The sequence below is a fragment of the Bradyrhizobium sp. AUGA SZCCT0222 genome, assembly GCF_018130205.1.
GTDB lineage: Bacteria > Pseudomonadota > Alphaproteobacteria > Rhizobiales > Xanthobacteraceae > Bradyrhizobium.
On the sequence record NZ_JAFCLX010000010.1, the window covers coordinates 115343 to 171759 of the forward strand.

The window sequence follows — 56417 nt, forward strand, 5'->3', positions numbered from 1 at the left end:
CCGATGGCAAGGTCATGCAAATCTGCGTCTCGCGGTCGAAAAGCCCGCGGCTCGTGCTCGATCTTTGATTCCTGAGGAGGTGTTGATGGCCAGATATCGCGGAAATCTCGAAGCAATCAAAGGCCTCGTTCGCGAGACCGAGGTGCACCGCGACGTCTATATCGACGAAGAGGTGTTCCAACTCGAAATGGAGCACGTCTTCGCCAACACCTGGGCCTATGTCGGCCATGACAGCCAGGTCGCGAAACCGGGCGACTATTACGGCACCACCATCGGCACCCAGCCGATCCTGATGGTGCGCCACACCGACAACACCGTGAAGGTGCTGCACAATCGCTGCCCGCACAAAGGCACCCGCATCACCACCGAATCCTGCGGCAACACCGGAAAATTCTTCCGCTGTCCCTATCACGCCTGGAGTTTCAAGACCGACGGTTCGCTGCTCGCGATCCCCCTGAAGAAGGGCTATGAAAACACCGGCGTCGAGCAGAGCCACGCCGGCCGCGGCATGAGCCCCGTCAAGCACGTGCACAATTATCGCGGATTCGTATTTGCAAAACTCAACGATGTCGGCCCCGGCTTCGAGGAATTTTTCGGCGACAGCCTGTCGAGCTTCGACAACATGGTCGACCGCTCCCCGGCCGGCCGGCTCGAAGTTGCCGGCGGCGTGCTGCGCTACATGCACAATTGCAATTGGAAAATGCTGGTCGAGAACCAGACCGACACCTGCCATCCCATGGTCGCGCATGAATCGTCGGCCGGCACCGCGATCGAGGTGTGGAAGAACGCGCCTCCCGGCGCCAAGAAGCCGATGGCGGTGGAGATCTACGCACCCTTCATGGCGCCTTACGAGTTCTTCGAGAACATGGGCATCCGCGTCTGGCCCAACGGCCACGGTCATACCGGCGTGCATCACTCGATCCATTCCGACTATTCAGCGGTGCCCGGCTATTTCGAGAAGATGACGGCCGCCCATGGTGAGGAACGCGCCAAGGCGATCCTGGGCGAGAACCGCCACAACACGGTGTATTTTCCCAACATCATGATCAAGGGACCGATCCAGCTGGTTCGCGTGTTCAAGCCGATCGCAGCCAACAAGACGCTGGTGGAAAGCTGGACCTTCCGCCTCGTCGATGCACCCGACATGCTGCTGGAACGTACCTTGATGTACAACCGGCTGATCAACGCGCCGACTTCCGTCGTCGGCCATGATGATCTCGAAATGTACGAGCGTGCGCAGGAAGGCCTGCATGTCGACGCCAACCAATGGGTCAACCTGCAGCGGCTCTACGACCCTTCCGAAATACCGGATACGACAGCCGTCACCAACGGCACCACCGAATGGCAGATGCGGAACCAGTTCCGTGCCTGGTCGAAATTCATGACGATGTCGATGTGAGTGCTGCCATGACCGCGCCCACCGACCAGCAATTGATCGATTTCGTCATTCGCGAAACCCGCTTGATCGACCAGCACCGTTTCGAGGAATGGCTCGACCTGTTCGCCGAGGACGGTTTTTACTGGATGCCGCTTGAATGGGGCCAGACCGATCCGCGGCTGACGACGTCGCTGATGTACGAGGACAAGCTGCTGCTCAAGATCCGCGTCGAGCGGCTCAAGGGAAATCGCACCTTCTCGCAGAAGCCCAAGAGCCGCTGTCATCACGTGCTGCAGACGCCGCAGGTCGACAGCCGCAACGAAGCATCGAACGAGTACGTCACCTGGACGCCGATGCATTATGTCGAGACCCGCCTCGATCAGCAGGACCTCTACGCCGCCTGGGCCACGCACACCTTGGCCGTGGTGGACGGCGCGCTCAAGATCAAGCTGAAGCGGGTCGACATCGTCAATTGCGATGCCGCCTTCGGCAACATCCAACTGTTCATGTGAGACGGTGATGCAGCTCCCGATCGAGTCTCCGGCAACCGTCTTCGAGGTCTTTACGCGCGCCGCTACGCGCCACGGCGACAAGCCGTTTCTCGCCGTTCTGCCCGAGACGGCGCAGGCCTATGGCATTGCCGCCGGCGAGATCAGCTATGGTGACGGGCTGGCGCGGATCAGCGTGCTGACCAACGCCTATCGTGCCAAGGGCTACGGCCGTGGCCATCGGGTCGGCATCCTCATGGAGAATCGTCCGGGCTTCTTCCTGCATTGGTTTGCGCTCAATGCGCTCGGCGTGTCGCTGGTACCCATCAATCCGGACATGCGCGCCGCGGAACTGGAGTATCTGATCGGCCATTCCGAGATCGTCGCGGCGGTCGTGATTCCTTCGCGTCAGGACGATGTCGCGGCCGCGGCCAAGGCGATCGGGCGCGACATTCCTGTCGTCGGGCCGGATGACGAACCGGCGGCGATCCGCGCTTCGGCCCCGCGGCCGGGCACGCCCGATCGCGACAGCGAGTGCGCCCTGCTCTACACGTCTGGCACCACCGGCCGGCCCAAAGGCTGCGTGCTGCCGAACGAATATTTTCTCTATGCCGGTCATTGGTACGCCACGGTCGGCGGCTTGATCGCGCTGAACCATGGCTCCGAGCGGATGCTGACGCCGCTGCCGGTATTCCACATGAATGCGATGGCCTATTCCGCGATGGCGATGGTGACCACCGGTGGCTGCCTGATCGTGCTCGACCGTTTCCACCCCAAGAGCTGGTGGGCCAGCGTCAAGGAAAGCCGTGCCACCATCGTGCATTATCTCGGCGTGATGCCGCCGATGCTGATGGGCGCCCCCGAAAGCGCCGACGACAAGCGCCATGACGTCCGCTTCGGGTTTGGCGCCGGTGTCGACAAGGCGCTGCACGATCCGTTTGAGGCGCGGTTCGGCTTTCCGCTGGTCGAAGCCTGGGCGATGACCGAAACCGGCGCCGGCGCCGTGGTCGTCGCCTCCCAGGAGCCCCGCCACACCGGCACAAGCTGCTTCGGCCGCCTCGGATCCGAACTCGAGGCTCGCACCGTTACCGATGCTGGCGCAGACGCCGGTGTCGATGAGCCCGGTGAACTTCTCGTGCGTCACGCCGGCGCAGCGCCGCGCTACGGTTTCTTCCGCGAATATCTCAAGGACGCGGAAGCCACTGCGGAGGCCTGGGATGGCGGCTGGTTTCACACCGGCGACGTGGTGCGGCGCGGTCCGGATGGGGCGTTTCATTTCGTCGACCGCAAGAAGAACGTGATCCGCCGCTCCGGCGAAAATATCTCGGCGGTCGAGGTTGAGAGCGTGCTGATGCAGCACCCGGCCGTGAGGCAGGTTGCGGTGGCGCCTGCCCCGGACCCGGTGCGCGGCGACGAGGTCTTCGCCTGCGTGGTGAGCGAGGGAGCCTCCCCGGACGCCGCGGCACGCAAGCAGATCGCGGCCGATCTCGTCGCATGGAGCCTGAGCCGCCTCGCCTATTACAAGGCGCCCGGCTATGTCGCGTTCGTATCGGCGATGCCGCTGACCTCGACGCAGAAGATCCAGCGCGGTGCGCTCAAGGAGCTGGTTGCTGCGACGATCGGTTCTGATCAGTGCGTCGATACAAGGTCGCTGAAGAAGCGGCCGGTGCAGAAGGCCGGATGAGGGAATCATGAGCGAGCGCAACGTTGCCATCGTCACGGGCGCCAGCGGCGGCATCGGCCGGGCCATCGCCGAGGCGATGCTTGCGGCCGGTCACCAAATCATCTCGCTCGACCGGCGCCTGCCGGACTGGACGCACGCCAACCTCGAGCCGGTTCTGGTGGATCTGTTCGATCCGAAGGCGACAGCGGATGCGGCCCGGGATGTAGCTGCACGGCATGAAGTTTCACACATCATCCACAATGCCGGGATCATCCGGCCCAACCTGATCGAACAGGTAACGGTCGATGACATCGCAGCGCTCAGCCAGCTTCATCTCGGCGCCGCATTGACGCTGGTGCAGGCCGCGCTGCCCGGCATGAAGCAGCGGCATTTCGGACGCATCGTCCTGATCGCCTCGCGCGCCGCACTTGGCGCCGCCACCCGCACCGCCTATTCGGCCACGAAATCCGGCATGCTCGGCATGGCGCGGACCTGGGCGCTGGAGACGGCGGCCCACGGCATCACGGTCAATGTGGTGGCGCCTGGACCGGTCGAGACCGACATGTTCCACGAGGTCATTCCGCAGGGCAGCCCGAAGGTCGATCAACTCGCCCGCTCGATCCCGGTCGGTCGCATCGGCCGGCCGACCGATGTGGCGCGCGCCGTGATGTTCTTCTCGAGCCGCGATGCCGATTTCATCACCGGCCAGGCGCTCTATGTTTGCGGCGGCGCGAGTATCGGATCGATCGCGCTCTAGATTTTTTCACGCGCGGGGAATGGTCAAGGGCCGCGACTCCCGCGTCTGCGCCGCGAGGCGCACCGCGGCATTGGCGGCGCCAAATCCTTGATAATCCCGCCGCTGGACGATCTCGAAGAAGAATCGGTCATCGAAGGTGTGGGTGTAGACCTGGAAGAATTCGCCGTCGCCTTCGCGATCGTACAGAATCTGATTGTCGCGCAGGGCCGTCATCGTCGCGGCATCAAGATCGTATTTGGCTTCGATATCGTCGTAATAATTGTCCGGAATCTTCAGGAAATCCGCACCGCGCGAGCGCATGTCCGCGACAGCTGTGAAAATATCGCTGCATGAAAATGCAATGTGCTGAACCCCGGAGCCGAAGAATTCGTTGATGAATCGGGCCGACAGCGTCCGCGTCGCCGACGAGCCGTTCAGGATCACGCGCAAGCCCTGATTGCCGTTGATCAGCGCCTGGCTCTGCACCAGCCCGACCGGATCGGCGATCTCCATCTGCGGCAGGCGCTGCAGATCGAGTATGCCGGTGTAGAACAACAGCCAGGACAGCATCTCGTCATAAGGCATCGACTGCGAGATATGGTCGACCACCTCGAGACGGTCGGTCGCGGCATCGCTGCGCAACGCTTCGAAATCGGTGTCCCAGTTCTTGCCCGCCGCCTCCAGAAAATACAGCAGGCTGCCGCCGACGCCCCGGATCGCGGGAATCTCGAGCTCACCGGGCCCAACCGGCTGATAGAAGGTGTGGGCCTTCAGCGCTTCCGCGCGGGCCATGGTTTTCCCGGCGTCGTCGATGTCGATCGCGATGGCGCAGACGCCCGGGCCGTGCGTGACGTAGTGCGAATGAGCAAAGCCGTCCGGTTCGCAATTGATGACCAGCTCGATATGGCCCTGCGACCAGCGTTCGACATCCTTGCTGCGGTGGGAACCGGTCTTGCGAAAGCCGAGTTGGCCGAGCAGCGCCGACAGGTTCCTCGCTTTGGTTTCATCGACGGCGAATTCGACGAAGCCGACGCCGCGGCTCTGCGCTTTGGGCTGCAGCCTGTTCGTCGATGCCCTGGACGAACTCTTGGCGAGTTCATCCTCCAGCAAGATCAGCGAACGCAGCCCGTCGGTCGCGGTGCGGACCGGCGAGCCGGAGCGAAACTGGTCGTTGAATATTTCCAGCGACAGCGGGCCGCTGTATCCGGTCGCGGCCACAGCGTCCATGAAGGCCCCCACCGGCAGGTCGCCCTGCCCCGGGAAGCAACGGAAGTGCCGGCTCCAGGACAACACGTCGAGACCAAGCTTCGGTGCGTCGGCAAGCTGAACCAGGAAGATCCTGTCCGCGGGAATCGACTGGATCGCGCTGACCGGAAATCCCGGCGCCAGCGCGTGAAAACTGTCTAGAATGACCCCGATCGATTTGTGATCGGCGCGGCGCACGATTTCCCAGGCGTCGCGATAGTCATTGACGTGACGCCCCCAGGCCAGCGCCTCGAAACCGACGCGCAGGCCGTGCGAAGCCGCGAGTTCGCCAAGCGCACGGAAATCCGCGGCGGCGCGGTCGATTCCCCCAAGGGAAGCCGGTGAAACATTGCTGCAGATCAGCAGCAAGTCGGTCCCCAATTCCTGCATCAGATCAAACTTGTGCGCCGCGCGCGCGAAGTTGCGGGCGCGCTGCGGTTCGGGCATGCCCTCGAAATCGCGAAACGGCTGGAACGCGCAAATTGAAAGGCCGAGGTCGCGGCAGAGCTGCCCGACGTCACGGGGGCTGCCGTTGAACGTCAGCAGGTCATTCTCGAAGATCTCGACCGCATCGAATCCGGCCCCGGCGATGGCACGCAGCTTTTCGTCGAGCGAGCCGCTCAGCGAAACCGTGGCGATCGAGCGTTTGGTCATGCAATTAGCTCCGGAAGGTCCCAGGCGCGTCCCGAGGGCCGCACGATAGAGCTAAAGCATCTTCTTTTTCAACCATTTGGACCAATTGTTATCTCTGGTCTCTGATAACTTTCACTGATTCTGAGCGGACCTATGGCGAAAGCGCCGCATACCGCTCCCGCAAGTCGATGCGCCGCCCGGCGGTGGCCGCCTCGGCGATCGCAAGCGTTGCGAGCAGGGACCGCGCGCCGTCCTCGACCGGCTGCAACGAGGAAGCGGTGCCGCGGATGATATCGCGGAAATGATCGAGCTGGGCGACATAGGGATCGATCGTTGGCGCGTGGAGGCGCTGGGCCTGGATCGGCTTGTTCCAGTCCTGCGCGTCGCCCGCCTGCGTCCATTGGACGAGTTCGGGAAACTCGATCGCACCGCGACGGCCCATGAAGCGGTAGCTGCTTTCGCCGCTGAACGGGAATTCCGGCGCCTCACCCAGACCCTGCTCCGTCGTCCAGGGCGAGACGGCGCTGTCGCTGATGAAAAAGGTGCCGAGCGCGCCATTGTCGAATTCGATCAGCGCGGCAGCGCTATCCTCGACCGCAAAGCCGCGCTGGCGATTCGACGCGATGGCTTCGACGGCTACGATTTCGCCGACGGTGTAGCGCAGGAAATCGATCTCGTGGATCAGGTTGATCAGGATCGGGCCGCCGCCAGCCTCACTCCGCCACGGCGCGATCTTGAAGTAATCGGCCGGCTTATGCGTCGCCCAGATCGCCGATACACCGACGATATCCCCGATCCGGCCATCCCGCAGCAGCGCTTGCAGCGTCTTGACCGGCAAATGATGGCGGCGGTGATGTCCGACCAGCGATTTGACACCGCCCTTTCGCACTTCCGTGATCAAGGTGGCCGCCGTCTCGAGCGTATCGGTGACCGGCTTCTCGATCAGGATATGAATGCCCCGCCGGGCGCATTCGATGCCGTTCTCCGCATGAAGCTGGTTGGGGGAAGCGATGATCACGGCTTCCGGCCGTGCTTCGTCCAGCAGCTGACGGTAATCGGCGAAAACGCGCGTCCTGGGGTGCTCGGCGGAGACCGCATCGGCATTCACGTCCGCGATGCCGACGAGCTCGTAGTCGTGCCGCTCGGCGATTTTGCGCAGATGTTTGCGCCCGATCAGCCCGGCGCCGATCACGCCGATCGTGATGTTCTTCATGTCCTAAAGTCCCAGCCGATCGCGGATCCGGCCCGTCATCACCACGCTCTTGACCGCCACCGGCCACAATGCGTGAAAACGAATGGGTTTCAAGCCGGTAATCGGCATGTCGATCTCGGCCTTCTCGCCCCCGATCAGCCGTTTCGCGAGTTGTTGCCCCATGGCGGTTGCGAGCGCGACGCCGCGGCCATTGCAGCCGAGATAGGCCAGCGCGCCGGCGCCGGGTTCGTGCACATGCGGGTAGTGATCCGGCGTCATGGCGAGGCGGCTGTTCCAGCCGTGCGTCCAGCGCGCGCCGCGGATTCCAAGCCAAAGCCGTTCCGCGTAACGCATGAGGTATGAGACCGGCGCTGGATCCTTGATCCATTGCATCGGACCGCGGCCCCCCATCAGCAGGCGGTTCGACGCATCGATGCGATAATAGACGGTGATATGGCCGCTTTCGTACAGCACAGACCGCGTCGGCATGATTTTTCGCGCGACCTCGTCGGGCAAAGGCTCAGTCGCGGCAATCGAGCTGAACACCGGCACGATGGTGCGGCGCAGGTCGGGCCAGAGATCATCGGTAAAGCCGTTGGTGGCGATCAGGACTTTTTCGGCCCGGACCACCGCGCGCGGGGTTTCAATGCGCCATCGTCCGCCTTCGCGCCGCAGCGAGGTCGCCGGGGTCTCGCCGTGAACGGCAGCACCGGCAGCCATCGCCGCCCGCGCAAGACCGCGCGCGTAGCTCAGCGGCTGCACGTCGCCGCCGCGCGCATCCTTCATTGCCAGCAAATAACGGTCCGTCCCGGTCGCTTCGCGGACGGCGTCGCGGCCGAGCACCGTGACCGGCATGCCGCGCCGGATGCATTGCTCGGCTGTAATCTCGACCCCTGCCGTGCTGGACGGATGATAGGCCGCGCGCAGCGTGCCGTTCTGCCGCGCCTCGCAGGGGATCGCGAGACGGCGGATCAGGTCGAGCGTGAATACCGGCGTGTTGTAGCTGAACGCGATCATGCGCCGGCCGAGATCCGCACCGAACGTCGCCGCGATCGTATCGGGATCGAGCTTCAATCCGGGATTAAGCTGGCCGCCATTATTGCCCGATGCGCCCCAGCCGGGCTGCTGGGCTTCGAGCACGATCGCGTCGGCTCCCGCTTCAGCGAGATGCAGCGCGGTCGATAGCCCGGCAAAGCCGCCACCGATGATCGCCACCGATACGGTCTTGTCGATATCGAGCGGCGGCGTCGCGACCGGCGCAACGGCGGTGTCCGCATAGAGGCTCGGCGGCAGGGCAAGGGGATGGTGGGTCACGGTCATCAGGTCCGGCAGCTTCAATTCAGAGGGGATGCAGCACGCGGTGCAGGAAATCCTGGGTCCGCGCGTGCTGCGGCGCGTTAAGCACGGACTTCGCTGCCCCCTGCTCGACGATGACGCCGCCGTCGATGAACAGCACGCGATCGGCGACGTCCCGGGCAAAGCCCATCTCGTGGGTGACCACGACCATGGTCATGCCGTCATCGGCGAGCTTGCGCATGACGCCGAGCACCTCGCCGACCAATTCAGGGTCGAGCGCGGAGGTCGGCTCGTCGAACAGGATCGCCTTGGGCTGCATCGCCAGCGCGCGGGCAATGGCGACGCGCTGCTGCTGGCCGCCGGAAAGCTGACCCGGATGGGCGTCGGCCTTCTCGGCAAGGCCGACCTGCGCCAGCAGCGCGCGGCCGCGCTCGATCGCCTCGGCCGGCGGTTCCTTTTTCACATAGATCGGTCCTTCGACGACGTTCTCCAGCGCGGTGCGATGCGGAAACAGGTTGAAGCGCTGGAACACCATCGACACCTGGGTTCGGATCGCCACGATCGATGGAGCCTTGTTGTCGACCTTTGCCCCCTCCACCAGGATCTCGCCGGAATCGTAGCTTTCCAGGCCGTTGATGCAGCGCAGGATGGTCGACTTGCCTGAGCCTGACGGACCGATGATGCAGACCACCTCGCTCTTCTCAACCGAAGCTGTAATGCCCTTGAGTACCTCGTTGGAACCAAAGCTCTTATGGACGTTGCTGAGCTCGATCATTTGCGCTTCGCCTTGTTCTCGAAATGGCGAACCAGCAGGATCAGCGGGATGCTCATGGTGAGGTACATCAGCGCGACCAGCGTGAACACGCTGGTGTTCTTGAAGGTCGAGGAAGCGATCAATTTGCCCTGCAACGCCAGTTCGGCGACCGTGATGGTGGAGGCCTGCGAGGAGTCCTTCAGCATCATGATCATGACGTTGCCATAGGGTGGCAGCACGATCCTGACCGCCTGCGGCAGCACCACGCGGCGCATGGTCAGCCACCAGCCCATCCCGATGGTCTGCGCCGCCTCGATCTGCCCCTTGTCGATCGCCTCGATGCCGGCGCGGAAATTCTCGGCCTGGTAGGCTGAATAGGCGATGCCGAGCCCGATGATCGAGGCCTGCAGCGCCGTCAGCGCGACGCCGAAATCGGGCATCACGAAATAGAGGTAGAACAGCAGTACGATGATCGGGATGCCGCGGATCACGTTGATCAGGCCGGCGCTCAAGCCGGTCAGGACGCGGATGCCGGAGACCCGCATCAGGGCCCATAGCAGGCCCAGAACGGTCGACAGCAGCAGCGAGCCGATGGTGACGACGACCGTCAGCCAGACGCCCTGCAGCAGGATCGGCATGAACTCGACGGCATCGCGCAGGAAATTTTGCATCAGTTCATCACGCGTTGCCGGGGCTCAATCAGGAAGCTTTGGGCTTCAGACCCCATTTGTCGAGAATCTTGTCGAGGGCGCCATTGGCCTTGAGCTTGGCGAGCGAAGCGTTGATCTTGCCGAGCAGTTCCTGGTCGGTCTTGCGGACTCCGATCGAGACCGTGCCGACGGTGACCGGCTTGTAGGAATCCACCAGCCGGACTTCGCCAAACGCGCCCTGCTTCAGATTGTAGGCGAGGATCGGGAAGTCGGCGAAGCCGGCCTTGAGGCGGCCCGCATTAACGTCACGCAGAATATCAGGAATGGTGTCGTAGACCTTGACCTCGCTGAACAATCCCGTCTTCTTCAACGCATCGACGAAGGCCGTTCCGACCTGGGCGCCGACCACCTCGCCCTTCAGATCTTCCTGCGAGGCATAGTTCTTGGCGTCGGCCTTCGGCACCACGAGACCCTCGCCATAGGTGTAGACGGCCTCCGAGAAATCGATCACTTCCTTGCGCGCGGCGGTGGCGAACATCGCCGCCGAGATGATGTCGATCTTGTTCGACGTCAGCGACGGCACCAGCGCGGAGAATTGCATCGGTTCGATCTGGACCTGGAAGCCGGCGTCCTTGCCGATCTCCGTGATCAGATCGACCATCACGCCCTGAATGCTGTTGGTCTTGGTTTCGAGGAAGGTGAAAGGCACGCCGGTCGGGGTCGAGCCGACCTTGAGCACCTGCTGCGCCGATGAAGGCGTGGCGGCGGCAAGGACGAGCGCCGCGGTGGCGGCCTGAACGAGACGTTTGTAAAGCATCGTACCCCTCAACTGTTTGGGCACCGGGCGGCGAATGTGCCTCGTCGTCAACAAGCCAGTTGCAGGTTTCGCCGTCCAAGCCTATTTTCACAACCATGAAATTATGGACACATCGCCCGGAATTGCGCAAGCGGGATTTTCATACACATGAAGGACGCGGTCTGACGTGAGCGGCGGCAAGCGCATGAGCAAGAAGGCCGTCAAGGCCGAACCGGCGGTGGACGTCGCGGTCGGGCAGCGCCTCCGCGACCTGCGGCGAAGCCGCAAGCTGTCGCTTGAAACGATTGCCGCCCGCACCGATCTGTCGATCGGCTTTCTCAGCCAGATCGAACGCGGCCTGTCCTCGCCTTCGCTGCGGGTGTTGGCGACCATCGCCGACGTGCTGGGCGTCGGCATCGCCGGCCTGTTCGGCGCCAAGGAAGCTGCCGGAAGCGGCCCGGAAGCCATCGTCACCCGCGAACCGCAGCGCGCCGAGTTGAATTTGTGGCGCACCGGCATCTCCAAGCAGTTGCTCAGCCCGTCGGGTTCTGAAGGCCGTCTCAATCTGTTTCTGGTCCACATGGAGCCCGCCGGCAGCACCGGTGACGAATTGTATACGCATGACGGCGAGGAAGCCGGTCTCGTGCTCGAAGGCGAAATGAAACTCACGGTCGATGCCGAAAGCTGGACGCTCAAGACCGGCGACAGTTTCCGTTTCGCCAGCCGCCGCCCGCACCGCTTCAGCAATCCGTCTGACAAGGCCAAGGCGGTGGTGCTGTGGGTGAATTGCGTTTCGGCGCAGTGAGGCCCATCCGTCGTCCCGGCGAACGCCGGGACCCATACCGCGTGATCTCTCTATGGAACTCGGTAGCAGAGACCATTCGCAAAACTTCTTCCTGTGGTTATGGGTCCCGGCTCAAGGCCGGGACGACGGCGGTGCTTGTCGTTACACCATCATCCAAACGCAAGTTCGCATTCTCGCGACGCGTTGCGCCCGAGCTTTGCTGGAAACTTCCCGCCCTCTTCAAACAGAGGGCGCAGGGAAGACCGGGTGCGCGCTGCACCCGCGGTCCCGTGTGCGGTTTGCACTAAAAAAGCTGCACACGAGCATACAGGGCAGCGGAGAACACCCGGCCTTCCCTGCGCAATGGCTTTACGGCTTATGCCGTGATCTCCCCGGAGACGAGTTCTTGGTTGACTCCGTCGCCGCCGTTTCCGCTTGCGCTTCTCCGACAGCTTGACACCTGCAACGGGTGCCAGGACCACACGGTTTTGCCGTACGCTTAGTCCACGCCATCGTCTCAGCGCAAACCAGCGTCCACCGCAACCCGCCCAACGTCCGTGACGACGGCCGACGCCCTTCTGAGTAGGACGGGATGGACAGATATATGCACCTGATTTGCCTTCTGGTAAACAGAAATATTTTTGATTCTGGGGCTTGACATGATTTCCGAAAACCGGAACTGATTTGCCCGTCGGGTTGATTTGTCGCACGCCGGTCGCCTGATTGCGCTTGCGCGCGAGACGACGCAGCCCGTAGCCCGGATGAGCCCACGGGTCGCGCGAATGCGCGCCCGATGACAGGCTCCGCGATATCCGGGTCTTCTCTTGCACTGCCCCGCATGTCGCTTGCGCTCATGCGGGCTACGCGCTGGTGTCGCACCGACCCCGCATATTGCGTAGCCTGTCGTTGGGTGGGCTGGCACGGGTTCTGCAGAGCAGAGAATTCAGATACGCACTCAACCCCGGTAACGGACCAGAGGAAAGACAGTGGCAAGATTTGTGAACGTCGCAGCGGGACAGTTGGGCCCTGTCGCCCGAAGCGAAACGAGGACCGAGGTTGTCGCGCGGCTGATGGCGTTGATGCGCCAGGCGCACGCCAACGGATGCGACCTGATCGTCTATCCCGAGTTGGCGCTGACGACGTTTTTTCCGCGCTGGTACATGGAGGATGAGGCGGAAATCGATTCCTTCTTCGAGCATGAGATGCCCGGCCCGGAGACGCGCGCTTTGTTCGACCTGGCCCGGGAACTGGGCATCGGATTTTGCCTGGGTTACGCCGAACTGGCGCTCGAGAACGGCGAAACCCATCGGTACAACACGTCCGTTCTCGTGGACAAGCGCGGCAACGCCATTTCCAAATACCGCAAAGTGCATCTACCCGGGCACGCCGAACACGAGCCCTGGCGTCGATTTCAGCATCTGGAAAAGCGCTACTTCGAGCCCGGCTCCGGCTTTGGCGTGGCCGACGCATTCAATGGCGCGATCGGCATGGCGATCTGCAATGATCGCCGCTGGCCCGAAACCTATCGCGTCATGGGACTGCAGGGCGTCGAAATGGTGCTGATCGGCTACAACACGCCGGTGCATAATCCGCCAGCACCGGAGCATGACGACCTCTCGCTGTTCCACAATCGTCTTGTGATGCAGTCGGGCGCCTACCAGAACGGGACCTGGGTCGTGGGCGTCGCCAAGGCTGGGATCGAAGAAGGCGTCGACCAGATTGGCGGTAGCTGCATCGTGGCGCCATCAGGTGAAATCGTCGCCGCCTGCACGACCAAAGGTGACGAAATCGCATTGGCGCGCTGTGATCTGGATTTGTGCAACTCCTACAAGCGCACCACCTTCAACTTCGACGTCCACCGGCAGCCCCATGCCTACGGGCTGATTGTCAAACGAAGGGGACAGCACATGATGGCGGATGGAACGCCCGTGCCTTCGGGCAAAAGCGGTCGCGGCCCGTAGCCTGGATGAGCCAACGGGTCGCGCGAATGCACGCCCGATGACAGGCTCCCCGCTATCCGGGTATTTTCCCGCACGGCCCCGCATGTCGCGCGCTCATGCGGGCTACGCGCTCAACGTCGTCATGCCCGGGCTGACGCGCGAAGCGCGTCTTCGCGCAAGATTTCCCGATTACCGAAAAATTCCGACGCGAGAGTCAGAAAGCGAACGGAAGCCCCGGCGTTAGTCAGCCATATCTTGTTCAGGCAGGCGCGAGGCGGATGTCCCAGGCAGCAGCTTCAGGAAGCTCGCTCGGAAGGTCCAAGCGCAAATCCGTTGACGACTTGAAAGGATGAAAACCCGTGGGAAAGGCCGATATTAAAGCCAAAGCGAAGACCGATACGCCGAATGCGAAGGTCGAAACGAACGAAAAGCGGAACTTTGACGGTTCGCTTTTCACGATGCCGGGAATTTTCCGCGGGATCGCCGAGCAGGGTATGGTGCGGACAAAGGTCAACTACGAGAAGTTACAGGCTGCCTCGGGGGAGATAGCCGGCATTCTCAGCGAAACCTATTCGACCAACGCAAAGACCTCCGCGGATTACGGGATCAAGGTCATCGAGATCGCGGGCGCCAACACCAACTCCGCCTTCGATTTTCTCGCCAAACTCATGGACACGAAGTCGCTCTCGGAAATCATGCAGCTGTCAGCCGCGCAGACCCGCAAGAACTTCGAAGCCACGTCCGCGCAGAACAAGGAACTTTGGCAGCTCGCCCAGAAAGTCGCGACCGAGACGGCCGAGCCGATCAAGAAGGGCCTCACCAAGGTCCTGCAGAAAGCCTCCTGAAATCGAACTTGCCACGCCGCCGGGGTCGGCTGGAACAAGCGCCTCCGTGAGAAGGGGCGCGTCCAGCCGATGGCGAACGGACACGTTGCTGCGACACAACAGCCGAGGGAGAAACAAGATGGGTATCATCATGATCAAGTGCCCTCAAACGGGACGCGAGATCCCGACGGGTATCAAAGCGGATCGGGAAAAATTTCGATGCAGCGTGGTGTTCTTCGCGCGCACCTTCTGCTCACTCTGCCAAGCCAATCACGAATGGTTCGCCAAGGATGCCTGGGTCAAGGAAGCCTGGGTTTACGAGCCAAGCGAGGTGGCTGACATCAATGGCCTCTTGGCCGCGGGCTAGTCCCATGCGTTCGCGGGTGCCGCTGCGCGACATCCACCTTGGCCAAAAGCGGATCTGGCGCGCGGAGGATTTTATGTACCGGAGGCATGTGAGGCTTCATTCCTTCAGGCGAAACGATATGATCGATTCGACGGCGCATGACGTCGTAGCACTCGCATGCCGCGGCTTCGAGCCGCGGCCTGTCAATCTCGATCAGGCCCCGCCGATTAGACCGGATAGCACGCAACGTCCGCAGCTTGTGCACGACATGCGTCACGGTCGTTCGACGTACGCCAAGCAGCTCCGCAAGCGCCTCTTGCGTCAGCGGCAGGAAATCACTGTCGACGCGATCGTGGATGTGGAGCAACCACCGGGCCAAGCGGGCCTCGACCGAGTGCAGCGCATTGCAGGCGGCGACATGCTGGAATTGCGCCAATAGCACCCTGGTGTAGATCTGGACCGCCTCTCTGATGGCGGCACTGCGGCTGAGGGCCGCCTCAAATCTTGCCGGAGAAATTTGCAACGAGGTTCCGGCCACGCGGACGACCGCCGTCATCGGAGAGCGGGAAGGTCCCAGCGCGGACAAGATGCCCACGGCGCCCTCATTGCCGACGACCGCGGTTGCCACCGTTTGTCCGTTTGGCATGTCCATGATGAACGCGATCGTCCCGCTGAGGGGAAAATAGATCTGTTCAACCAGGTCTCCCGATCGAACCAGCACTGCATCGCCTTCAAGCGACACTTTGCGCAGGTGAGGCGCAAGCAAATCAAAATCTGCCGCCGGCAACGCAGCTAACAGTCGATTACCTACCCTGGTAGTGGGCTCCATCACGGGACACTCCTCCCTCGACGGCGGCTCTCCGCAGAGTACTCCTGGTACCACGCTGCGCAAGTAACAGATTGGGCATAGGCACCCAAAACCTGCTGCGCCAGAGATAGCTCCAGCCTGTAGCCCGGATGAGCGGCGCTATCCGGGTATTGTACCGCAGCTCCGCATGTCGCTGCGCTCATGCGGGCTACTCGCTGCGCTCGATACCGCCCGTCCCCGTCATTGCGAGCGAAGCGAAGCAATCCATCGCGCCGCAAGCGGAGAAATGGATTGCTTCCGCCTTCGCTCGTTGAGCTTCGGCGGACAAGTCGTCGCTGCGCTCCCTTGCGCAAACGCTTCGCGTTTGTCGCAGGCAATGACGGCGGAGGACGACGGTCCTCCCCTCACCCAAACCGGTGATCGTATCGGCTAAGCGCCAGTTCCTTCACATCGATATCCGGCTTGCGGCCCGAGAGCATATCCGCGAGCACCCTCCCCGAACCGCAGGCCATGGTCCAGCCGAGCGTGCCGTGTCCGGTGTTGAGATGGAGATTGCTGTAGCGTGTCGGGCCGATCACCGGCGGACCGTCGGGGGTCATCGGCCGCAGGCCGCTCCAGAATGTCGCCTTGCCGATGTCGCCGCCGCGCGGAAACAGTTCGGTCAGCGAATAATCGAGCGTCGCGCGCCGCGCCGGATAGAGCCTGTCGGAGTACCCCGAAATTTCCGCGGTGCCGCCGACACGGATTCGATCACCGAGCCGCGTGATCGCGACCTTGTAGCTTTCGTCCATCACGGTCGATACCGGTGCGGCGTCGGGATCCGATATCGGCACCGTGATCGAATAGCCTTTTACGGGATAGACCGGCAGCGAAATGCCCACCGGCCGCAGCAGCCGCGGCGACCAGCTGCCGAGTGCGACGACATAGGCATCGGCCTGCAACACCCCGTTGGAGGTGGCAACGCCTGATATACGCGACGCATCCGCGATCAATCCCTCGATGCCGACATTGAAGGCAAAGCCCACGCCGAGCTTTTCGGCCTCGAGCGCCAGCGCCTGCGTGAACATGTGGCAATCGCCGGTCTCGTCCTGCGGCAGGCGAAGCCCTCCGGCGATCTTGTCCTTTACAGCAGCCAGTGCAGGCTCCGCGGCAATGCAGCCGGCGCGATCGAGCACTTCATAAGGCACGCCGTTTTGTTTCAGGACGGCGATATCGTCGGCGGTGCCGTCGAGCTGTGCCGCGTAGCGGAATAGCTGCAGCGTGCCGCGCTCGCGCTCGTCATAGCGAATGCCGATCTCGCTGCGCAACGCGCGCAAGGCATCGCGGCTGTATTCGGCGATCGGAATCATCCGCCGCTTGTTGACCGCGTAGCGTTCCGACGTGCAGTTGCGCAGCATCTTCAGCAGCCAGATCCACATCACGGGATCGACCTTCGGCCGGATCACCAGCGGACCGTGCTTCATCAGAAGCCATTTGATCGCCTTGACCGGCACGCCCGGCCCCGCCCATGGCGAGGAATAGCCGGGCGACACTTCGCCGGCGTTGGCAAAACTGGTCTCCAGCGCAGGTTTCGGCTGACGGTCGACGACCGTCACCTCATGGCCGGCTTTGGCGAGATAATAGGCTGACGTGACGCCGATGACGCCACTGCCGAGAATCAAAACTTTCACGATCCCTCATGCTTCTGCCGCGGCATCGTTCGATCACCGCACGATAGTCGATGCCGCAGTTAGAGCAAGGATCAGGCCACGCGCTTGATCGCGTCACCGAGGATCGAGACCATCTCGTCGATGTGGCTCTTCTCGACGATCAAGGGCGGCGATACCGCAAGCGAGTCGCCGCTTTGCCGCAGATAAAGGCCGTTGTTGAAGCAATCGACCATCAGATCATAACCGCGCGCGCCCGGCGCGTCCTTGCGCGGCGCGACCTCGATGGCGCCCATCAGGCCGACATTGCGGATGTCGATCATGTTCGGCAGGCCCTTGAGCGAATGCAGGCCGTCTTGCCAGTAATCGGCCATCGAGGCGCCGCGCGTCAGCAGCCCCTCGTCCTTGTAGATATCGAGCGTCGCGATACCGGCGGCGCAGGCCACCGGATGCGCCGAATAGGTGTAGCCGTGGAACAGCTCGATCTGGGCCTGCGGGCCCGTCATCAGCGTGTCGTGAATCTTGCGGCTGGCGAACACCGCGCCGCAGGGAACGGTGCCGTTGGTGATGCCCTTGGCGGTCGTCATCATGTCGGGCGTAACGCCGAAATAATTGGCGGCGAACGGCGCGCCGAGGCGGCCGAAACCGGTGATGACTTCGTCGAAGATCAGGAGGATGCCGTGCTTGTCGCACAGGGTGCGCAGCCGGTTCAGGTAATTCTTCGGCGGCGGCAGCACCGCGGTCGAGCCAGGCACCGGTTCGACGATGACGGCGGCAATGGTCTCGGCGCCATGCAGCGCGACCAAGCGCTCGACATCGTCGGCGAGTTCGGCGCCGTGCTCGGGCTGACCCTTGGCGAACGCGTTGCGCGCGAGATCATGGGTGTGGCTGATATGGTCGACACCCGGCAGATGGGTCGCGAAGGCGCGGCGGTTGTTCACCATGCCGCCGACCGACATGCCGCCGAAGCCGACGCCGTGATAGCCGCGCTCGCGGCCGATCAGGCGGGTGCGGGTGGGCTGACCTGCGGCGCGCTGATAGGCCAGCGCGATCTTCAGCGCGGTATCGACCGATTCAGAGCCGGAATTGGTGAAGAAGATGCGATCGAGCCCGGTCGGCGCGATCGCGGCGAGGCGCTCGGCGAAGTCGAACGCGAGCGGATGGCCCATATTGAACGAGGGCGCAAAATCGAGGTTCATCAGCTGGCGCTCGACCGCGGCGGCGATTTCCTTGCGGCCGTGGCCGGCATTGACGCACCAGAGGCCCGCGGAGCCGTCGATCACCTTGCGGCCGTCGATGGTGGTGTAATGCATGCCCGAGGCGGAGGCGAACAGCCGCGGCTCGGCCTTGAACTGCCGGTTGGCCGTGAACGGCATCCAGAACGATTCGAGCTTCACGGTGTTGGGAATCTGGTGAATCGTCATGGGGCGCTCCTGTGCGGTTTCCCTACCCGACATCATGTTGATGATGTGCAGCAAGTCCTTTTCTGTTACCATCCAAGCCATTGAATTTGCTGGGGGCGTTGGGTAGCATTCGTTCGATCCGCAACACACTCAACACCCCAAGCCAACCCCTCGAGGCTTTGATGAGCATAGATGTCGGCGAACGGTTACGCTTCGTCCGCGCCCGCAACAAGATATCGCAGCGTGAACTTGCCAAGCGTTCGGGGGTGACCAACTCGACGATCTCGCTGATCGAATCCAACCAGATGAACCCGTCGGTCGGCGCGCTGAAGCGTATCCTCGACGGCATTCCGATGGGGATGGCGGAGTTTTTCGCCCTCGAACCCGACCAGCCGCGCACGGCGTTTTACCGCGCCGACGAATTGAGCGAGATCGGCAAGGGCAAGATCTCCTTTCGCCAGGTCGGCGACAATCTGTTCGGCCGCAGCTTGCAGATATTGAAAGAGCGCTACGAGCCCGGCGGCGACACCGGACGCATTCCGCTGGTGCATGATGGGGAGGAAGGCGGCATCGTTCTCTCGGGCCGGCTCGAAGTGACTGTCGATTCTGAGCGCCGCATCCTCGGGCCCGGCGACGCCTATTATTTCGAGAGCCGCCGGCCGCATCGGTTTCGCTGCATCGGCGCCAAGCCATGCGAGGTGATCAGCGCCTGCACGCCGCCGACGTTCTGACGGCGGGCCAAATCAATAGCTCGCCGCCATCAGCTTCAGGCGCGGGTAGAGCTTGTCGATCGCCACGATGTCGCTGCGCATCTGCGCGATGATCCAGTCCCTGATCTCGACGGCAACGGGGCGGATCGGCCGGTTGCGCGGCGTGACGAGTTCGCAGACCCGCCGCGTGCTGACGAGTTTTGCGGACGCCGGCACCAGCGCACCGGTCAGCAGCCAATGCGCGACGACGGTGATCCAGCCGAGCGTCACGCCCTGCCCGAGCAGCGCCGCCTGCACCACGACGGCATAATCCGAGAAGCTCAGCGCCTTGGCGGGACCTGATGCGCCGGTGAGCGCGCCCGGATATTGCAGCACCCAGTCTTCGGGCGTGTCGGCCAGCTTGATGATGGTGCGCCCTTCGGCCGGCTTGCGCGAAACATTGGTATCCCGGTAGCCGGGGCTGCAGATCGGCAGCATGACTTCCTTCATGACAAGGGCGCCGTTGGTCTCGGGGTCGTCCTGATCGCGAAACCGCATGCCGACGTCGACGTTCTCGACGGCGCCGCGCAGCGAGCCCGATATCAGCTGGAACCTTAGGTCGACATTCGGAAACGCGCGCTGCAGCTTGTCGATGCGCGGCATCAGCCAATGGTTGGTGAAGGCCGAGGAGACCGAGAGCGTGACGGTTTCGGTGCCCCGGCGCCGGCGCTCGATCTCGACCAGCCCGCTCTCGATGCTGCGAAAGCCGTCGGTGACGCGGCGATACAGCAGCTCGCCCTCTTCCGTCAGGGTCGCGCCCCCCGCGGTGCGGTCGAACAGGCGGACCCCGAGATAATCCTCGAAACGTCCCAGCATGCGGCTCACCGCCGGTTGGGTCACGTTCAGTTCGGCCGCCGCCGCCGTGAAGCTGCCGTTGCGCGCGGCGGCGTCGAAGACGAACAGCGCATTGCTCGAAGGCAGCATCCGGCGAAGCTCAGGCATAACTTCAGATTATGACGCAAGTGATAATTTGGCAATTGCCCGGTCGCCGATATTTTGATTGCCTTGCCGATCAAGGAGGCCTGCCGGGAAAGCGGAGCATTCCGAGCAAACTGCGGTCGGGGAGATCGCCCCTGTCGCGCGGGAAGCGTCCGCCTATAAATTGAGATCATGCCAGTTCAACCCCCTTGCCTTGCGGCATGGGCGCCGGGAAGCCGCATTCATGCGGGCCAGCGGCGAAGCGCAACAGGAAGGTCGTTCATTGGGCAGCGGTGGCGAAAGCGTCGAAATCAAATCCGCGAGCAAGCACTATGGTGCTGTCGTGGCGCTCGACAATGTCACGCTCAACGTCGCGCCGCGCGAATTCGTCTCGCTGCTGGGGCCATCCGGATCCGGCAAGACCACGCTCCTGGGCCTGCTCGGCGGCTTCATCCAGCCCACATCAGGTTCGATCCATTTCGGCGAGCGCGACGTCACGCTGGAGCCGCCGCACAAGCGCAACATCGGCGTCGTGTTCCAGAACTACGCGCTGTTTCCGCATATGAGCGTCGGCGAGAACGTCGCCTTCCCGCTGCGCGCGCGGCGGCTGCCGAAGGCCGATTGGCCGGCGAAAGTGCGCGGCGCGCTCGCGATGGTCGGCCTCGCCGGTTACGAGGAACGCGGCGTGGCGCAACTCTCCGGCGGCCAGCGCCAGCGCGTGGCACTGGCGCGGGCAATGATCTTCGAGCCGCGTTTGATCCTGATGGACGAGCCGCTCTCTGCACTCGACAAGCAGCTGCGGGAATCGATGCAGATCGAGCTGCGCCAGCTCCACAAGCGTATCGGCGCCACCATTATCTACGTTACCCACGACCAGCGCGAAGCGCTGACGATGAGCGACCGCGTCGCCATTCTCAAAGACGGCCGCCTGATCCAGATCGACCAGCCCGCGCGGCTGCACGATCATCCCGCGGATTCCTTCGTCGCGAGTTTCATCGGCGAGGCCAGCCTGTTGCCGGTCCGCCGCATCGATGCCGGCAGCGTTGCGCTCGGTCCCGCCACCCTGCGCAGCGCGAGGCCGATCCCGAACGGCGATGGGCTGATGCTGGCGGTGCACAGCGAAAAACTGCTGATCGACGACGGCGCGGATAATTCCGCGCTCAACCGGCTGACCGGCACCGTCACCGACGTCGTCTACCAGGGCGAAAGCCTGCGCATTTTTATCGCCCTGCCGGACGGTACCGCGCTGAGCCTGCGCCAGCCCAGCCATCACCAAGCCTATCGCCGCATCCCGCCGGTCGGCGGCTCCCTCACCGTGACCCTCCACCCCGAGGACACGATCATCGTGCCGAAAGCACCGGAATGAACGTCCACCACAAGCCCAGTCCCAACACCAGAGAAGAAACGCCCATGTCGTTCAGCAATTTCAAGGTTCTCACTTTCGATGTCGTCGGCACCCTGATCGACTTCGAAACCGGCGTGCTCGACGCCGTCCGCAAGATATCCGGAAGAAGCGCCGCTGAACTCAGCGACGACAAGATATTTGCTTCCTACAAGCGCGGCCGCGATGCGCATCCGGAGCGCTCCAGCGAAGTGATGTTCGACGTCTACCGCTATCTTGCAAAAGAGCTCGGCCTGCCGGCCGATGATGCAGCCTGCGATTCCTTCCAGCTCGCGGTGCTGCGCTGGCAGCCGTTTTCGGATTCGGTCGAGGCGCTGAAGCGGCTGCGCACCAAATTCCGGCTGGTGGCGATGACCAATGCCGACCGCGTCGCGCTGTCCTGCTACGCCCACGCGCTCGGCGATCCCTTCGACGACAGCGTCTGTGCCGACGAGACCGGCGTCGCCAAGCCGAACCCGGAATTTTTCGCCTACAATAAAGGGCGGCAATCGGCGTTCGGCTACAAGCAGTCCGACATCCTGCATGTGGCGCAGAGCCAGCACCATGATATCGGGATCGCGCGAAAACTCGGCTATAAAGTGTGCTGGATCGAGCGCCGCCAGGGTATGGCCGGATTCGGCGGCACGCCCGAAGTGCCCGTTCTGACAAAACCCGATTTTCATTTCGCCACCATGAAGGCCTTCGCCGACGCGGCGGTCGGGCACTGAGAGGCACGCGGATGGCTGAGGTCTGGACCCCAATGGCATCGGCGAACTCGCTGTGGGCGAGCACGGCGACGCCGTTGCGGACCTTTCCCGTGCTGTCGGGCGATGTTCAGGCCGAAATCGTCATCATCGGCGCCGGCTATACCGGGCTCTCCGCCGCGCATCATATCGCCAAGAGCGGCCTCGTGCCTGTCGTGCTCGAAGCCAACCGTCCGGGCTGGGGCGCCAGCGGCCGCAACGGCGGCGTCATCACCGCAAAATTCCGGCAATCGTTCCGCGGCATCGATGCGGCCCATGGCCGCGCGATGGCCAAGCGCATGTACGAGATCGCGTATGAATCGACCGAGATCGTCGAGGAACTGGTTTCGGAATTCGGCATCACCGGCGCGCGGCTGACGCGAACAGGACAGGTCAAGGCGGCGCATAACCACGCGACGCTTAAAGCTGCGATCGACGAAGCCGAATGGATGAAGCGCGAGATGGGCGATGCCGAGGTCCGGATCCTCGACGCCCATGAAGTGCGTGAGGAAACCGGCTCGCGGGCGTTCGTCGGCGGCGTGCTCAATCCAGGCTCCGGCGGCATCCATCCGCTGAATTACCTGCATGGCCTCGCCGATGGTCTCGCGGCGCGGGGTGTTGCGATCTATCAGGAAAGCCCGGCGCTGCGGTTCCGGCGCGAGAACGGGCGCGTCGTCGTTGAAACGCCCGAAGGCGTGGTGCGTGCGCGGCAGGTCATCATCGCCACCAACAGCTATTCCGACCTGACGGACGCAACGCGCCATATGCAGCACACTTTGGTGCCGTTCCGCAGCGCCATCATCGCCACCGACCGGCTGCCGCATAACCTCGCGGGCAGCCTGATGCCGACCGGGCGAACCTATACCGAGACCAAGCGCATGATGCGCTGGTTCCGCATGGTCGACGATCGCGTGATCTTCGGCGGCCGCGGCGCATTCGGTAAGCAGGATTCGGAAGCTGCCTTCGACGCGCTGCGCAAGGCGATGGTCGGCATCTTCCCGGAACTGAACGACACGCCGCTGGCATTCAAATGGTCGGGCCTCGTCGGCATGACGCTGGATTCCATGCCGCATATCGGCCGGCTCGACGACCACACCCTGTTCTCGATGGGCTACAACGGCGCCGGCGTCGCGATGTCGAGCCTGATGGGGCGCTACCTCGCGGCCTTCGTACGCGGCGAGCAGCCGGATGTCGGCCTGCTCGATGCCAGCCGCCTCAAGGTCATTCCATTTTATCCGCTGCGTGAACCGGCCGTCCGAATGGTGGCCGGCTGGTATCAGTTTTTGGACGCGATCGGGCAATAGCAAAGACTAAGCCCGGTCATAACAGGAGGGAACGGAAGATGGCAGTTGCATCCAACACAGGACTAGGACGCGCGTTGTTCGGCGCAGCGCTCGGGCTCTTCGCGTCAACCAGCATCGCAGCCAACGCCGCCGAGCAGATCACCTTCGTGTCGCAGGGCGGCGCCTATCAGAAGGCGCAGACGGTTGCGATCCTCGATCCCTCGGCCAAGAAGCTCGGCATCACCATCAACCAGGACAGCATTCCCGACGCCTGGCCGGTGATCAAATCGCAGGTCGCGAGCGGCAAGCCGATCTGGGACGTGGTTGACGTTCCGACCGGCTATTGCCTGCGCGGCGGCGAACAGGGGCTGATCGAAAAACTCGATTTCTCCAAGATCCCCAATGCCGCCGCCATGCCTGAAGCCTATCGCAATCCCTATTCGGTGGCGTACGAGTTCTATTCCAGCGTTCTGGCCTACAGCCAGAAGAAATATCCTGAAGGCGCCACGCCGAACAGCTGGGCCGACTTCTGGGACGTGAAGAAATTCCCCGGCCGCCGCGCGCTGCGCAACCACCCCATTGCGACGCTGGAAGCAGCGCTGATGGCCGACGGCGTCGCGCCGGACAAGCTCTATCCGCTCGACGTCGACCGCGCCTTCAAGAAGCTCGAGGAGATCAAGCCCAACATCACGGTGTGGTGGACCTCGGGCGCGCAATCCGCGCAGCTCCTGAACGACGGCGAGGTCGACATGGTGATGGCCTGGAACGGCCGCGTCAGCGCGCTCACCAAGGAAGGCGCCAAGGTCGCCTATACCTATAATCAGGGCATCCTGCAGAGCACGTCCCTCTGCATCCTCAAGGGCGCGCCGAATCTGGCGACGGCGGTCAAGTTCCTCAACGAGGCCGTCGATCCCGTCCATCAAGCCAATCTGCCGCTGCACATCGATTACGGCCCGGCGAACCCGAAGGCGTTCGATACCGGCGTGGTCAAGCCGGAGCGCGTCGCGCAGCTGCCGAGCGCGCCCGACAACGCCAAGAAGCAGGCGCTGATGTCCTATGCGTGGTGGGCGTCGCCGGACGGCGAAGCCGCGGAGAAGCGCTGGGTCTCGTTCGTGCAGAAATAGACGGAATCAACTGGAGCGGGGTTCGACCGGCACGCCCCGCTCCAGCCATCCGGCAATGACAGGAAAACGGCATTGACCCATTCCACACCAGACCTCTCGTTGCGTCACCATCGCCGCGAACAGGGCCTGATGCTGGCATTGGCGTCGCCGGCGCTGCTGCTGATCCTGCTCTTGATCGTGCTTCCGGTTGGCTGGCTCGCCTGGCAATCGATCTATCATGACGGCTTCACGCTGGAGAACTACCGCCGCATCTTCAGCGAAGCCATCTACTGGCGCAGTTTCTCGCTGACCTTCCAGATCAGCCTGCTGGTGACGCTGCTGGCGCTGCTGCTCGGCTATCCCATCGCCTACGCCGCCAGCGTGGTGCCGAAAGGATGGAGCGTCTTGATTCTGGCGCTGGTGATCCTGCCGTTCTGGACCAGCGTCCTGGTGCGCGCCTATGCCTGGCTGGCGCTGCTGCAGCGGACCGGGGTGGTCAACCAGTTCCTGCAATATCTCGGGATAATCGACGAGCCACTGGCGCTGGTGCACAATACCTTCGGCACCGTCGTGGCGACCGTGCATATCCTGCTGCCGTTCATGGTGCTGCCGCTCTACGCCACCATGCAGAAAATCCCGCACGATTTGATGCAGGCGGGCGCCAGCTTAGGGGGCAGTCCTTCGCATACATTCTGGCGGATCTTCCTGCCGCTGTCGCTGCCCGGCGTGCTCGCGGGCACCACGCTGGTGTTCGTGCTGTGCCTCGGCTTCTACATTACGCCCGAACTGCTCGGCGGCGGTCGTACCGTGATGGTGTCGCTGCTGGTCAGCCGCAATGTCGAGCTCTACGACCAATGGGGCGCCGCGAGCGCCGTCGGCGTGGTGCTGCTGCTCAGCGTTCTCGTCATTTTCCTCATCGTCGGCCGGTTCATTCCGCTCGACCGCATCCTGGGGCAAAAATGAAAACGCTGTCTTTTGGCCGCATCGTCTTCGTCGTGTTCTGCGCGCTGGTGCTGCTGTATCTGATCCTGCCGGTGCTGATCATCGTGCCGATGTCGTTTTCGAGCACCCGCTTCCTGACCTTCCCGCCGCCAGCGCTGTCGCTGCGCTGGTATGAGGAGTATATCGGCAATGCCGCCTGGATGCAGGCGACCCGCGTCACCTTTGCGGTGGCCGCCCTCACCGTCCTGATCGCAACGCCGCTCGGCGTCGCCGCGGCCTACGCCATCAGCAATTCGAAAATGCGCCTCATGCGGATCGTCCACATGATGCTGATGCTGCCTTTGGTGGTGCCGATCATCATCACGGCGGTCGGCATCTTCTTTGTCTATGCCAAGGTCGGGCTGGTGGCGACGATGTCGGGACTGGTGCTCGCCAACGTCATGCTCGGCCTGCCCTATGTCATCACGTCAGTGGTGGCGGGCCTGCAGAGCTTCGACCCGGCGCAGGAGATGGTGGCGCGCAGCCTCGGCATGAACCGCTTGCGCAGTTTCTTTGCCGTCACGCTGCCGCAGATCAAGGCCAGCGTGCTGACGGGCGCCATCTTCGCCTTCATCTCGGCGATGGACGAGACCGTGGTCGGCCTGTTCATATCAGGCGGCCAGTATCAGCCGCTGACAAAGCGGATGTTCACCGCGCTGCGCGACGAGATCGACCCGACGATTGCCGCGATCAGCACGCTGATGACGGCGGCCTCGTTCCTGCTGGTGCTGATCGCCAGCACCCGGCAGAAGAAGAGCGGCTGACGCCCAGAGCCTTCTCCGTTCCGATGAATCGGAACGGGGCTCTGGATTCTTGATTTGACGCGTTTTCTTTACGCGAACCGGTATCCACTTCGCTCGAAAACGCTCTGGCCGTCGCCGTCCGCGCGCTTCAGCGCTTGGGCGGGTGCGAAAAGACGAACGACATATCCTCGAACTCCTCGATCGGGAGCTTGTTCGCGGCAGTCGAGACGGAACGTTGCTGCGATGACGCCAGGCCGGTTGTCCCGGCGCGATGGCCCCAAAGCGAGTGCGACGGCAACATGGTGATGGTAACGGCAAGCAGAGCGACCGCAATGAATCCAGAGATCATCAAACGGTTCATGGGAAACCTCCGTTCGGAGAAGCCCACCCCGTGTGTGCCTTAGCGTGAAGCCCGGCGCGCGGATGTGAACTGCGTCACAGACGGCGTTCACGCTTTCTCTAGCGCTTCGTGGCGCGCACTCGGGAACTGTATCAAGGCGGCACGGTCCTGTTCGGAGCCGATGCGCTGCACTGGCCCTCGTTGCCGTCAGCGCCATGGCAGATGTCACTGCGGGACAAGATCAAGGCTCCGGCCTTGTTGCCAAACAAGGATCCAGGAGGACGTGATCGGCATCGCGTCGTTGGTATCCGCCTTTCACGATAATCCTGTCACCGGTCTCCATGCCATTGGACTGGTAGGTCACGCACATAATCCGGATATCGGGGGAAGAACACAGCACGAGATACCACAACACTCCATCTGTCTTCACCGCCGTGAGACTGCCAGCCACGGAAAGATCGATCCGGTAGTCGAGTTCCGGAATGCCATCCGACATCGGCCTCACCTCTCTGCACTCGGCGGCCATCCGCACAGGCTGGTCCGCCTCCGAGAACGCGGGCCGCTTGGCGAACATCCCGTTCGAGGCAAGCGATGGAACCGAACGCGGCATCACAAGGCATACGGCGACGACGGCTATCGATAGTGCACCGGTCGTTTTCGCTGAAAGATTTGCCGGCATTCCGCACCTAGCCCGGCCTCATCGCCGCGACGGCGCGCGCGATCGAAGCGATGGTGGCGTTTTGTTGCGCGCTGGGAATGCTGGCGCCCGTCAGATAGGCCGCGACGATGATAGGGGCGCCGTCGAGAGGCCACACCACAGCAACGTCATTGTTCGTGCCATGGTCACCGGCGCCGGTCTTGTCACCGACACGCCAGCCTTTCGCAAACCCTGCGCGTAATCGTGTGTCACCGGTCTTGTTGGCAACTAGCCATGCCGTCAATTGCTCGCGCGACGCAGCCGACAGCGCCCCAGTCCCAAGGACGAGCGCTTCGAAATTCGAAGCCATCGCATTCGGTGTCGTGGTATCGCGGGGATCGTCGGGCAGCGCCTGGTTGAGCGAAGGTTCATCCCGGTCCAGCCGCGTGACCTGATCGCCGAGCCCTCGCGCGAAGGCCGTCAACCCCGGAGGTCCGCCGATGCTGGCGAGCAGCAGGTTGCCCGCAGTGTTGTCGCTCCGTGTCATCGCCGCGTCGCAAATTTCAGCGAGCGTCATGCCATCGCCCCCGGCGTGCTTTTCAGTTACCGGCGAATTCACCACGATTGCTGATGCGTCGAAGGTTATGCGCCGCGTCAATTGCTCCTTCCCGGCATCCACCCGCGCCAGCACCGCCGCTGTCGCCAGCGCCTTGAAGGTGCTGCACATCGGGAAACGCTCGTCGCCCCGGTGGACATGACGCGCACCGGTTGCCGTTTCCAGCACACAAACACCGAGCCGGCCGCCGCTCGCGCTCTCCAGACGCTTGATCTCGGCGATCAGTCGTTGATCCGTGGCCGCTGCGCGTGCCGCTTTTGGCAGGCCGCTCAGATCAGCGGCTATCAGTGCTGCGCCGAAACCAAGGTGAAACTGTCTCCTGCTGATCATTCGAATCCCTCCGGGTTGCGGGCGGGAACGTGCCCAGAAGGCCATGTCTTGACAAACGATCAGTTTTGAATGCAGGCATTAGAAAAACTAGGGTCGAACGAATGCGCCGCAGGACGAAGCTTTCACACCTTCCGCTGAATGCATTACGGGCCTTTGAGGCGACGGCGCGCAACCTGAGTTTCACCCGTGCCGGCCTTGAACTCCGCGTTACGCAGGCCGCCGTCAGTCAGCAGGTGAAAGCACTGGAGGACAGGCTTGGCGCGCAGCTGTTTCGGCGGTTACCGCGCGGCGTCGCGCTGACCGACGAAGGACAAGCACTGCTGCCCAGCATCGTCGAGGCTTTCGGGCGGCTCAACGAAGCGGTCAATCGTTTTGAAGACGGTCGCTACCAGGACGTCATCACGATCGGCGTCGTCGGCACCTTCGCGTCGGGATGGCTGCTGCCGCGGCTCGACACTTTCAAGAAGGCGTATCCGCGGATCGACTTGCGTCTGTTCGCCAATAATAATCGCGTCGACATAGCGGGCGAAGGCCTCGATTACGCCATCAGGTTTGGCGACGGCCTCTGGCACGGTACGAACGCGACCCGCCTGATGGGGGCGTCGTTTACTCCGTTCTGCGCGCCGGCACTGGCCCGCAGGCTGAGCCGGCCGGCCGATCTCAAACGCGAGGTGCTGCTGCGTTCCTATCGACAGGATGAATGGTCGCGCTGGTTTGCCGCGGCGGGACTGCTTAGTCCCGTCATCAAGGGAATGGTGTTCGACTCATCGATCACGATCGCAAGCGTTGCAGCGCGCGGTACCGGCGTTGCGTTGTTGCCGGCGGAGATGTTTCGGGACGAGATCCGTCAACGGCGACTGGTACGTCCGTTCAAGACCGAAGTGACGCTCGGCGACTACTGGATTACGTCGCTGCATTCCCGGCAACCATCATCTGCGATGCTCTCGTTCAAGGGTTGGTTGCTTGAAACGATCGCAGCGAAAGCGGAAGCTCCGGCCCGGAATTCACGTAGCCGGTAGTCATGCGAACACCGCTTGTTGGCCCTGCAGCAGCGTTCGGCGGGCAAGAGAGTGTTCTCCAAGCATGATGATTTTGAATCGAATCGGGGCACGTCATCCTGAGGCGCGAGCGGAGCGAGCCTCGAAGGATGGGACCCGGGCGCTTCTCATCCTTCGAGGCGCGCAAGAGCGCGCACCTCAAGATGACGCGATAGGATGCGAGTGGGCTGCTTCAACCTGAACTCATCACACTCTACCGCTTCGTGGCGCGCTCCAGGAACTGCACCAGGGCGGCACGGTCCTGTTCGGAGCCGATGCGCTGCTCGGGCATCTTGGTGCCCGGCGTGTAGGCCGCGGGCCCGATCTCGAACAATTTCGAAACCGTTTCCGGCGTCCAGACGATATCGAGCCGCTTGAGCGCGTCGGAAAAATCATATCCCGGCAAGGTCGCGATGCGCCGGCCGAACAGACCGGCCAGCGTCGGCCCTGCCCGGTTGGCCTGATCGGCGCCGAGCGTATGGCAGGCGACGCAGGCACGAAAAATATCCGCGCCGCGGTCGCCGGCATACGCGGCCAGCGGGTCTGCCGTGTGTTCAAACAGCAAGGGATCGACGGGATCTCCGGTCACCGCGTTCCAGCGGCGGATGGTGCTGTCAGCACCGCCGGTGAGCAGCGTGCGACTATCGGGCAGAAACGCCACCGACCAGACCGGCAGCCCCGGACCTACCAATGTGCGCGCCAGATTGCGCGTCTTGCGATCGATCACCGCGACCGCGCCGCCAATACCGGCGGCCGCGACCCACGCACCGTCGGGCGAGATCGCCATCGAGATCACCGGCCTTGGGCCGGTTTCAACGTCACCGGCGCGCGCACCGTCGCTGCGCAGAAAATACAGTCTGCCGTCGGCGCCTCCGGCCGCGATTTCGCCATCACGGCCAATCGCGACGGCGTTGAGCGGGGTCGGCATCGCAATGACTGACGGCGGCGACGTGCCCGCCAGCGGCCAGATGCGAACGCTCTGATCATAGCTGACGCTGACCAGCGTGCGGCCGTCGGGCGAAAAAGCGACGCCATTGACGTTCTGGGTATGCCCTTCCAGCACGCGCGGCGCGCCGCCCGCGAGCGGCCACAGGCGCACGGTTTGATCCCACGACACGGAGGCCAATGTTGCGCCATCGGGCGAAACCACAAGGGCTGCGATCGGCGCGGTATGGCCTTCCAGCACCGCGTCGGGCCGGGTGTTGCCGGCGGTCCAGATCGCAATGCGGCCATCGGCGCCCGCGGTCGCGGCCCGTCCATCCCGGAGCAATGCCACCGCATTGACGGCGTCGGCGTGGAAACGAAGCACCTGCTCGGCCGCATTTGATGTCAGCGACCAGCGGATCGCGGTTGAATCGAAGCTGCCCGAAATGGCGCTCGCACCGTCAGGTGAAATCGCCAAGGCCCGCACCGGCCCGCCATGGCCGCGCAACTGCGCGTGGGCGGCGCTGGTTCCAAGCGCCGGCAGGACCAGCAAAGCGGTCCAGGTCAGCGCTATGAGGCGGCGGATGATATGAGCACGGAGCATTAGCGGCGATCGTTTCGTCCGTTCGTGTCGCCGTCAAGGCAGAGAGAGAAGGCTGTTCTTTGTTTTGACGCGTTTTCTACCGCAGATAAGTCTACGCAATCTGCGTAAACTTGATTGCGATGCGAACCGGTACCCACCCCCGGATCAAGTCCGAGGGCATGCTTCGCTCGAAAACGCTATCAGCGCATGCCTGGTTTGTCGCGATCGAGGGCCTTGGCCTGGAGCTCGTCGAGATAATCCTGAAAACGCCGCTCGGCGTTGCTGCCGAGATCGTGCAGGAACGCCCAGGAATAGATGCCGGTATTGTGCATGTCGTCGAAGCCGAGCCGCACGGCGTAATTGCCGACGGGATCGACGGAGAGAATGGTCACGTTGCGCTTGCCGCCGACCGTCTTGCGCTGCGCTTCGGAATGCCCCTGCACTTCGGCGGATGGACTGGTCACCCGGAGCAGTTCGGCCGACAGGTTGAAATCCGCACCGTCGTCAAAGGTGACGTGAAGGGCGCGGCGGTCCTTCACCAGCCGGATTTCGACCGGCCACGCAACTGCCTTAACTTCCTTGGGCGCGTTCAACATCCGAACCAAAAATCAGTTCGGGCCGATCAGATTTTTACCGGGATCGCCGACCCTCGCCCCTGTCGTGGTGTAGGCAACCGAACTCGACTGCTGAATGGTATCGAGCACGGACGACACACAGAACGCGGCGATCGCCGCAAACGCCAAAGCCGCCAGAAAGCTCTTCATCGTATTTCCCTCGAACTGCTCTGTACCCGCATCATCATTCGGCCGCCACGGCGTGCGTGCCATCTTTCGACGGCGCACGGCCCTTGGCCTGCTCCTCCGCGACCCAGAGCGCGTGATGCTCCTTGGCCCAGTTGAGGTCGACCTCGCCGGTGCCCATCGCATCGAACGCGCCCTCCATTCCGACCGAACCGATATAGATGTGGGCCAGCATGACCGCGATAAAGAGCATCGCGATCACGGCATGGATCACGGTCCAGAACTGCAACGCCGTGACATTGGCCGGAAGATACGGGAACAGCATGAACCAGCCCGACACCGACATCAGCGCGCCGCCGATGATGACGATCCAGAAAATACCTTTCTGTCCGGCATTGAACCGTTTGGCCGGCGGATGCTTGCCGTTGGCCAGGATGCCGCCACCCTGCTTAATCCATTGCCAGTCGAGCTTGCCGGGAATGTTATCCTTGATCCAGATCAGGAACATGATCGCGAGGCCGAGCATGAACGGAAACGCCAGATAATCGTGCGCGATCTTGGCCCAGCCCGACATGGTCGCAAACGCCTGGGCGCCGAACAGCGGCATGATCAGGACGCGCCCGAAGCTGATGTTGAGACCCGACAGCGCCAGCACGACGAAACAGCTCGCGGTCAGCCAATGGGTGAAACGTTCGAAGCTCGCAAAACGCAGGATCTTGGTGCCGGAAAAACCGTGATCGACGCGAATCCGGCCGCGCACCGCCAGGAAGATCGCCAGCAGCACGAGCATTCCAAGAATGGCGACGCCGCCGATGATCGGCAGCTTGCTGCGCTGGAAATCGCGCCAGTCGCGGCCCGCGGGCTGGATCAGGCTGGAGGCCATGGTATCCGGGATCGATATCCGCCCGGTGATCTTGTCACCCTCCTTCAGCGCTTTCAGGAGTTGGTCTTCCTGAACGGCTTCAGCGGTCGGCTTGAACGTCAGCTGCGCTGAGGCGGGATGCGCGAACACAAACAGCAGCGCGATGGCGGCGCATAGCGCCCGGAGGTGTGAAAGAGAGCTTGGCATAGGCCCGTGACCTTCCCGTTTCTCGTGACATGTTTGCCGCCGCGCGCCGCGCGACGGCCAAGGCATCAGCCGGTCGGTGAATCCGCGTAAGCCGTTTTCCAGCCCCACATGCCCGAACCGTAACCGCGCTTCATCACGCGCTCCTTGTAGATTTCGGCGATGATGGCGCCGTCGCCGGCGAGCAGCGACTTGGTCGAGCACATCTCGGCGCAAATCGGCAGCTTGCCTTCGGCCAGACGATTGGCGCCGTATTTGGCGTATTCGGCCGGGGTGGAGTCCGCTTCCGGCCCGCCCGCGCAATAGGTGCACTTGTCCATCTTGCCGCGCGAACCGAAATTGCCGACTTTCGGATATTGCGGCGCGCCGAACGGGCACGCGTAGAAGCAATAGCCGCAGCCGATGCACAGGTCCTTGGAGTGGAGCACCACGCCGTCGGCGGTGGTGTAGAAGCACGACACCGGACAGACCGCGGCGCATGGTGCATCGGTGCAATGCATGCAGGCCATCGACACCGAGCGTTCGCCGGGCTTGCCGTCATTGATGGTGACGACGCGGCGACGATTGATGCCCCACGGCACTTCATGTTCGTTCTTGCAGGCCGTCACGCAGGCGTTGCATTCAATGCAACGGTCGGCATCACAGAGAAATTTGACGCGAGCCATGATCTATTCTCCCCTCACGCCGATTGAATCTGGCACAGGGTCACCTTGCCCTCGTGCATGCCGGTGACCGGATCGTAGCCGTAGCTCGTGATCGAGTTCACGCTTTCGCCGAGCACGATCGGATCGCTGCCCTTTGGATATTTGCTGCGCTGGTCGACGCCCTGGAACCAGCCGGAGAAGTGGAACGGCATGAACGCGACGCCCTTGCCGACGCGGTCGGTGACGAGCGCCTTGACGCGCGCCTTCGAGCTGTTTTCCGGGCCATAGACCCAGACCCATCCGCCGTCCTTGATGCCGCGCTCGCTTGCGTCCGCGGTGTTGACCTCGACGAACATGTCCTGCTGCAATTCGGCCAGCCAGCGGTTCGAGCGGGTTTCCTCGCCGCCGCCTTCATATTCGACCAGACGACCCGAGGTGAGGATGATCGGGAATTGCTTGGCAAGCCCCTTGTCCACCGCCGCCTTTTGAATCGAGAAGCCGAGATTCGCCATGCGGAACTGGCGGCCGTCCGGACGCGTCGGATATTTGGCGACGAGGTCCGGGCGCGCCGTGTAGATCGGTTCGCGATGAACAGGCACGGGGTCGGGCAGATTCCACGCCACCGCGCGGGCCTTGCCGTTGCCATAGGCCATCACGCCATGCTCGAGCGTGACGCGAATGATGCCACCCGAAAGGTCGACCGCCCAGCCGACGCCGTCCGGGTTGTTGCCGCCGATCTTGTTGATCGTCGCCAGTTCAGCTTCCGTGAGATCCTTGTCCCAGCCGAGCTTCTTCAGCACGCCGTAGGTGAATTCCGGATAGCCGTCGGTGAGTTCCGAACCTTTGCTGTAAGAGCCTTCCGACAGCATGTTGACGTTCTTCACCGAACCGTCCGGCTGTTTCTCTTCATAGACGACGCCGAACCGCGCACGGAACGTGCCGCCGCCGTCCTTGGCGTGGAGGTTGGTGTTGTAGAGCGTATGCGTTCCCGGGTGCTTGATCTGCGGCGTGCCCCAACACGGCCACGGCAGGCCGTAATAGTCGCCGCCGATCTCGGGCTCGTCGGCCTTGGCGCGGAGGGTCACCAGGTCGAACTTGCCCTGGTTCTTCATGTGCGCCTTCAGCCGCTCCGGCGACTGGCCGGAATAGCCGGTCGAGAATCCGCCGCGGTTGATTTCCCGCAGCAGCTCTTCCGGCGACGGCCGGTTGTTTTCCACCTTGAGGTTCTTGAACATCGGATCGGCGAAGCCGAGCTTCTTGGAAAGCAGGTAGATGATCTCGTAATCGTCCTTGGATTCGAAGATCGGCTTGACGACCTGCTCGCCCCACTGCAGCGAGCGGTTGGAGGCGGTGCGCGAGCCCGAGGTTTCGAACTGGGTGCAGGCCGGCAACAGATAAGTGCCGTTCTTGCGCTCGGAGATCGCAGCGAACGTGGTCGGATGCGGGTCGGCGACCACGAGCAATTCGAGTTTCTCGATGCCCTTCACCATTTCGGTCATGCGCGGCACGGTATTGCCGCCATGTCCCATGATGATCATGGCCTTCAGGCTGTCGCGCTGATCGACGTCATCAGGGTTGGAAAGCGTGGCGTCGAACCAGCGGGTCGACGGGATGCCCGGCAGTTCCATGTTCTGCTTGCGGGTACGGGCCGGACGGCCCGCTTTCGCCGGCACTTCGTCGAAGCGCGACTGCAGATAATCGTATTCGACTTCCCAGACCCGCGCCCAGTGCTTCCAGGCGCCTTCGACCAGGCCGTAATAGAGCGGCAGCGTCGTGATATCGAGACCGATATCGGTGGCGCCCTGCACGTTGCAATGGCCGCGGAAGATGTTGGCGCCGCCGCCAAAGGTGCCGACGTTACCGGTCGCCAGCAGCAGCACGCAGTAGGCCCGGACGTTGGCGGTGCCGACGGTGTGCTGGGTGCCGCCCATGCACCAGATGAAGGTCGATGGCTTTTGCTTGGCAAAGGTCTCGGCGACTTTCTTGACCTGTTCGCCGGGAATGCCGGTGACGCGTTCGACTTCTTCCGGCGTCCACTTCGCGACTTCGGCGCGGATCTGGTCCATGCCGTAGACGCGCTGCTTGATGTATTCCTTGTCTTCCCAGCCATTATTGAAGATGTGGTGCAGCATGCCCCAGATCACCGCGATGTCGGTGCCACTGCGGAAGCGGACATATTCGGTGGCGTGGGCCGCGGTGCGGGTAAAGCGCGGGTCGAGCACGAACACGTTGGCGCGGTTGATTTCCTTGCCGGTCAGGATGTGCTGCAGCGACACCGGATGCGCCTCGGCGGCGTTCGATCCCATGAAGACGATGGTCTTCGAGTTTCTGATGTCATTGTAGGAATTGGTCATCGCGCCGTAGCCCCAGGTATTGGCGACGCCGGCGACGGTGGTGGAATGACAGATACGGGCCTGGTGATCGACGGAGTTGGTGCCCCAGAACGCGCCGAACTTGCGGAACAGATAACCGCCTTCATTGGAGAACTTCGCGGAGCCGAGCAGATAGACGGAGTCGGCGCCGGACTTGGCGCGGATTTCCAGCATCTTGTCGCCGATCTCGTTGATGGCGACGTCCCACGATATTTTCTGCCACTCGCCGTTGACGAGCTTCATCGGGTATTTCAAGCGGCGATCGCCGTGCACGAGTTCACGCACTGACGCACCCTTGGCGCAATGCGAACCGCGGTTGATCGGGCTGTCCCAGGCCGGCTCCTGGCCGACCCAGACGCCGTTTTGCACTTCAGCGATCACGGTGCAGCCGACCGAACAATGCGTGCAGATGTTCTTTTTGATTTCCGTCGGCGCGCCCAGGATTTTCGGACCGGCCTCCGCCTTGCGCACCGAGCCGAGCGGCATCAAGCCGAGGGCGGCGCCGGCGCCTGCAGCCAGACCGGATCGCCGCAGGAACGTGCGGCGGTCGAGAACCCCCGAAGCCAGGCCGGCGGCGACACCTTGCAAACGCGCCTTGCCTGCGGATCCGTCTTTTCGCTTCATCAACATGTGCGTGTTCCCATCAATAGCGGTTGACGCGGTAGAAATTCTTGACGTGATCGGTTTCCTTGTAGCGGGCCTTGACGCGCTCGCCCTGCGCCTCGTCCGCGACCGCCTCGCCGCCCGCCAGCGGCACCACGGCTGCTGCAGCGACTGCCGATCCGCCCATCATGAACAAACGGCGGCGATCGAGCCCCTTGGCATCGAGCGGCTTGTCGGCCGGCGCCTTGTCGGATGGTTTGCTCATCGCGGTCTCCTCCACTTCAAACGTTCAGTTGCCTTTGCGCGTCACTCGGACAGCGTGAAGGCCTCGGCTTCCAGTTCCATAAACACGCGGCCGACGCGGCCGACGGCACGGTAGAATTTGGCGGTCCCGGACATCTCCAGATCAGCGAACATCCGCGCCGCCCACGGCTTGAGATGCCGGTCGAAGAAGCGCGCCTGTTCGGCGAACTCCGCCTCGAAGTCGCCGCGCGCCAGGCCTGCCATCACCTCGAGAAGAATCGCGATGTGATCTTCCGGCTCGCGCGAGGGGCCCGCACGCTCGATGCCGAGCAGGTCCAGATCTTCGCGCACACGCGCCAGCGGGCGCTCGTGCAGGAAGCCGGTCAGGTAATAGGAGGCATAGGGCAGCAGCTCGCCGCGCCCGAGCCCGATGAACAGGTCGAAGAATTCCTTGCTGGCGGTGCGGTCGTCCACAGCTGACGCAGCCACGGCGAGCTCGACATGCGCCATGCCGAGATCGGAGGCGTCGCCCTTCAATTGCGCGACGCGCGCCAGCGTGCCCGCGTCCGGCGCCTTGCCGAGCAGCAGCGACAGCAAGCCGTATTCCGCGGCGCGCAGCTGATCGATCTCGTCGATTTCCGGTTTTGCTGACACGTTGGACGACACCTGGGATGACACCTGAGCCTCGGATGATCCGTAGAGATCGGGGCGAAGCACGGAACGCTCGACACGCGTCAAGGCCTCGACCGCGAGAACCCGCTCGGCGGGAATCCGCGACCACGATGAAACCGAAGGCTGCGCAATGCCGATCGCTCGCGCTAACGACGCGACGCCACCCGCTGCCCTGATTGCCTGTTCCAGTCCGGCGTCACGCATGGTGAACCCGACTTCTCCCCAGCCTCGCGCCCAGTGTCCCGTATCCTGTGTCCGATGCCTCTTAATCGGGCATACAAATTAGAACTGGAATTATTCCAGTCCTAAATTTGTATCATAGGCTTTGCCTATGTCTCGAAAACTTTTGTCTAAACAACAGGTTTTGCCGAGCCATGGCGTCGCACCGGCTGTTGCGGTGCAACAGAATCGGAAGCCATGGAGACCGATTCCTGAGCTGGTTCGAGGCGGGCTCCTGCATCGTCGCTCGCAGGATTCGGCTCTGTCGGCGCCGGCTGACCGCTCAATCTCAGCGGTTGTTCCGGCAGATCCGGCTTCGGCTGGCCGGAAGATTCAGGGGCATTCACGATCTCCGCCGGGACCTCGGCGGCAACCGGCGGCTCGGCAGGCGCTTCGCCGGAGCCCATGATCTGGGTGACCATCCGTGCGATATCGATGCCCGCGCCGAGTTCGCTGTTGCCCGGCACGCCGCCCGGCGTGTTCCAGTCATAGGCGTATTCCAGCGCGGGATTGACGTAGTTGCGGATCGCGGGATCCAGCGCCCAGGATTTTCTCAAAGCCGCATTGCGCAGGTGTTCGGGAACGCCCTTGCGCAGAAAGCCGGTGATATCAGTCTCCGACGTCAATTCTTCGAGCGATGGCAGGCTGGAGAGATCGAACTCCGGCGCAGCCTCCTTTTCAGCCTCAGCCTCGGCCTCAGTCGCCGGAGCAGCAGCGATTTCGGCGTCGGCAACGGGCGCTTCGCGCTCGGGCTGCTTGGCCTCCTGCTTGCGCTGCGACCATCGCGCCAAAAAGCCCTTGTCGTCGTCCTGGTCCGGACCACTCATGCGCGCCCTGTCCCTTCGTCCGGGCCGCGATCCTTTGGGCCAGGCTGGCGCTCGCCGCCGGCACGATCGCGCTTGCGTTTGTGGAACACCCGCTCGACATGAAACTCATCGACAAAGGCGGCGATCCAGGCCGCGATCTCCGGAGACATCGGAACCGTGCCGATGACGTCACAACCGCTTTCGAAGATCGCCTCCCCTTCGGTCGGATCAGCCGTGATTTTTGTCAACTCAAGTTCGGATCCGCCGGCCTGTCGCCGCAGCGCGACCCAGATGCGCGGTTCGCCGTCGGCGAGATTGTCGCGGTAATTGGCGGTGTCGGAACTGAACAGGTCGATGCTGGCGGCGCCCGCGTAATACATCGTCGCATCCGCCTCAGTGGACAGCACGGTCCATGGCGCGGTTGCCGGCACCTCGTCGAGCACCATCGCCGGCGACCAGACATGATCGATCCATGGATTATCGACGGCGCGGCGCCGCACCACCACACCCACTTCGCGGGATGCCTCGGTCATCGCCATGCGCGAGCCTCCGTGCACCGGCCAATCATGCCACATTCGCCTTTGGCGCGAGCGGCAGCCCGGCGACCAGATTTTGCGGCTTCAGGCGCACGACCTTGTCCGCGCCCATCGCCAGGATGAGGTAAACCGGTTTGCTGCCGACGCGTTCATCCACCAGCCGCGTATCCGCGATGGTCAGGCGCATCAGCGCGACGATGCGCTCGGCGGCGTTGGCGTCCACCGACGTGCCGTTCCACAGCGCATTGCCGATCCTGGTGCCCTCGCTGTCGAGACCGACAAACCAGCGCCAGTCGCGGTCTTCGATACTGGGAACCGTCTCGACGCTGACGGTTACATCGAGCAGATGGGCGATCCATCGTTCGATCACCCGGCAAAGCCCGGCGCGCGCCTTCGGATTGCCGCCGATGTTCATGACCATCGCATGCGCATCCGAACGCGACCAATAGGTCCAGGCGTTCTCGTCGTCCATCACATCCATCTCGCCGAACGCCTTTGGCGGCGCCAGCATCGCCGTGAGCGGCGACGCATGCAGGTCATGTTCGGCCTGTTGCTGCGCCTCTACGATTTCGGCGTCCGCAAGCAACAGCGTGCCCTCATGAAACGCCGCCTGCTGGCTGCGATAGAACAGTTCGGCCGCGCGCAGCATGTAGGGATCGTCGCAGCCCTCGAGCGCGTTGCGCAGGATCAGATGGCAGAGCTGCGAGACGAAGATCGGCGGCAGGTCGCCGGCGCCATTGCGGGCCAGGTTGACATAGACCGCCTCGAGTGAGGGAGCCGCGACCAGCCGGTCGCGAAAATTCATCATAAAAGTCCAGTTCTCGCGCGCATCGGGATCGGCGAGCGCGGCGATATCGGCTTTCGAAACCGAACGGAGCGGATCGGCCAACAGGCCCGCGTGCAGGTTCCGCTCGGCCTCGCAGGCGTCTTCCGGCGGCATCAGTTCGGGCCGCGCCAGATAGGCCATGATCAGTTCGGGCGTCGCGATCAACCCGCCGTGATCGGCGCGCCGCGTCAGATGATGGCCGGACGCTACCCAGAATTCTCTCATTTGCGATTTCCGGTTTTCTGTTCAGTTCCCATCAAACCCAGCAGATCGACCTCCTCGTCAGGTTCATCGTCGCCTTCGATCTCATGAAAGGTAAAGGCGCTGGCATGCGCGTGCAACCGGTCGGCATCGCCTGCGGCTTCGCGCGGCTTGAGGGTGCGAAAGCGCTCGCGGATTTCACCATCCTCGATGCTGCGTTGCACGGCGAGCAAGGTCTGCGCCGGGTGATCGCACAGCGAGGCCGCAAACGCGACCTCTTCCTCGGCGGCGCCGCGCGCGGCCTTAAGATCCGGCGCGCCGAATTTTTCCAGCAATTGCGCCGCAAGCCGATCGACCGCGGCTTGCCGCTCCGCTTCCGTCGCCTCGGTCACGATCGCAAGCGTCGACCAGCCCAGACTTTCGACCCCGAGAAATCCGGACCGCAGCGCCACGCGCTGCTTCTGCGCCAGATCAGCCGAATCCTGGTTCCAGAACACGAACGCGCCGGAAACCGCCCATTCCCCGGGTTCCGCGGCACGCTCGAATACGAACGTATCCGATGGGTCGAGCCTGATGGTTCGCGGCAGCTTCAGCATGTCAGCCTCATCCGAACTTCGGACCGCGCGATTGCGGATCATACCAGTCCGCTTTCGCCAGCGCATCCACGAGGCTGGATCGATCGGGGGGCCCGCTGCCGGCCGGCAGCTTGACCAGCAGATCGCCGTTGACGTCGATGGCCCTGATCTCGCCGGCCTTGCGCCTCGGAAGCCGTTCCAGATAATCCCTGGCGATCGCCTCAAAACCGCGCTCGTTCCAGCGATCGAACGCGGTCATCAGATGGCGGGCGAAGCTGCCGATGATCGCGTCGGTATCGACCATCTCAAAGCCTGCGCCCAGCATCGAAACGCCGGACGCGGCCTGCACCTCGTCGAGATGCACCATGTCGGCGGCGCGCAGGATCACAGCGAATACCAGCCAGCTTGGCACGTCGGTCTCCGCGCAATCGGCGGGCCAGCCGAGCCGCGCGCCGCCCAGCAATCCCGCGTCGAACCTGATTGCATCAGGCCAGTCGAAACTGACATCCCGCTCGGGCGGACAATGGGCGGCAATCGCGTCCGCCAGCGCGTTCATGCCGGCGAACAGCGCCCGGCGCGCCGAGTTCAAGGGTTCGTCGGGTTCGAGCACCACGGCGAATTCGACCAGGTCGTAGCGCCGCACCCAGACCAGCGTTCCGGCACCCGCTTCGGCCGCGATGTCGCATCCATGGGCAAACGCGTCGCCGAGTTCGCGTAACGCGACCAAAGTATAACCGGGGGGCAGATCGGGTGCCTGATCCACTTCCCCGCGCCGCGACATCATCGAAAGGCTCATCCTGCGTTGCTTTGCTAAATTGCTTTGCAATCCGCCGGTGTATGCTATCCCCCTCTGGCTCGCAACGCGAGCGGAACCAGAAAACGAACCGTGCGATATGCGCGCCGGTTCAGGAAGTTAACGATGGCTACGGCGTCTCATCTTCTGATTTGCAGTTGCGAGAAGACCATGCCGCTCGACGTGCCCGCGATCAACCGTGGCTGCGCCGGGAAGATCACGCAAGCCAACCAGCTCTGCGGCCTCGAACTCGACCGCTTCAAGCAAGCGCTTGCCGACGGCGCGCCGATCACGGTGGCCTGCACGCAGGAAGCGCCGCTGTTCCGCGAAGTCGCCGAGGATTTCCCGCAAGCCCAGCTCACCTTTGCCAACATCCGCGAAGCCGGCGGCTGGTCGAATGATGCGGCGGCGGCCGGTCCGAAAGCCGCGGCGCTGATCGCGGCCGCGCAGGAAGACATGCCGCCGATTTCGCTGGTGACGATGGAGAGCAGCGGCGTCGCGCTGATCTATGGAAGCGACGAACTCGCCATCGACGCCGCGCAGCGCCTCGCCGATCGTCTCGACATCACCGTGCTGCTCAGCAAGCCCGGCGACGTCATGCCGCGCCGGAGCAATGAGTTTCCGGTGCTCAAGGGCACCATCCGCAACGCGCGCGGTCATCTCGGCGCGTTTGAGCTCGGGATCGACGACTATGCGCTGCCGCTGCCGTCTTCGCGCGCCAAACTGGTGTTCGGCCCCGCACGCAACGGCGCAACATCGACCTGCGATTTGATCCTCGATCTCAGCGGCGGTACGCCGCTGTTTCCCGCGCACGAACTGCGTCCGGGATATCTGCGCGCCGATCCGCGCGACCGTGCCGCCGTCGAGCGCGCGATCGCGGATGCGGGCAATCTGGTCGGCACCTTCGACAAGCCGCGCTTCATTCAATTCGAGGAAGCGCTGTGCGCCCATTCGCGCTCCGGCATCACCGGATGCACGCGCTGCCTCGATCTCTGTCCGACCGGGGCGATCACGCCGAACGGAAAGGCCGTCGCGATCGACGCCAATGTCTGCGCCGGCTGCGGCGCCTGCGCTTCGGTATGCCCGACCGGAGCGGCTTCATATGCACTGCCCAGTGCGGACGCCCTGATGCGGCGATTGCGCACGCTGTTGCAGACCTATCGCAAGGCAGGCGGCAGCAACGCGATGGTGCTGTTCCACGACGGCGAGCATGGCGACGCACTGATCGACGCGTTGGCAAGGTTCGGCGCCGGACTGCCGGCCCATGTGCTGCCGCTGCGCGTCAATGAAGTGACGCAGCTCGGACCGGAGAGTATCGCGGCGGTGTTCGCCTATGGCGGCAGTGGTGTCGCGATCCTGACTCGCGGCAAACCCAAGCACGATATTGCCGGACTGCGCCGGACCGCCGGGACATCCGACACCGTGGTTGCCGCGCTCGGCTTCGGTGCAGGCCTGGTGCGCATCCTCGAGACCGACGATCCGGACCAGCTGCGCGCAATGCTCGATGCGGCGCCAGGCGGCGTCGCGACGCCAAAGCCGGCCGGTTTCGTGCCGCGCGGCGCCAAACGCAGCGTGCTCGAAACGACGTTTCGCGAACTTCACCTCGCGGCACCCGCGCCGGTGGATAGCGTCCCGCTTGCGCCGGGCGCGCCGTTCGGCGGCGTCAATCTCAATGTCGAAGGCTGCACGCTCTGTCACGCCTGCGTCACCGCCTGCCCGACCGGCGCGCTATCGGACAATCCCGATCGTGCCATGCTGCGCTTCACCGAAAGCCTGTGCGTGCAGTGCGGGCTCTGCGAAGCGACCTGCCCGGAAAAAGTCATCACGCTCGAGCCGCGGCTGGATTTTGCGGCATGGAATGCGCCGCTGCGCGTTCTGAAGGAGGAAGAACCGTTCAACTGCATCGCCTGCGGCAAGCCGTTCGGGACCAAAAGTTCGATAGAACGCGTACTGGCAAAACTCGGCGAGAAGCACTGGATGTTCCAGGGCGCCAACGCCAAACGGATCGATGTCATCAAGATGTGCGCGGATTGTCGCGTCGAAGCCGTGGTCAATGAGGGTTTTGACCCGCACGGGGCGCCGCAGCGGCCGCCGGTGATGTCGACGGAAGATTATTTGCGCGCGCGCGATGGCAAGAAGGGCGATCCCGTTGGATCGTAAGGAGCCCGCCGTGTCCGCCACCCAGCCTGCCCCTGCAGCCGGCGCGACGTCGCGCGCGTCAGGCATTCCCGGCGTCAAGCACGTTATCGCCGTCGCGTCCGGCAAGGGCGGCGTCGGCAAATCCACCACCGCGTGCAATCTCGCGCTCGGTTTTGCTGCCATCGGGCTGAAAGTCGGTATCCTCGATGCCGATATTTATGGCCCATCGCAGCCAAAACTGTTCGGGCTGCGCGGCAAGCCGCGCCAGGTCGGCCCGCGCATGCTGGAGCCGCTGGAGCGGTTTGGCGTCAAGGTGATGTCGATCGGCTTTCTGGTCGAGGAAGACCTCGCGATGATCTGGCGCGGGGCGATGGTGATCTCGGCGATCACGCAATTGCTGCGCGAGGTGGCGTGGGGCGATCTCGATATTCTGGTCATCGATTTGCCGCCGGGCACCGGCGACGCGCAGCTCACGATGGCGCAACAGGCGCCGCTGGCCGGAGCGGTGATTGTCTCCACGCCGCAGGACATCGCGCTGATCGACGCGCGGCGCGGCATCGCGATGTTCGAGAAGGTGAACATCCCGATCCTGGGTCTGATCGAAAACATGTCGGCGTTCTGCTGCCCGGCCTGCCAGAAGCTCACGCCGATCTTCGGCCATGGCGGCGCACGGCAGGAGGCCGAACGGCGCGGGATTCCGTATCTCGGCGAGATACCGCTCGATATCAAGATTCGCGAGACCTCAGACGATGGCCGCCCGGTGGTCGCGACCGAACCTGATGGCGTTCATGCGCGCCACTACATCGCGATCGCCCGCGATGTCTGGACGACGATCACCTCCGGCGCGGCAAGCCGGCCGCCACCTCGCATTATCATTGAGTGAACGAGTTCATTGCATCGCAGCGAAGCTGCGGGATCGCCACGCGATTGTGCCGCCCGGATTTTCGAGATACGAGAGAGTCATAATTTTTTCTTCAAAGCATTTAGGGGAGCAAATCGTGCGCATATTGAGACATCTGGGATTAATGACCGCGATCCTCATGTTCGCTGTGACGGCCCACGCACCCGCAGCCCATGCCGACAGCTTGAAGGAAGCCACGGCCGCGTTTGCGAAAAAGCAGTATGCGGCGGCGATCAAGCTGTTCCGGCCGCTCGCGGAAAAAGGCAACGCCATCGCGCAATACAAGGTCGCGGTGATGCACAGGATGGGCCTCGGCGTTCCCAAGAGCGAAAAGGAAGCGCGGAAGTGGAGCCGGCTCGCCGCCAAGCAAGGCAACCCCCAAGCCCAGACGTTGCTCGGCAGCCTCTACTACAGGGCCAGCGGCGAGGAATCGCCCGACACCGTTCGTGCCTATATGTGGTATGAAGTGGCGGCTGCGCAGGGCAATGCCGAGGCCAAGAAGGATCTCGCTTTGCTCACCAAGGAGCTGACCCCGCAACAGGTCACGGAAGCGCGCGAGAAGGCGCAGAAATGCAAATCGTCCGGCTACGAGCAGTGCGATTGATCGAACGTACTTCTCACAACAGGCAGGCCGGCATCATCCTCGCGCCGGCTCTTTAGCGAAGGCAGAACGAGCATTCGCAAGGCGCGTCGATGCGCTCATCCCTTCGGCTTGGAATCCGGCGGGCAGTCCTTCCGGACCACCATGGGCTTGCCGCCGCTCTGCACGGTGGGCGCGGCCGAATCGGCGCCGCCGGCGTCGGGCAGGATCGCGCTCTTTTCCACGGCCATCGAATTCGACGTCTTTTCATCGCCGTGTCCCGAGGTCGCGGAGCCCGTTGTCGTGCAACTGGTCTCCGGCTTTTCGCTCGAGGGCGTCGTCGATTGCGCGGCCGCAGGTCCAATGACCAACGATCCCACGAGAATTGCTGCGGCAGCACGAATCATTTTGCTCTCCCGTGAAAAAACAGGCTTTCGAAATTCGAAAGACAAACGTTCTGCGGCAGCGATGGTTCCCGGCCCCCTCTCAGAATGGCAGCGCGACGTCGCACTTGATCTCCTTGAGGATGACGTTGGTCCGGACATGACGGATGCCCGGAATCTTGAACATGAACTCGTCGAGAAACCGGTTGTAGGCGGCCATGTCGGCGACGACGACGCGCAGGTGATAATCGGCATCCCCCGTCGTCGCAAAACACTCGAGCACCTCGGGGCGCCGTTTCACGCGCGCGACGAACTGGGTAACGAAGGTCGTGTCGTGGCGATCGAGCGACACATGCAGAATGGCTGAGGTCAGGAAGCCGGCCCGTTCCCGATCGACCAGCGCCGCATAGCCGGTAATGACGCCGGACTCTTCGAGCGCCCGCACCCGGCGCCAGCACGCCGAAGACGACATGCCGACGTCGTCAGCCAGATCCTGGTTGCTGCGGCGGCCATCTTTCTGGAGATGGGTCAGCAATCGTCGATCCTGTCCTTCAATCATGATGAGCCTTTCCTGGACTGCCTTGGCAGATCATACCGGACGATACGTTACTGCTGGTAGTTTCTACCATAACAGACGGAAATATCGAACAATTAGAACAGCTCTTCCACCCGATCGGGTCGACACTTTCACCGACCTGATACGGCGGGAGGCCGACATGACCCAGACCCTGACGACAGGCAGAGACCTCGACGATTACGCGTTGATGGACCGATACACGCGCCGGAGCGGACGTGTGCTGCTGACGGGCACGCAGGCGCTGGTGCGCATCCTGCTCGACCAGCGCGACCGCGATTCTGCCGACGGCATCAACTCGGCCGGTTTCGTCTCCGGTTATCGCGGTTCGCCGCTGGGCGGCGTCGATCTGGAACTCTGGCGCGCCGAAAAACTGCTGAGCGAACGGCGCATCGAATTCCTCCCCGCCGTCAACGAAGACCTCGCCGCCACCGCCGTGCTGGGATCGCAGCAGGTCGAAACCAACCCGGCGCGCGAAGTCGATGGGGTGTTCGGCCTCTGGTACGGCAAGGGCCCCGGCGTCGATCGATCCGGCGATGCCTTGAAGCACGGCAACGCCTACGGCTCCTCGCCGCATGGCGGCGTGCTGGTCGTTGCCGGCGACGATCATGGCTGCGTGTCGTCATCGATGCCGCATCAGTCGGACGTCGCCTTCATGGCGTGGTTCATGCCGACGCTTAGCCCGTCAAGCGTGGCCGAATATCTTTCCTTCGGCGAGTATGGTTACGCGCTGAGCCGCTTTTCCGGCATGTGGGTCGGCTTCAAGGCGATCTCGGAAACGGTCGAGTCCTGCGCCTCGGTCGAACTGCCGCCGCGCCGCCTGTTCAATCCGCCGGCATTCGAACCGCCCGCGGGCGGCCTGCACTACCGCTGGCCGGACCTTCCCGGGCCGCAGATCGAGCAGCGGCTGGAAGCCAAGAAGAACGCAGTGCTCGCCTTTGCCGCCGCCAACCCGATCGATCGCCGGATTTACGACATCCCCGACGCCACCTACGGCATCGTCACGACAGGCAAGGCTCATCTCGACCTGATGGAGGCCTTGCAACTCCTGGGCTTAACCGAATCCGAATGCCGGCGGATTGGCATCGATATCTACAAGGTCGGGATGGTGTGGCCGCTGGCACATCACGACGCACTGGAATTCGTCCGGGAGAAACGCGAGATCCTCGTGATCGAGGAAAAACGCGGCATCATCGAAAGCCAGTTCAAGGAATATTTCTACGACTATCCCGGCCACAAGCCCGAACACATGGCCGGCAAGAGCGATGAAAACAATGATCCGCTGGTGCCCTGGGTCGGCGAGTTGTCGCCGCGGCTGCTGGCGCCGATCGTCGCCAAGCGGCTTGACTTGATATTCCCCGGCCTCGACCTCACATCGCGCGCCGAAAAACTGCTCCGCCCAAGTGCGGAGATCATCAACATATCAGGCGCAACGCGCACACCCTATTTTTGCTCGGGCTGTCCGCACAACACGTCAACGAAGGTGCCTGCGGGGTCGCAGGCACTGGCCGGCATCGGCTGTCATTTCATGGCGAGCTGGATGGATCGCGATACGAGTTCGCTGATCCAGATGGGCGGCGAAGGCGTCAACTGGATCGCCTCCTCGCGTTTCACCGGCGGCAAGCACGTGTTCCAGAATCTCGGCGAAGGCACCTACTATCACTCGGGATCGATGGCGATCCGCCAGGCCGTGGCCGCCAAGGCCAACATCACCTACAAGATCCTGTTCAACGATGCGGTCGCGATGACGGGCGGCCAGCCCGTCGACGGGCCGATCAGCGTCACCGCCATCGCCCACGAAGTTCGCGCCAACGGGGTGACGCGGATTGCGATCGTGTCCGACGCGCCCGATCAACTGCACGAAAGCGATTTCCCCAAAGGCGTAACGATCCATCCCCGCGCGCAGCTGGATGCCGTACAGCGCGAACTGCGGCAGATCCACGGCGTATCCGTCCTGATTTATGAACAGGAATGCGCCACCGAGCGGCGACGCAAGCGCAAGCGCGGCCAGGCGCCCGAGCTGAAGAAGTTCGCCGTCATCAATGATCTCGTCTGCGAGGGCTGCGGCGATTGTTCGGTCGAGTCCAACTGTCTCAGCGTCGAGCCAAAGGAGACGCCGTTCGGCCGCAAGCGCCAGATCAATCTCTCGACCTGCAACCAGGACTTTTCCTGCGTCAACGGCTTTTGCCCGAGCTTTGTCACTGTCGAAGGCGCGACCCGCCGCAAGAAACGGGGAGCCGGCATCGATGCGATGGCCCGCACGTCGGCGCTGCCCGAGCCAAACTTCGTTTCCCTCGAAAAACCGTTCAACCTGCTGGTGACCGGCGTCGGCGGCACCGGCGTCATCACCGTCGGCGCGTTGATCACGATGGCGGCGCATCTGGAGGGCAAGGGTGCGTCGGTGCTCGACTTCACCGGCTTCGCGCAGAAATTCGGCCCGGTGCTGAGTTTCATCCGGCTCTCGAACAGGCCCGACGATATCCATCAGGTCCGGATCGACCAGGGCGCCGCCAACGCGCTGATCGGATGCGACATCGTGGTGAGTTCCTCGCCGAAGGCGTCCGGCGCCTATGGACCGGGCATGCGCGCTGTCGTCAACACGGCCGAGATGCCGACCGGCGACATCGTGCGCAATCGCGATGCCAGCCTGGAGGCGGTGGCGAGACTTCGGCACCTCGAACGTGTTGTCGGGTTGGACAATATGAGCAGCCTCGACGCAAACCGGCTGGCCGATGCGCTGTTCGGCGACACGGTTTTTGCCAATGTGATCATGCTCGGAGCGGCGTGGCAGCAGGGCCTGGTGCCGGTGAGTTCGGAAGCGCTGATGCGCGCGATCGAGTTGAATGGCGTTGCGATCGAACAGAACAAGCAGGCTTTTGCCGGCGGACGGCTCGCCACAGCGGATCGTGATTTTGTGACGTCGCTATTAGGGCAGACCAAAAAGGAAGAGACGCTGGACCAAGTCATCTCTCGCCGTGTCGACTTCCTCACCGCCTATCAGGATGCAGCCTATGCCGATCGTTACCTCAAATTCGTCGGTCAAGTCCGCGCCGCCGAGGAACGCCACGTACCCGGCTCGCAGGCGCTAACGAGCGCCGTCGCGCGGTCCCTCTTCAAGCTGATGGCCTACAAGGACGAGTACGAGGTGGCGCGGCTGCACATGGAAACCGGGTTTCAGGAAAAGCTGCGGCAGGAGTTCGAGGGCGACTTCGCGATCAAGTATCATCTGGCGCCGCCGGTCCTGTCGTCCGGAAAGGACGCGCGCGGCCGGCCGCTCAAGCGTCAATTCGGGCAATGGATACAGGCACCATTCCGGATGCTGGCGCGGCTCAAATTCCTGCGCGGCACCGCGTTGGACGTGTTCGGCTATACGCACGAGCGCCAGATGGAGCGCGGCCTGATCGACTGGTACGAAAGGCTCGTGACCGATCTCACGCCGTGGATTTCACCTGACACCATCGAACGCCTGGCCAGGATAGCGGCCGCACCGATGGACATTCGCGGCTATGGCCCCGTGAAGCTGGAAGCGGTGGCGAAAGTACAAAAGGAGACGGAAGATTCATTCCGTCTCCTGAAGTCGTCGATATCAGAAAGGCGCGCGGCCTAGCGGGCTTCTTCGAAGCCGGCGAGAACGGATGTCAGGTTGGCGCCTAGAATGTCGGAGAGGTATCCGCCCTCCTGAACGAACACGGTCGGGAGCCCGAGCCGCGCGATAGCGGCGCCAATGCGCCGGAAGCCGGGCGTGGTCACGGCGAGGCCTGCCAACGGATCATGCTCCGATGCGTCGAGGCCAAGTGCAACGACCAGCGCGCCGGGCGCGAAGGCATCGATGGCTTTCTTTGCAACGCCAAGCGCGCCCATGTAGCCGTCATCGCCGGTGCCGATCGGCAAAGGAATATTGAGGTTGGCGCCGAGACCCGGACCCGCGCCGCGCTCATGCGCATAACCCCAGACGAACGGATAATACGACGTGGGATCGGCATGGATCGAAACCGTAAACACGTCGGGTTGTTCGTAGAAGATGCCCTGCGTACCGTTGCCGTGGTGGACATCGACATCGAGTATGACAACACGTTCATGGCGCTGGCGCAGATGCGCAGCCGCGATCGCGCTGTTGTTGAAGAAGCAGAAGCCGCCCGCCATATCGCGGTAGGCGTGATGACCGGGCGGACGGCAGAGCGCATAGGTCGCGTCTTCGCCGTCGAGGACAAGCTGGGCCGCCGTTGTCGCCACATCCGTTGCCGCGCAAGCCGCAGCAAAGGTACCCGGACCGATCGGAGCGGCAGTATCGGCGGTATGCCAGCCGAGCCGGCCGACGATATGGGTCGGGTAGGTCGCGGCGTGGCGCACCGGATGGATGTTGGCGATCATTTCCGGACCGGCATTGCCGAGCGCGGACCAGGCCTCCCATGCTTCGGCGAGAAAGCCGAGATATTCCGGACTGTGAATCCTTGCACGCGGGCCCTGCCCGAACATGGTGGGCGCAACCAGTTCGTGCTTGCCGGCCTTCAATCCCGCGAGCAGCCGGTCGGCGCGTTCGGGCTGTTCGGTGGTGCGCTGGATGATACCGCGCACCAGAAAGAATTGCGGATCGTGGCTGCGGTGCAGTTCAGTGTAGACGGCCTTCACGCGAATACTCCTGTTTTCTGTAAATGAAATCTGGCGCACCAACGTGCGCCGCCGGCTAAGCGGGAATCTCCCGCACGAGTTTTCCGACTTCGCGCCACGCATGACCGATGTGATAGTCGATATGCGCCACGATCCGTTCGGGATGGCCTTGTTCGATGGCAGCTAACACGGGTTCGTGTGTCCGGGCGATTTCATGCGGATCGTCGTACAGCCGGCCGATCAGGCCGATCACCATGCGCATTTCCGATGCGAGATCGTCGAACAACCGCAACAGCCGCCGGTTCGCCGCGATCTCGCAGATCAGGCGGTGAAAGCGATAGTCCTCCTCCACCTGCCTTGCGGGATCCTCGATATCAGCGGTCTCGTGCAGCACGTCGATCTGCCGCCGCAGCATGTCGCGCGTCTCCGGCGTGAGGTTGCGCGCGGCGAGCACGGCCGCGTGCCGCTCGACGCACAGCCGCAAGTCATAGATGTCGTCGATATCGTCGGCGGCGAATTTGCGCACGAAGAAGCCGCGGCGCGGACTGGCCACCAGCAGTCCCTGCTGTTCCAAGAGCCGCGCGGCCTCGCGCACCGGGGCCCGGCTCACGCCAAGCTCCCGCGCGATCCCCGCTTCCACGACTTTGGAACCCGGCGCCAGCCGGCCTTCGACCACCGCCTGGGTCAGAAGACGGGCGACCTGACCGACAAGATCGGTGTCGGCGAGGGCTGGCAGCCCGACCGGCGGAGACAGTGTGCGCATCAAAATGGTCCGTTTTGGCCCGTTCTCGTCAGGTTTTGAGCCGGTTTACCACTTGTACATTATTTAATCGTCGATTGTCGACAGTTTAGTCTTGTCATGAGCCGTGTTGCGATGCAACCATTGGAACAGTTCCAAGAGGTGCATTCCTATTATGACAGCCCACGTACCGCCTCCGGCCATCAAGGACGGAACCCGGCAAGCCCGGATCGATCTCGCCGCCGCCTACCGGCTGATTCACCGGCTCGGCCTCGACGACAGCATCTACACCCATATCTCGGCCCGGCTGCCGGGCAGCCATGACCGCTTTCTGATCAACCCGTACGGCCTGCGGTTTGAAGAAGTCACCGCGTCCAATCTGGTCACCGTCGATATCGACGGCAACGTCATCGACGACCCGATGAACCTCGGCATCAACCCGGCCGGATTCACTATTCACAGCGCCGTGCATGCGGCGCGAACGGATGCTGCCTGCGTGCTGCATACCCACACCGTCGCCGGCGTCGCGGTGTCCTGCCAGAAGCAGGGACTGCTGCCGCTCAATCAATGGTCGATGCAGTTCACCGACCGCCTCGCCTATCACGACTATGAAGGCATCGCGCTCGATCTGGATGAGCGCGAGCGCCTGGTCGCCGACCTCGGCGACAAGTTCGTGATGGTTCTGCGCAATCACGGCATGCTCACCTGCGGGCGCTCCGTCGCCGAGGCGTTCAAGCTGATGCACAATCTGGAGCGCTCGTGCCGCGCGCAGCTCGCGGTTCAGGGCGCTGGCGCCGAGATCGTGCCGCTCTCGGCAAGCGTCGCCCGCAAGACCGCAGGTCAATACGAGACCTTCTATGACAGCATCGAACTCAACGGTGTTCCTGACATCGAATGGGTCGCCTTCAAGCGGATGCTGGAACGGTCAGATCCGGACTTCATGAACTAGCCCCCACTCAAACTTCAACGCAACGCACGCCGCTCAGGCGATCAAGAGAGAGATGTCATGCTGAAGCAATTTGTAATGGGTCTTGCGGTGGCAGGCGCCCTTTCAAGCACAGCCTTTACCAGCACAGCCTTTGCCCAAGAGCCGAAAGCCGGCGGCGTCGTCAATGCCGTGATCCAGCCCGAACCTCCCGGCCTGATGCTGGGCCTGGTGCAGAACGGCCCGACCCAGATGGTGTCCGGCAACATCTACGAAGGCCTGCTGCGCTACAGCCCGAAGCTGGAGCCGCTGCCGGGTCTCGCCGAAAGCTGGAGCGTCAGCGAAGACGGCAAGGTCTACGCCTTCAAGCTCCGCAAGGGCGTCACCTGGCACGACGGCAAGCCGTTCACCTCGGCCGACGTGGTGTTCTCGATCGAATTCCTCAAGCAAACCCATCCCCGCGGGCGCAACAACCTGCTCCAGGTCGACAAGATCGAGACGCCCGACGACCAGACCGTCGTATTCACGCTGAAGCAACCATTCGGGCCGTTCATCGGCATCTTCGAGGTCGGCTCGATGCCGATGATTCCAAAGCACATCTACGAAGGCACCGATTTCAAGACCAACCCGGCCAACAATACGCCGATCGGCACCGGCCCCTTCATGTTCAAGGAATGGCAGAAGGGGTCGTTCATCAAGCTGGTCAAGAACCCGAATTATTATATCAAGGGCAAGCCCAACCTCGACGAGATCTACTGGCACGTCATTCCCGACGCCGCGGCGCGGTCGGTGGCGTTCGAGACCGGCAAGATCGACGTGCTGCCGGGCGGTTCGGTCGAGAATTTCGACGTTCCCCGCCTGAGCAAACTCAAGAATGTCTGCGTCACCGGTGCGGGCTGGGAATTCTTCAGTCCGCATTCATGGCTGTGGCTCAACAACCGCTCCGGCCCGACGGCCAACAAGAAATTCCGTCAAGCCGTGATGTTCGCGATCGACCGCAATTTTGCAAAGGACGTGATCTGGAACGGCCTCGGCAAGGTGGCGACCGGCCCGTCCGGCTCTGCGATCAAGTACTACACCGATGCGGTGACGAAGTATGATTTCAACCCGGCGAAGGCGAAGGCGCTCCTGAAGGAGGCCGGCTACAATGGCGAGAAGGTTCGCCTGCTGCCGCTGCCCTATGGCGAAACCTGGCAGCGCTGGGCCGAGGCCGTGAAGCAAAATCTGCAGGACGTCGGCATCAACATTGAAATGGTCGCGACCGATGTTCCCGGCTGGAATCAGAAAACCTCCGACTGGGATTACGATATCGCCTTCACCTATCTCTATCAGTATGGCGATCCAGCACTGGGCGTCAGCCGCAACTACGTCACCAGCCAGATCGTCAAGGGCAATCCGTTCAACAACGTCGAAGGCTATTCCAATCCGGAGATCGATCAGCTGTTCGCCGACGGCGCGGTCGCCTTCCCGGATGCCAAGCGCCAGGAGATCTACGCCAAGGCGCAAAAAATCCTGACCGACGACGTGCCGGTGGCATGGCTGCTCGAATTGCAGTTCCCCACCATCAGCCGCTGCAACGTCAAGAACCTCGTCACGACCGCGATCGGCGTCAATGACGGTTTTCGCGATGCGTGGATCGAAAAGTAACGCCTGACATCGGACCGCGGCGCCTCCGGTGCTGCGCCGCGGTCTGACACTTCAACACCAAGCTTCGAAGCGGAAATCCACACGATGCTCGCATTCATTGCCCAGCGCATAGGCAAGGCCGTCATCGTCCTGCTGGCCATCGTCGTCCTGAACTTCTTCCTGATCCGGATGGCGCCGGGCGATCCGGCACTGGTGATGGCCGGCGAAGCCGGTGCCAGCGACCAGATTTTCCTGACCCAGCTCCGCGAGAAATTCGGCCTCGACAAGCCGCTTCCGGTGCAACTCTATCTCTACGTCAAGGGCATCGTCAGCCTGGATCTCGGCTTCTCCTTCCGCCAGCAGATGCCGGTCTCGAAACTGATTATGGACCGGCTTCCGGCCACCCTGCTGCTGACCGGCACCGCGTTTGCGATTTCACTCGCGTTCGGCGTCCTGTTCGGAACGCTGGCGGCGCGCCGCGCCGGCAGCTGGACCGACACCCTTATCACGGTGCTGGCGCTGATCTTCTACGCCACGCCGCTGTTCTGGGTCGCGCTGATGGCGATCCTGCTGTTCTCGGTGACGATGGATTGGCTGCCCAGCTTTGGCTACGAGACGGTGGGCGCTGGTTACACCGGGCTCGCTCACGTGCTGGATGTCGGCGCCCATCTGATCATGCCGGCGACGACGATCGGCCTGTTCTTCATGGCCACCTACGCCCGCATGACCCGCGCCTCGATGCTCGAGGTCAAGCGGCTCGACTTCGTCAAGACCGCGCGCGCCAAGGGGCTGCGCGATGCCGTGATCCAGCGCCGCCACGTGCTGCGAAACGCGCTGCTGCCCGTGGTGACGCTGGCGGGCTTGCAGGCGGGCACGCTGGTCGGCGGCGCCGTGCTGACCGAAACCGTGTTCGCCTGGCCCGGCATCGGCCGCCTGATGTACGAGGCGCTGCTGCAGCGTGACTATAATCTGCTGCTCGGCGTCTTCGTGGTCTGTTCGGCGATGGTGCTGGCCTTCAACCTGATCACCGACCTGATCTACCGCTCGGTCGATCCCCGCATCGAGTTCGCCGCATGAGACAGTTCTGGAGATTGATGCTCCGCAATCCCGGTGGCCTGATCGGCCTCGTGATCCTGACGGTCGCAATCGTAATTGCTGTGTTCGGTCCCCTGGTGTTTCCCACTTCGCCCTGGCGCATGGTGCAGCGGCCGTTCCTGCCGCCGTTCACGCTGGCCGGCCTGCCGCTCGGCACCGACGCGCTCGGTCGCGACGTGATGGCGGGCATCATCTACGGCGCCCGCGTCTCGCTGCTGGTCGGCCTCGTCTCGACGCTGGCGGCGCTAGCGGTCGGTATTCCCGTGGGCGCTGCGGCCGGCTATTTCGGCGGCCGGATCGGTGACGCCCTGATGCGCTTCACCGAATTCTTCCAGACCGTGCCGAGCTTTGCGCTCGCGATCGTGCTGGTCGCCGTGCTGCAGCCGTCGATCGTCTCGATCGTGATTGCGATTGCCATCGTCAGCTGGCCACCGGTGGCGCGCCTCGTCCGCGGCGAGGTGCTGTCGCTGCGCACCCGCGAATATGTCCAGGCCGCGATCGTGACCGGACAGACCAACAGCTGGATCATCTGGCGCGAGATCCTGCCCAACGCCCTCTCCCCCGTCATCGTGCTGGCGTCGCTGATGGTTGCCACCGCGATCCTGCTCGAATCGTCGCTGTCGTTTCTCGGCCTTGGCGATCCCAATCTGATGTCATGGGGTTACATGGTCGGCGCCGGCCGCACCGTCATTCGCCAGGCCTGGTGGATCACGGTGTTTCCCGGCGTCGCCATCCTGATCTCGGTGCTGGCGCTGAACCTGATCGGCGAAGGCCTCAACGATGCGCTCAACCCGCGTCTCAACAAGGACGGGCGCTGAGCATGTCTGAAGCCGCCGTAGTCATCAAGGACCTCAAGCTGGCGCTACCGCCCGGCAGCGACCGCGCTTACGCCGTGGATGGCGTGTCGTTCGAGCTCACCGCCGGCAAGATCCTTTGCGTCGTCGGCGAATCCGGCTCCGGAAAATCGATGTGCGCGCATGCCCTGATGGGCCTCCTGCCCGACACCGTGATCGCCGAGGCCGGCGAGATCAGCTTTGGCGGACAAAACCTGCTGACCCTCGACGCGGATGGCTGGCTGGGCTTGCGTGGCCGTCGCGTTGCGATGGTCTTCCAGGAGCCGATGACGGCGCTCAACCCTTTGATGCGGATCGGCGACCAGATCGCCGAGATGTTCGAGGCGCATGGCCTGTTGACGCCGAAGGAGCGAAGACAAAAGGCGCTCAGCCTGCTGCGAGAGGTCGGCCTGCCCGATCCTGAGCGCAGCGTGCGCGCCTATCCGCACCAGCTCTCGGGCGGCCAGCGGCAACGCGCGATGATCGCGATGGCGCTGGCGCTCGAACCGGCGGTGCTGGTCGCTGATGAGCCGACGACCGCACTCGACGTCACCACGCAGGCGCAAATTCTGAAACTGATCCGCGACCTGCAACGCAGCCGCAACATGGCCGTGATGTTCATCACCCATGATTTCGGCGTCGTCACCGATATCGCCGATCGCGTTGTCGTGCTCCAGCACGGCAAGGTGGTCGAACAGGGCGCAGCCGACGACGTGCTGCAGCGTCCGCAACATCCCTATACCCGCGCGCTGCTCGCGGCCGTTCCGA

Annotated in this window: 55 protein-coding genes and 1 pseudogene (2 of these 56 running past the window's edge); 26 read left to right on the forward strand and 30 right to left on the reverse strand. The window is 63.1% G+C overall.

Going from position 1 to position 56417, the window contains the following annotated elements; genetic code table 11:
• The 5 genes in view from JQ629_RS37050 to JQ629_RS11450 are tightly spaced (at most 17 nt apart) and all read left to right on the forward strand, a layout consistent with a single transcriptional unit that may run on beyond the window.
• Window positions 1-68, forward strand: the 3' portion of a protein-coding gene (locus tag JQ629_RS37050; protein ID WP_212412744.1) for a PDR/VanB family oxidoreductase. Its footprint begins 907 nt before the window's first position; the window shows 68 of its 975 coding nt (coding positions 908-975); its start codon lies off the left edge, out of view; it ends in the stop codon at window positions 66-68.
• Between the two features lie 17 nt (window positions 69-85).
• Window positions 86-1399: an aromatic ring-hydroxylating dioxygenase subunit alpha gene (locus JQ629_RS11435; protein WP_212263683.1), complete on the forward strand. Its 1314-nt coding sequence runs from the start codon at window positions 86-88 to the stop codon at window positions 1397-1399.
• An 8-nt stretch (window positions 1400-1407) separates the two neighbouring features.
• Window positions 1408-1890, forward strand: a complete 483-nt coding sequence (locus JQ629_RS11440; protein ID WP_212412745.1) for an aromatic-ring-hydroxylating dioxygenase subunit beta — start codon at window positions 1408-1410, stop codon at window positions 1888-1890.
• Window positions 1891-1897: 7 nt separating this feature from the next.
• Window positions 1898-3550: an AMP-binding protein gene (locus tag JQ629_RS11445; RefSeq protein ID WP_212412746.1), complete on the forward strand. Its 1653-nt coding sequence runs from the start codon at window positions 1898-1900 to the stop codon at window positions 3548-3550.
• 7 nt (window positions 3551-3557) lie between these two features.
• Window positions 3558-4286 (forward strand): SDR family oxidoreductase, encoded by a 729-nt coding sequence (locus tag JQ629_RS11450; protein WP_212412747.1) that lies wholly within the window; start codon window positions 3558-3560, stop codon window positions 4284-4286.
• A gap of 6 nt (window positions 4287-4292) precedes the next feature.
• On the opposite strand, the gene JQ629_RS11455 is transcribed toward JQ629_RS11450, so the two are convergent.
• The 6 genes from JQ629_RS11455 to JQ629_RS11480 form a co-directional block, all read right to left on the reverse strand.
• Window positions 4293-6164, reverse strand: a complete 1872-nt coding sequence (locus tag JQ629_RS11455; RefSeq protein WP_212263679.1) for a bifunctional sugar phosphate isomerase/epimerase/4-hydroxyphenylpyruvate dioxygenase family protein — start codon at window positions 6162-6164, stop codon at window positions 4293-4295.
• Between the two features lie 130 nt (window positions 6165-6294).
• Window positions 6295-7356, reverse strand: a complete 1062-nt coding sequence (locus tag JQ629_RS11460) for a Gfo/Idh/MocA family protein (protein ID WP_212412748.1) — start codon at window positions 7354-7356, stop codon at window positions 6295-6297.
• Between the two features lie 3 nt (window positions 7357-7359).
• Window positions 7360-8655 (reverse strand): NAD(P)/FAD-dependent oxidoreductase, encoded by a 1296-nt coding sequence (locus tag JQ629_RS11465; RefSeq protein WP_212412749.1) that lies wholly within the window; start codon window positions 8653-8655, stop codon window positions 7360-7362.
• A gap of 19 nt (window positions 8656-8674) precedes the next feature.
• Window positions 8675-9406, reverse strand: a complete 732-nt coding sequence (locus JQ629_RS11470; RefSeq protein WP_212412750.1) for an amino acid ABC transporter ATP-binding protein — start codon at window positions 9404-9406, stop codon at window positions 8675-8677.
• Window positions 9403-10056 carry an amino acid ABC transporter permease gene (locus tag JQ629_RS11475; protein WP_192734427.1) on the reverse strand — a complete coding sequence of 218 codons (654 nt, stop codon included), beginning with the start codon at window positions 10054-10056 and terminating at the stop codon, window positions 9403-9405. Before JQ629_RS11475 ends, JQ629_RS11470 begins: the two co-directional genes overlap by 4 nt.
• 28 nt (window positions 10057-10084) lie before the next feature.
• The gene (locus JQ629_RS11480) at window positions 10085-10852 is read right to left on the reverse strand and encodes an ABC transporter substrate-binding protein (protein ID WP_212412751.1); all 768 of its coding nucleotides are present in this window, start codon (window positions 10850-10852) and stop codon (window positions 10085-10087) included.
• Between the two features lie 184 nt (window positions 10853-11036).
• Here JQ629_RS11480 and JQ629_RS11485 point away from each other — a divergent pair, with 184 nt between their 5' ends.
• The 4 genes from JQ629_RS11485 to JQ629_RS11500 all read left to right on the forward strand — a co-directional run bounded on the left by JQ629_RS11485 (window position 11037) and on the right by JQ629_RS11500 (window position 14746).
• Entirely contained in the window at window positions 11037-11636 is a 600-nt protein-coding gene (locus JQ629_RS11485; RefSeq protein ID WP_212412752.1) for a cupin domain-containing protein, read from the forward strand.
• A 965-nt stretch (window positions 11637-12601) separates the two neighbouring features.
• On the forward strand, window positions 12602-13576 hold the full coding sequence (locus tag JQ629_RS11490) for an N-carbamoyl-D-amino-acid hydrolase (protein WP_212412753.1): 975 nt from the start codon (window positions 12602-12604) through the stop codon (window positions 13574-13576).
• 338 nt (window positions 13577-13914) lie between these two features.
• Complete coding sequence (locus JQ629_RS11495) at window positions 13915-14400, forward strand: phasin (protein WP_349631251.1); 486 nt, start codon at window positions 13915-13917, stop codon at window positions 14398-14400.
• A gap of 118 nt (window positions 14401-14518) precedes the next feature.
• The gene (locus tag JQ629_RS11500; RefSeq protein ID WP_212412754.1) at window positions 14519-14746 is read left to right on the forward strand and encodes a hypothetical protein; all 228 of its coding nucleotides are present in this window, start codon (window positions 14519-14521) and stop codon (window positions 14744-14746) included.
• Here the strand turns inward: JQ629_RS11500 and JQ629_RS11505 are convergent.
• The 3 genes from JQ629_RS11505 to aptA form a co-directional block, all read right to left on the reverse strand.
• Window positions 14721-15554, reverse strand: a complete 834-nt coding sequence (locus JQ629_RS11505; protein ID WP_212412818.1) for a Crp/Fnr family transcriptional regulator — start codon at window positions 15552-15554, stop codon at window positions 14721-14723. The two genes, JQ629_RS11500 and JQ629_RS11505, sit on opposite strands and share 26 nt — an antisense overlap.
• A 383-nt stretch (window positions 15555-15937) precedes the next feature.
• Window positions 15938-17203, reverse strand: a complete 1266-nt coding sequence (locus JQ629_RS11510) for a D-amino acid dehydrogenase (protein WP_212412755.1) — start codon at window positions 17201-17203, stop codon at window positions 15938-15940.
• Between the two features lie 71 nt (window positions 17204-17274).
• Window positions 17275-18603: an omega-aminotransferase AptA gene (gene aptA / locus JQ629_RS11515; protein ID WP_212412756.1), complete on the reverse strand. Its 1329-nt coding sequence runs from the start codon at window positions 18601-18603 to the stop codon at window positions 17275-17277.
• Between the two features lie 161 nt (window positions 18604-18764).
• On the opposite strand from aptA, the gene JQ629_RS11520 reads away from it, so the two are divergent.
• Window positions 18765-19313: a cupin domain-containing protein gene (locus JQ629_RS11520; RefSeq protein ID WP_212412757.1), complete on the forward strand. Its 549-nt coding sequence runs from the start codon at window positions 18765-18767 to the stop codon at window positions 19311-19313.
• 12 nt (window positions 19314-19325) lie between these two features.
• Here JQ629_RS11520 and JQ629_RS11525 read toward each other — a convergent pair whose 3' ends face one another.
• Window positions 19326-20273, reverse strand: coding sequence for a LysR family transcriptional regulator (locus JQ629_RS11525; RefSeq protein ID WP_212412758.1), 948 nt, complete (start codon window positions 20271-20273; stop codon window positions 19326-19328).
• A 220-nt stretch (window positions 20274-20493) separates the two neighbouring features.
• Between JQ629_RS11525 and JQ629_RS11530 the strand changes: the two genes are divergently transcribed.
• From JQ629_RS11530 to JQ629_RS11555, 6 genes are all read left to right on the forward strand, one after another.
• A complete protein-coding gene (locus JQ629_RS11530) occupies window positions 20494-21615 on the forward strand; it encodes an ABC transporter ATP-binding protein (protein WP_212412759.1) in 1122 nt (373 codons plus the stop codon).
• A gap of 44 nt (window positions 21616-21659) precedes the next feature.
• Window positions 21660-22358 carry an HAD family hydrolase gene (locus tag JQ629_RS11535; RefSeq protein WP_212391162.1) on the forward strand — a complete coding sequence of 233 codons (699 nt, stop codon included), beginning with the start codon at window positions 21660-21662 and terminating at the stop codon, window positions 22356-22358.
• 11 nt (window positions 22359-22369) lie between these two features.
• On the forward strand, window positions 22370-23677 hold the full coding sequence (locus tag JQ629_RS11540) for an NAD(P)/FAD-dependent oxidoreductase (RefSeq protein WP_212412760.1): 1308 nt from the start codon (window positions 22370-22372) through the stop codon (window positions 23675-23677).
• A gap of 38 nt (window positions 23678-23715) precedes the next feature.
• Window positions 23716-24780 carry an ABC transporter substrate-binding protein gene (locus JQ629_RS11545; RefSeq protein ID WP_212391158.1) on the forward strand — a complete coding sequence of 355 codons (1065 nt, stop codon included), beginning with the start codon at window positions 23716-23718 and terminating at the stop codon, window positions 24778-24780.
• Between the two features lie 129 nt (window positions 24781-24909).
• Window positions 24910-25722 carry an ABC transporter permease gene (locus JQ629_RS11550; protein WP_212412819.1) on the forward strand — a complete coding sequence of 271 codons (813 nt, stop codon included), beginning with the start codon at window positions 24910-24912 and terminating at the stop codon, window positions 25720-25722.
• Window positions 25719-26504 carry an ABC transporter permease gene (locus JQ629_RS11555; RefSeq protein WP_212412761.1) on the forward strand — a complete coding sequence of 262 codons (786 nt, stop codon included), beginning with the start codon at window positions 25719-25721 and terminating at the stop codon, window positions 26502-26504. Before JQ629_RS11550 ends, JQ629_RS11555 begins: the two co-directional genes overlap by 4 nt.
• A gap of 127 nt (window positions 26505-26631) precedes the next feature.
• Here the strand turns inward: JQ629_RS11555 and JQ629_RS11560 are convergent, their stop codons facing one another.
• From JQ629_RS11560 to bla, 3 genes are all read right to left on the reverse strand, one after another.
• The gene (locus tag JQ629_RS11560; protein ID WP_212412762.1) at window positions 26632-26844 is read right to left on the reverse strand and encodes a hypothetical protein; all 213 of its coding nucleotides are present in this window, start codon (window positions 26842-26844) and stop codon (window positions 26632-26634) included.
• A gap of 220 nt (window positions 26845-27064) precedes the next feature.
• Window positions 27065-27502 carry a hypothetical protein gene (locus tag JQ629_RS11565; protein ID WP_212412763.1) on the reverse strand — a complete coding sequence of 146 codons (438 nt, stop codon included), beginning with the start codon at window positions 27500-27502 and terminating at the stop codon, window positions 27065-27067.
• A gap of 7 nt (window positions 27503-27509) precedes the next feature.
• Window positions 27510-28406 carry a class A beta-lactamase gene (gene bla / locus JQ629_RS11570; RefSeq protein ID WP_212412820.1) on the reverse strand — a complete coding sequence of 299 codons (897 nt, stop codon included), beginning with the start codon at window positions 28404-28406 and terminating at the stop codon, window positions 27510-27512.
• Window positions 28407-28507: 101 nt separating this feature from the next.
• On the opposite strand from bla, the gene JQ629_RS11575 reads away from it, so the two are divergent.
• Window positions 28508-29425: a LysR substrate-binding domain-containing protein gene (locus JQ629_RS11575; protein WP_212412821.1), complete on the forward strand. Its 918-nt coding sequence runs from the start codon at window positions 28508-28510 to the stop codon at window positions 29423-29425.
• 232 nt (window positions 29426-29657) lie between these two features.
• On the opposite strand, the gene JQ629_RS11580 is transcribed toward JQ629_RS11575, so the two are convergent.
• The 13 genes from JQ629_RS11580 to JQ629_RS11640 all read right to left on the reverse strand — a co-directional run bounded on the left by JQ629_RS11580 (window position 29658) and on the right by JQ629_RS11640 (window position 41249).
• A complete protein-coding gene (locus JQ629_RS11580) occupies window positions 29658-30971 on the reverse strand; it encodes a c-type cytochrome (RefSeq protein WP_212412764.1) in 1314 nt (437 codons plus the stop codon).
• Between the two features lie 179 nt (window positions 30972-31150).
• A complete protein-coding gene (locus JQ629_RS11585; RefSeq protein ID WP_212412765.1) occupies window positions 31151-31546 on the reverse strand; it encodes a gamma-butyrobetaine hydroxylase family protein in 396 nt (131 codons plus the stop codon).
• A gap of 12 nt (window positions 31547-31558) precedes the next feature.
• The gene (locus JQ629_RS11590) at window positions 31559-31714 is read right to left on the reverse strand and encodes a hypothetical protein (protein WP_212269109.1); all 156 of its coding nucleotides are present in this window, start codon (window positions 31712-31714) and stop codon (window positions 31559-31561) included.
• A 34-nt stretch (window positions 31715-31748) separates the two neighbouring features.
• A complete protein-coding gene (locus JQ629_RS11595; RefSeq protein ID WP_212412766.1) occupies window positions 31749-32759 on the reverse strand; it encodes a formate dehydrogenase subunit gamma in 1011 nt (336 codons plus the stop codon).
• A gap of 65 nt (window positions 32760-32824) precedes the next feature.
• On the reverse strand, window positions 32825-33421 hold the full coding sequence (fdh3B, locus tag JQ629_RS11600; protein ID WP_100418683.1) for a formate dehydrogenase FDH3 subunit beta: 597 nt from the start codon (window positions 33419-33421) through the stop codon (window positions 32825-32827).
• A 14-nt stretch (window positions 33422-33435) separates the two neighbouring features.
• Window positions 33436-36402, reverse strand: a complete 2967-nt coding sequence (locus JQ629_RS11605; protein WP_212412767.1) for a formate dehydrogenase subunit alpha — start codon at window positions 36400-36402, stop codon at window positions 33436-33438.
• 13 nt (window positions 36403-36415) lie between these two features.
• Window positions 36416-36640, reverse strand: coding sequence for a hypothetical protein (locus tag JQ629_RS11610; RefSeq protein ID WP_212412768.1), 225 nt, complete (start codon window positions 36638-36640; stop codon window positions 36416-36418).
• A 41-nt stretch (window positions 36641-36681) separates the two neighbouring features.
• The gene (locus JQ629_RS11615) at window positions 36682-37494 is read right to left on the reverse strand and encodes a Cro/CI family transcriptional regulator (RefSeq protein ID WP_212412769.1); all 813 of its coding nucleotides are present in this window, start codon (window positions 37492-37494) and stop codon (window positions 36682-36684) included.
• Between the two features lie 146 nt (window positions 37495-37640).
• Complete coding sequence (locus JQ629_RS11620; protein WP_212412770.1) at window positions 37641-38336, reverse strand: DUF3306 domain-containing protein; 696 nt, start codon at window positions 38334-38336, stop codon at window positions 37641-37643.
• Window positions 38333-38854: a DUF3305 domain-containing protein gene (locus tag JQ629_RS11625; protein WP_249134978.1), complete on the reverse strand. Its 522-nt coding sequence runs from the start codon at window positions 38852-38854 to the stop codon at window positions 38333-38335. Before JQ629_RS11625 ends, JQ629_RS11620 begins: the two co-directional genes overlap by 4 nt.
• Window positions 38855-38879: 25 nt before the next feature.
• Window positions 38880-39902, reverse strand: a complete 1023-nt coding sequence (locus JQ629_RS11630) for a DUF6352 family protein (RefSeq protein WP_212412771.1) — start codon at window positions 39900-39902, stop codon at window positions 38880-38882.
• Window positions 39899-40474, reverse strand: coding sequence for a DUF6505 family protein (locus JQ629_RS11635; protein ID WP_212412772.1), 576 nt, complete (start codon window positions 40472-40474; stop codon window positions 39899-39901). The genes JQ629_RS11630 and JQ629_RS11635 overlap by 4 nt, the downstream gene beginning before the upstream one ends.
• A 7-nt stretch (window positions 40475-40481) precedes the next feature.
• Window positions 40482-41249 (reverse strand): biotin/lipoate--protein ligase family protein, encoded by a 768-nt coding sequence (locus JQ629_RS11640; protein WP_249134979.1) that lies wholly within the window; start codon window positions 41247-41249, stop codon window positions 40482-40484.
• Window positions 41250-41372: 123 nt separating this feature from the next.
• Between JQ629_RS11640 and JQ629_RS11645 the strand changes: the two genes are divergently transcribed.
• The 3 genes and pseudogenes from JQ629_RS11645 to JQ629_RS11655 all read left to right on the forward strand — a co-directional run bounded on the left by JQ629_RS11645 (window position 41373) and on the right by JQ629_RS11655 (window position 44890).
• Window positions 41373-43406, forward strand: coding sequence for a 4Fe-4S binding protein (locus tag JQ629_RS11645; RefSeq protein WP_249134980.1), 2034 nt, complete (start codon window positions 41373-41375; stop codon window positions 43404-43406).
• Window positions 43369-44268: pseudogene (locus JQ629_RS11650) on the forward strand (Mrp/NBP35 family ATP-binding protein); the annotation flags it as partial. The gene JQ629_RS11645 and the pseudogene JQ629_RS11650, both read left to right, overlap by 38 nt.
• Before the next feature lie 115 nt (window positions 44269-44383).
• The gene (locus JQ629_RS11655) at window positions 44384-44890 is read left to right on the forward strand and encodes a tetratricopeptide repeat protein (protein ID WP_349631252.1); all 507 of its coding nucleotides are present in this window, start codon (window positions 44384-44386) and stop codon (window positions 44888-44890) included.
• 95 nt (window positions 44891-44985) lie between these two features.
• Here the strand turns inward: JQ629_RS11655 and JQ629_RS11660 are convergent, their stop codons facing one another.
• Window positions 44986-45273, reverse strand: a complete 288-nt coding sequence (locus JQ629_RS11660) for a hypothetical protein (RefSeq protein ID WP_212269099.1) — start codon at window positions 45271-45273, stop codon at window positions 44986-44988.
• Between the two features lie 79 nt (window positions 45274-45352).
• Window positions 45353-45808, reverse strand: a complete 456-nt coding sequence (locus JQ629_RS11665) for an Lrp/AsnC family transcriptional regulator (protein WP_212412774.1) — start codon at window positions 45806-45808, stop codon at window positions 45353-45355.
• Window positions 45809-45965: 157 nt separating this feature from the next.
• Between JQ629_RS11665 and JQ629_RS11670 the strand changes: the two genes are divergently transcribed.
• The gene (locus JQ629_RS11670) at window positions 45966-49430 is read left to right on the forward strand and encodes an indolepyruvate ferredoxin oxidoreductase family protein (protein WP_212412775.1); all 3465 of its coding nucleotides are present in this window, start codon (window positions 45966-45968) and stop codon (window positions 49428-49430) included.
• Here JQ629_RS11670 and JQ629_RS11675 read toward each other — a convergent pair.
• The gene (locus tag JQ629_RS11675) at window positions 49427-50452 is read right to left on the reverse strand and encodes a histone deacetylase family protein (RefSeq protein WP_212412776.1); all 1026 of its coding nucleotides are present in this window, start codon (window positions 50450-50452) and stop codon (window positions 49427-49429) included. The two genes, JQ629_RS11670 and JQ629_RS11675, sit on opposite strands and share 4 nt — an antisense overlap.
• A gap of 55 nt (window positions 50453-50507) precedes the next feature.
• A complete protein-coding gene (locus JQ629_RS11680; protein WP_212412777.1) occupies window positions 50508-51194 on the reverse strand; it encodes a GntR family transcriptional regulator in 687 nt (228 codons plus the stop codon).
• Between the two features lie 151 nt (window positions 51195-51345).
• Between JQ629_RS11680 and JQ629_RS11685 the strand changes: the two genes are divergently transcribed.
• The 5 genes from JQ629_RS11685 to JQ629_RS11705 form a co-directional block, all read left to right on the forward strand.
• Window positions 51346-52119, forward strand: a complete 774-nt coding sequence (locus JQ629_RS11685) for a class II aldolase/adducin family protein (protein WP_212035264.1) — start codon at window positions 51346-51348, stop codon at window positions 52117-52119.
• Window positions 52120-52176: 57 nt separating this feature from the next.
• Entirely contained in the window at window positions 52177-53742 is a 1566-nt protein-coding gene (locus JQ629_RS11690) for an ABC transporter substrate-binding protein (protein ID WP_212412778.1), read from the forward strand.
• A gap of 84 nt (window positions 53743-53826) precedes the next feature.
• The gene (locus tag JQ629_RS11695) at window positions 53827-54798 is read left to right on the forward strand and encodes an ABC transporter permease (protein WP_212412779.1); all 972 of its coding nucleotides are present in this window, start codon (window positions 53827-53829) and stop codon (window positions 54796-54798) included.
• A complete protein-coding gene (locus JQ629_RS11700) occupies window positions 54795-55634 on the forward strand; it encodes an ABC transporter permease (RefSeq protein WP_212412780.1) in 840 nt (279 codons plus the stop codon). The genes JQ629_RS11695 and JQ629_RS11700 overlap by 4 nt, the downstream gene beginning before the upstream one ends.
• Window positions 55635-55636: 2 nt before the next feature.
• Window positions 55637-56417, forward strand: the 5' portion of a protein-coding gene (locus JQ629_RS11705; protein WP_212412781.1) for an ABC transporter ATP-binding protein. Its footprint extends 836 nt past the window's final position; the window shows 781 of its 1617 coding nt (coding positions 1-781); its start codon is at window positions 55637-55639; its stop codon lies beyond the right edge, outside the window.

Excerpts from the sequence above, each read along its gene's own strand:
- JQ629_RS11435 (WP_212263683.1), top strand. The coding sequence starts at position 86 with ATGGCCAGATATCGCGGAAATCTCGAAGCAATCAAAGGCCTCGTTCGC.
- JQ629_RS11440 (WP_212412745.1), top strand. The coding sequence starts at position 1,408 with ATGACCGCGCCCACCGACCAGCAATTGATCGATTTCGTCATTCGCGAA.
- JQ629_RS11445 (WP_212412746.1), top strand. The coding sequence starts at position 1,898 with ATGCAGCTCCCGATCGAGTCTCCGGCAACCGTCTTCGAGGTCTTTACG.
- JQ629_RS11450 (WP_212412747.1), top strand. The coding sequence starts at position 3,558 with ATGAGCGAGCGCAACGTTGCCATCGTCACGGGCGCCAGCGGCGGCATC.
- JQ629_RS11455 (WP_212263679.1), bottom strand. The coding sequence starts at position 6,164 with ATGACCAAACGCTCGATCGCCACGGTTTCGCTGAGCGGCTCGCTCGAC.
- JQ629_RS11460 (WP_212412748.1), bottom strand. The coding sequence starts at position 7,356 with ATGAAGAACATCACGATCGGCGTGATCGGCGCCGGGCTGATCGGGCGC.
- JQ629_RS11465 (WP_212412749.1), bottom strand. The coding sequence starts at position 8,655 with ATGACCGTGACCCACCATCCCCTTGCCCTGCCGCCGAGCCTCTATGCG.
- JQ629_RS11470 (WP_212412750.1), bottom strand. The coding sequence starts at position 9,406 with ATGATCGAGCTCAGCAACGTCCATAAGAGCTTTGGTTCCAACGAGGTA.
- JQ629_RS11475 (WP_192734427.1), bottom strand. The coding sequence starts at position 10,056 with ATGCAAAATTTCCTGCGCGATGCCGTCGAGTTCATGCCGATCCTGCTG.
- JQ629_RS11480 (WP_212412751.1), bottom strand. The coding sequence starts at position 10,852 with ATGCTTTACAAACGTCTCGTTCAGGCCGCCACCGCGGCGCTCGTCCTT.
- JQ629_RS11485 (WP_212412752.1), top strand. The coding sequence starts at position 11,037 with ATGAGCAAGAAGGCCGTCAAGGCCGAACCGGCGGTGGACGTCGCGGTC.
- JQ629_RS11500 (WP_212412754.1), top strand. The coding sequence starts at position 14,519 with ATGGGTATCATCATGATCAAGTGCCCTCAAACGGGACGCGAGATCCCG.
- JQ629_RS11505 (WP_212412818.1), bottom strand. The coding sequence starts at position 15,554 with ATGGAGCCCACTACCAGGGTAGGTAATCGACTGTTAGCTGCGTTGCCG.
- aptA (WP_212412756.1), bottom strand. The coding sequence starts at position 18,603 with ATGACGATTCACCAGATTCCCAACACCGTGAAGCTCGAATCGTTCTGG.
- JQ629_RS11520 (WP_212412757.1), top strand. The coding sequence starts at position 18,765 with ATGAGCATAGATGTCGGCGAACGGTTACGCTTCGTCCGCGCCCGCAAC.
- JQ629_RS11525 (WP_212412758.1), bottom strand. The coding sequence starts at position 20,273 with ATGCCTGAGCTTCGCCGGATGCTGCCTTCGAGCAATGCGCTGTTCGTC.
- JQ629_RS11530 (WP_212412759.1), top strand. The coding sequence starts at position 20,494 with ATGCGGGCCAGCGGCGAAGCGCAACAGGAAGGTCGTTCATTGGGCAGC.
- JQ629_RS11535 (WP_212391162.1), top strand. The coding sequence starts at position 21,660 with ATGTCGTTCAGCAATTTCAAGGTTCTCACTTTCGATGTCGTCGGCACC.
- JQ629_RS11540 (WP_212412760.1), top strand. The coding sequence starts at position 22,370 with ATGGCTGAGGTCTGGACCCCAATGGCATCGGCGAACTCGCTGTGGGCG.
- JQ629_RS11545 (WP_212391158.1), top strand. The coding sequence starts at position 23,716 with ATGGCAGTTGCATCCAACACAGGACTAGGACGCGCGTTGTTCGGCGCA.
- JQ629_RS11550 (WP_212412819.1), top strand. The coding sequence starts at position 24,910 with ATGCTGGCATTGGCGTCGCCGGCGCTGCTGCTGATCCTGCTCTTGATC.
- JQ629_RS11555 (WP_212412761.1), top strand. The coding sequence starts at position 25,719 with ATGAAAACGCTGTCTTTTGGCCGCATCGTCTTCGTCGTGTTCTGCGCG.
- JQ629_RS11560 (WP_212412762.1), bottom strand. The coding sequence starts at position 26,844 with ATGAACCGTTTGATGATCTCTGGATTCATTGCGGTCGCTCTGCTTGCC.
- JQ629_RS11565 (WP_212412763.1), bottom strand. The coding sequence starts at position 27,502 with ATGCCGGCAAATCTTTCAGCGAAAACGACCGGTGCACTATCGATAGCC.
- bla (WP_212412820.1), bottom strand. The coding sequence starts at position 28,406 with ATGATCAGCAGGAGACAGTTTCACCTTGGTTTCGGCGCAGCACTGATA.
- JQ629_RS11575 (WP_212412821.1), top strand. The coding sequence starts at position 28,508 with ATGCGCCGCAGGACGAAGCTTTCACACCTTCCGCTGAATGCATTACGG.
- JQ629_RS11580 (WP_212412764.1), bottom strand. The coding sequence starts at position 30,971 with ATGCTCCGTGCTCATATCATCCGCCGCCTCATAGCGCTGACCTGGACC.
- JQ629_RS11585 (WP_212412765.1), bottom strand. The coding sequence starts at position 31,546 with ATGTTGAACGCGCCCAAGGAAGTTAAGGCAGTTGCGTGGCCGGTCGAA.
- JQ629_RS11590 (WP_212269109.1), bottom strand. The coding sequence starts at position 31,714 with ATGAAGAGCTTTCTGGCGGCTTTGGCGTTTGCGGCGATCGCCGCGTTC.
- JQ629_RS11595 (WP_212412766.1), bottom strand. The coding sequence starts at position 32,759 with ATGCCAAGCTCTCTTTCACACCTCCGGGCGCTATGCGCCGCCATCGCG.
- fdh3B (WP_100418683.1), bottom strand. The coding sequence starts at position 33,421 with ATGGCTCGCGTCAAATTTCTCTGTGATGCCGACCGTTGCATTGAATGC.
- JQ629_RS11605 (WP_212412767.1), bottom strand. The coding sequence starts at position 36,402 with ATGTTGATGAAGCGAAAAGACGGATCCGCAGGCAAGGCGCGTTTGCAA.
- JQ629_RS11610 (WP_212412768.1), bottom strand. The coding sequence starts at position 36,640 with ATGAGCAAACCATCCGACAAGGCGCCGGCCGACAAGCCGCTCGATGCC.
- JQ629_RS11615 (WP_212412769.1), bottom strand. The coding sequence starts at position 37,494 with ATGCGTGACGCCGGACTGGAACAGGCAATCAGGGCAGCGGGTGGCGTC.
- JQ629_RS11620 (WP_212412770.1), bottom strand. The coding sequence starts at position 38,336 with ATGAGTGGTCCGGACCAGGACGACGACAAGGGCTTTTTGGCGCGATGG.
- JQ629_RS11625 (WP_249134978.1), bottom strand. The coding sequence starts at position 38,854 with ATGGCGATGACCGAGGCATCCCGCGAAGTGGGTGTGGTGGTGCGGCGC.
- JQ629_RS11630 (WP_212412771.1), bottom strand. The coding sequence starts at position 39,902 with ATGAGAGAATTCTGGGTAGCGTCCGGCCATCATCTGACGCGGCGCGCC.
- JQ629_RS11635 (WP_212412772.1), bottom strand. The coding sequence starts at position 40,474 with ATGCTGAAGCTGCCGCGAACCATCAGGCTCGACCCATCGGATACGTTC.
- JQ629_RS11640 (WP_249134979.1), bottom strand. The coding sequence starts at position 41,249 with ATGAGCCTTTCGATGATGTCGCGGCGCGGGGAAGTGGATCAGGCACCC.
- JQ629_RS11645 (WP_249134980.1), top strand. The coding sequence starts at position 41,373 with ATGGCTACGGCGTCTCATCTTCTGATTTGCAGTTGCGAGAAGACCATG.
- JQ629_RS11660 (WP_212269099.1), bottom strand. The coding sequence starts at position 45,273 with ATGATTCGTGCTGCCGCAGCAATTCTCGTGGGATCGTTGGTCATTGGA.
- JQ629_RS11665 (WP_212412774.1), bottom strand. The coding sequence starts at position 45,808 with ATGATTGAAGGACAGGATCGACGATTGCTGACCCATCTCCAGAAAGAT.
- JQ629_RS11670 (WP_212412775.1), top strand. The coding sequence starts at position 45,966 with ATGACCCAGACCCTGACGACAGGCAGAGACCTCGACGATTACGCGTTG.
- JQ629_RS11680 (WP_212412777.1), bottom strand. The coding sequence starts at position 51,194 with ATGCGCACACTGTCTCCGCCGGTCGGGCTGCCAGCCCTCGCCGACACC.
- JQ629_RS11685 (WP_212035264.1), top strand. The coding sequence starts at position 51,346 with ATGACAGCCCACGTACCGCCTCCGGCCATCAAGGACGGAACCCGGCAA.
- JQ629_RS11690 (WP_212412778.1), top strand. The coding sequence starts at position 52,177 with ATGCTGAAGCAATTTGTAATGGGTCTTGCGGTGGCAGGCGCCCTTTCA.
- JQ629_RS11695 (WP_212412779.1), top strand. The coding sequence starts at position 53,827 with ATGCTCGCATTCATTGCCCAGCGCATAGGCAAGGCCGTCATCGTCCTG.
- JQ629_RS11700 (WP_212412780.1), top strand. The coding sequence starts at position 54,795 with ATGAGACAGTTCTGGAGATTGATGCTCCGCAATCCCGGTGGCCTGATC.